53 protein-coding genes and 10 tRNA genes (1 of these 63 cut by a window edge) are annotated in these 55936 nt (G+C 63.2%); 42 read left to right on the top strand and 21 right to left on the bottom strand.

Features of this window, described 5'->3' with window-relative positions; translation table 11 throughout:
- The 13 genes from flhC to cheY all read left to right on the top strand — a co-directional run.
- On the top strand, positions 1-29 hold the final stretch of the coding sequence (gene flhC, locus GCN74_RS13635; RefSeq protein WP_152257170.1) for a flagellar transcriptional regulator FlhC. 535 nt of this gene lie to the left of the window's left edge; the window shows 29 of its 564 coding nt (coding positions 536-564); its start codon lies beyond the left edge, outside the window; the stop codon is at positions 27-29.
- A gap of 108 nt (positions 30-137) precedes the next feature.
- Positions 138-899 (top strand): class I SAM-dependent methyltransferase, encoded by a 762-nt coding sequence (locus GCN74_RS13630; protein WP_152257169.1) that lies wholly within the window; start codon positions 138-140, stop codon positions 897-899.
- A 218-nt stretch (positions 900-1117) separates the two neighbouring features.
- Positions 1118-1978, top strand: a complete 861-nt coding sequence (gene motA, locus GCN74_RS13625) for a flagellar motor stator protein MotA (protein WP_152257168.1) — start codon at positions 1118-1120, stop codon at positions 1976-1978.
- A gap of 58 nt (positions 1979-2036) precedes the next feature.
- A complete protein-coding gene (gene motB, locus GCN74_RS13620; protein ID WP_152257166.1) occupies positions 2037-3011 on the top strand; it encodes a flagellar motor protein MotB in 975 nt (324 codons plus the stop codon).
- Positions 3012-3057: 46 nt separating this feature from the next.
- A complete protein-coding gene (locus GCN74_RS13615; protein ID WP_152257165.1) occupies positions 3058-3606 on the top strand; it encodes a chemotaxis protein in 549 nt (182 codons plus the stop codon).
- 83 nt (positions 3607-3689) lie between these two features.
- Positions 3690-4055 (top strand): response regulator, encoded by a 366-nt coding sequence (locus GCN74_RS13610; protein WP_034758362.1) that lies wholly within the window; start codon positions 3690-3692, stop codon positions 4053-4055.
- 43 nt (positions 4056-4098) lie between these two features.
- On the top strand, positions 4099-6300 hold the full coding sequence (gene cheA, locus GCN74_RS13605) for a chemotaxis protein CheA (RefSeq protein WP_152257164.1): 2202 nt from the start codon (positions 4099-4101) through the stop codon (positions 6298-6300).
- Positions 6301-6330: 30 nt separating this feature from the next.
- Entirely contained in the window at positions 6331-6837 is a 507-nt protein-coding gene (locus GCN74_RS13600) for a chemotaxis protein CheW (RefSeq protein WP_152257163.1), read from the top strand.
- 195 nt (positions 6838-7032) lie between these two features.
- Positions 7033-8745: a methyl-accepting chemotaxis protein gene (locus GCN74_RS13595; RefSeq protein WP_152257162.1), complete on the top strand. Its 1713-nt coding sequence runs from the start codon at positions 7033-7035 to the stop codon at positions 8743-8745.
- A gap of 70 nt (positions 8746-8815) precedes the next feature.
- A complete protein-coding gene (locus tag GCN74_RS13590) occupies positions 8816-9688 on the top strand; it encodes a CheR family methyltransferase (RefSeq protein ID WP_152257161.1) in 873 nt (290 codons plus the stop codon).
- A gap of 9 nt (positions 9689-9697) precedes the next feature.
- The gene (cheD, locus tag GCN74_RS13585; protein ID WP_131378402.1) at positions 9698-10306 is read left to right on the top strand and encodes a chemoreceptor glutamine deamidase CheD; all 609 of its coding nucleotides are present in this window, start codon (positions 9698-9700) and stop codon (positions 10304-10306) included.
- A gap of 109 nt (positions 10307-10415) precedes the next feature.
- Complete coding sequence (locus tag GCN74_RS13580) at positions 10416-11486, top strand: protein-glutamate methylesterase/protein-glutamine glutaminase (protein WP_152257160.1); 1071 nt, start codon at positions 10416-10418, stop codon at positions 11484-11486.
- A 147-nt stretch (positions 11487-11633) separates the two neighbouring features.
- Positions 11634-12032, top strand: a complete 399-nt coding sequence (gene cheY, locus GCN74_RS13575) for a chemotaxis response regulator CheY (protein ID WP_026132837.1) — start codon at positions 11634-11636, stop codon at positions 12030-12032.
- A gap of 71 nt (positions 12033-12103) precedes the next feature.
- Here cheY and GCN74_RS13570 read toward each other — a convergent pair whose 3' ends face one another.
- Positions 12104-12856: an SDR family oxidoreductase gene (locus tag GCN74_RS13570; RefSeq protein ID WP_152257159.1), complete on the bottom strand. Its 753-nt coding sequence runs from the start codon at positions 12854-12856 to the stop codon at positions 12104-12106.
- Positions 12857-13150: 294 nt separating this feature from the next.
- On the opposite strand from GCN74_RS13570, the gene GCN74_RS13565 reads away from it, so the two are divergent.
- The gene (locus GCN74_RS13565; RefSeq protein ID WP_152257158.1) at positions 13151-13615 is read left to right on the top strand and encodes a hypothetical protein; all 465 of its coding nucleotides are present in this window, start codon (positions 13151-13153) and stop codon (positions 13613-13615) included.
- A gap of 40 nt (positions 13616-13655) precedes the next feature.
- On the opposite strand, the gene panC is transcribed toward GCN74_RS13565, so the two are convergent.
- The 5 genes from panC to metG form a co-directional block, all read right to left on the bottom strand.
- Complete coding sequence (gene panC / locus GCN74_RS13560) at positions 13656-14495, bottom strand: pantoate--beta-alanine ligase (RefSeq protein ID WP_152257157.1); 840 nt, start codon at positions 14493-14495, stop codon at positions 13656-13658.
- A 54-nt stretch (positions 14496-14549) separates the two neighbouring features.
- Positions 14550-15482, bottom strand: coding sequence for a segregation and condensation protein A (locus GCN74_RS13555; RefSeq protein ID WP_152257156.1), 933 nt, complete (start codon positions 15480-15482; stop codon positions 14550-14552).
- Between the two features lie 17 nt (positions 15483-15499).
- Positions 15500-15709, bottom strand: a complete 210-nt coding sequence (locus GCN74_RS13550) for a DUF3460 family protein (RefSeq protein WP_152257155.1) — start codon at positions 15707-15709, stop codon at positions 15500-15502.
- Between the two features lie 108 nt (positions 15710-15817).
- Complete coding sequence (locus GCN74_RS13545; RefSeq protein ID WP_152257213.1) at positions 15818-16297, bottom strand: GNAT family N-acetyltransferase; 480 nt, start codon at positions 16295-16297, stop codon at positions 15818-15820.
- Between the two features lie 19 nt (positions 16298-16316).
- Entirely contained in the window at positions 16317-18479 is a 2163-nt protein-coding gene (gene metG, locus GCN74_RS13540) for a methionine--tRNA ligase (protein WP_152257154.1), read from the bottom strand.
- A gap of 160 nt (positions 18480-18639) precedes the next feature.
- Here metG and apbC point away from each other — a divergent pair, with 160 nt between their 5' ends.
- The 4 genes from apbC to GCN74_RS13520 all read left to right on the top strand — a co-directional run bounded on the left by apbC (position 18640) and on the right by GCN74_RS13520 (position 23344).
- The gene (gene apbC, locus GCN74_RS13535; RefSeq protein ID WP_152257153.1) at positions 18640-19728 is read left to right on the top strand and encodes an iron-sulfur cluster carrier protein ApbC; all 1089 of its coding nucleotides are present in this window, start codon (positions 18640-18642) and stop codon (positions 19726-19728) included.
- A 221-nt stretch (positions 19729-19949) separates the two neighbouring features.
- On the top strand, positions 19950-20357 hold the full coding sequence (locus tag GCN74_RS13530; RefSeq protein WP_152257152.1) for a DUF4399 domain-containing protein: 408 nt from the start codon (positions 19950-19952) through the stop codon (positions 20355-20357).
- 175 nt (positions 20358-20532) lie between these two features.
- Positions 20533-22221, top strand: a complete 1689-nt coding sequence (locus GCN74_RS13525) for an alkaline phosphatase family protein (RefSeq protein ID WP_226939028.1) — start codon at positions 20533-20535, stop codon at positions 22219-22221.
- A 160-nt stretch (positions 22222-22381) separates the two neighbouring features.
- Positions 22382-23344 carry a hypothetical protein gene (locus tag GCN74_RS13520; RefSeq protein ID WP_152257151.1) on the top strand — a complete coding sequence of 321 codons (963 nt, stop codon included), beginning with the start codon at positions 22382-22384 and terminating at the stop codon, positions 23342-23344.
- Positions 23345-23359: 15 nt separating this feature from the next.
- Here GCN74_RS13520 and GCN74_RS13515 read toward each other — a convergent pair whose 3' ends face one another.
- Positions 23360-24922: a phospholipase D family protein gene (locus GCN74_RS13515; RefSeq protein WP_152257150.1), complete on the bottom strand. Its 1563-nt coding sequence runs from the start codon at positions 24920-24922 to the stop codon at positions 23360-23362.
- A 62-nt stretch (positions 24923-24984) separates the two neighbouring features.
- A complete protein-coding gene (gene lysA, locus GCN74_RS13510) occupies positions 24985-26223 on the bottom strand; it encodes a diaminopimelate decarboxylase (RefSeq protein WP_152257149.1) in 1239 nt (412 codons plus the stop codon).
- Between the two features lie 102 nt (positions 26224-26325).
- Between lysA and GCN74_RS13505 the strand changes: the two genes are divergently transcribed.
- From GCN74_RS13505 to aqpZ, 18 genes are all read left to right on the top strand, one after another.
- Positions 26326-27237, top strand: coding sequence for a LysR family transcriptional regulator (locus GCN74_RS13505; protein WP_152257148.1), 912 nt, complete (start codon positions 26326-26328; stop codon positions 27235-27237).
- A gap of 70 nt (positions 27238-27307) precedes the next feature.
- Complete coding sequence (gene gltX / locus GCN74_RS13500) at positions 27308-28714, top strand: glutamate--tRNA ligase (protein ID WP_152257147.1); 1407 nt, start codon at positions 27308-27310, stop codon at positions 28712-28714.
- 124 nt (positions 28715-28838) lie between these two features.
- A tRNA-Ala gene (locus tag GCN74_RS13495) sits at positions 28839-28914 on the top strand.
- A gap of 67 nt (positions 28915-28981) precedes the next feature.
- Positions 28982-29057, top strand: a tRNA-Glu gene (locus GCN74_RS13490).
- A 134-nt stretch (positions 29058-29191) separates the two neighbouring features.
- Positions 29192-29267: transfer RNA gene (locus GCN74_RS13485), tRNA-Ala, on the top strand.
- Between the two features lie 38 nt (positions 29268-29305).
- Positions 29306-29381: transfer RNA gene (locus tag GCN74_RS13480), tRNA-Glu, on the top strand.
- Between the two features lie 50 nt (positions 29382-29431).
- Positions 29432-29507 (top strand) — tRNA-Ala (locus GCN74_RS13475).
- A 446-nt stretch (positions 29508-29953) separates the two neighbouring features.
- On the top strand, positions 29954-31030 hold the full coding sequence (locus tag GCN74_RS13470) for a DUF5694 domain-containing protein (protein ID WP_152257146.1): 1077 nt from the start codon (positions 29954-29956) through the stop codon (positions 31028-31030).
- A gap of 242 nt (positions 31031-31272) precedes the next feature.
- Positions 31273-31348 (top strand) — tRNA-Glu (locus GCN74_RS13465).
- 121 nt (positions 31349-31469) lie between these two features.
- Positions 31470-31545: transfer RNA gene (locus GCN74_RS13460), tRNA-Glu, on the top strand.
- Between the two features lie 57 nt (positions 31546-31602).
- Positions 31603-31678 (top strand) — tRNA-Glu (locus GCN74_RS13455).
- A 91-nt stretch (positions 31679-31769) separates the two neighbouring features.
- A complete protein-coding gene (gene earP, locus GCN74_RS13450; RefSeq protein WP_152257145.1) occupies positions 31770-32939 on the top strand; it encodes an elongation factor P maturation arginine rhamnosyltransferase EarP in 1170 nt (389 codons plus the stop codon).
- 136 nt (positions 32940-33075) lie between these two features.
- The gene (locus GCN74_RS13445; RefSeq protein WP_034778059.1) at positions 33076-33651 is read left to right on the top strand and encodes an elongation factor P; all 576 of its coding nucleotides are present in this window, start codon (positions 33076-33078) and stop codon (positions 33649-33651) included.
- Between the two features lie 206 nt (positions 33652-33857).
- A complete protein-coding gene (locus GCN74_RS13440; RefSeq protein WP_226939027.1) occupies positions 33858-35036 on the top strand; it encodes an amidase family protein in 1179 nt (392 codons plus the stop codon).
- 28 nt (positions 35037-35064) lie between these two features.
- Positions 35065-35475, top strand: a complete 411-nt coding sequence (locus GCN74_RS13435; RefSeq protein WP_152257144.1) for a hypothetical protein — start codon at positions 35065-35067, stop codon at positions 35473-35475.
- A 65-nt stretch (positions 35476-35540) separates the two neighbouring features.
- Complete coding sequence (locus GCN74_RS13430) at positions 35541-35999, top strand: Ivy family c-type lysozyme inhibitor (RefSeq protein WP_193317069.1); 459 nt, start codon at positions 35541-35543, stop codon at positions 35997-35999.
- Positions 35999-36409 carry a GNAT family N-acetyltransferase gene (locus tag GCN74_RS13425; RefSeq protein ID WP_152257142.1) on the top strand — a complete coding sequence of 137 codons (411 nt, stop codon included), beginning with the start codon at positions 35999-36001 and terminating at the stop codon, positions 36407-36409. The genes GCN74_RS13430 and GCN74_RS13425 overlap by 1 nt, the downstream gene beginning before the upstream one ends.
- A 220-nt stretch (positions 36410-36629) precedes the next feature.
- Positions 36630-37325 (top strand): aquaporin Z, encoded by a 696-nt coding sequence (aqpZ, locus tag GCN74_RS13420; protein WP_077402054.1) that lies wholly within the window; start codon positions 36630-36632, stop codon positions 37323-37325.
- Positions 37326-37362: 37 nt separating this feature from the next.
- Here aqpZ and GCN74_RS13415 read toward each other — a convergent pair whose 3' ends face one another.
- Positions 37363-38193: an AraC family transcriptional regulator gene (locus GCN74_RS13415; protein WP_152257141.1), complete on the bottom strand. Its 831-nt coding sequence runs from the start codon at positions 38191-38193 to the stop codon at positions 37363-37365.
- 127 nt (positions 38194-38320) lie between these two features.
- Between GCN74_RS13415 and GCN74_RS13410 the strand changes: the two genes are divergently transcribed.
- The 4 genes from GCN74_RS13410 (at position 38321) to GCN74_RS13395 (ending at position 42353) form a co-directional block, all read left to right on the top strand.
- The gene (locus GCN74_RS13410) at positions 38321-39562 is read left to right on the top strand and encodes an MFS transporter (RefSeq protein ID WP_152257140.1); all 1242 of its coding nucleotides are present in this window, start codon (positions 38321-38323) and stop codon (positions 39560-39562) included.
- Between the two features lie 236 nt (positions 39563-39798).
- Positions 39799-41175, top strand: coding sequence for a cysteine--tRNA ligase (gene cysS / locus GCN74_RS13405; RefSeq protein WP_152257139.1), 1377 nt, complete (start codon positions 39799-39801; stop codon positions 41173-41175).
- A gap of 55 nt (positions 41176-41230) precedes the next feature.
- The gene (locus tag GCN74_RS13400; protein WP_152257138.1) at positions 41231-41809 is read left to right on the top strand and encodes a hypothetical protein; all 579 of its coding nucleotides are present in this window, start codon (positions 41231-41233) and stop codon (positions 41807-41809) included.
- Complete coding sequence (locus tag GCN74_RS13395; RefSeq protein WP_152257137.1) at positions 41802-42353, top strand: hypothetical protein; 552 nt, start codon at positions 41802-41804, stop codon at positions 42351-42353. The genes GCN74_RS13400 and GCN74_RS13395 overlap by 8 nt, the downstream gene beginning before the upstream one ends.
- Here the strand turns inward: GCN74_RS13395 and dbpA are convergent.
- The 6 genes from dbpA to GCN74_RS13365 form a co-directional block, all read right to left on the bottom strand.
- A complete protein-coding gene (dbpA, locus tag GCN74_RS13390) occupies positions 42340-43767 on the bottom strand; it encodes an ATP-dependent RNA helicase DbpA (protein ID WP_152257136.1) in 1428 nt (475 codons plus the stop codon). The genes GCN74_RS13395 and dbpA overlap by 14 nt on opposite strands.
- 109 nt (positions 43768-43876) lie before the next feature.
- Positions 43877-44113, bottom strand: coding sequence for a hypothetical protein (locus tag GCN74_RS13385; protein ID WP_152257135.1), 237 nt, complete (start codon positions 44111-44113; stop codon positions 43877-43879).
- A 212-nt stretch (positions 44114-44325) separates the two neighbouring features.
- The gene (locus tag GCN74_RS13380; protein ID WP_226939026.1) at positions 44326-46017 is read right to left on the bottom strand and encodes an acid phosphatase; all 1692 of its coding nucleotides are present in this window, start codon (positions 46015-46017) and stop codon (positions 44326-44328) included.
- 75 nt (positions 46018-46092) lie between these two features.
- Positions 46093-48537, bottom strand: a complete 2445-nt coding sequence (locus GCN74_RS13375) for a TonB-dependent siderophore receptor (RefSeq protein ID WP_226939025.1) — start codon at positions 48535-48537, stop codon at positions 46093-46095.
- Positions 48538-48697: 160 nt separating this feature from the next.
- On the bottom strand, positions 48698-49753 hold the full coding sequence (locus GCN74_RS13370) for a FecR domain-containing protein (protein WP_152257133.1): 1056 nt from the start codon (positions 49751-49753) through the stop codon (positions 48698-48700).
- Positions 49740-50258, bottom strand: a complete 519-nt coding sequence (locus GCN74_RS13365; RefSeq protein ID WP_152257132.1) for a sigma-70 family RNA polymerase sigma factor — start codon at positions 50256-50258, stop codon at positions 49740-49742. Before GCN74_RS13365 ends, GCN74_RS13370 begins: the two co-directional genes overlap by 14 nt.
- A 271-nt stretch (positions 50259-50529) precedes the next feature.
- On the opposite strand from GCN74_RS13365, the gene GCN74_RS13360 reads away from it, so the two are divergent.
- The gene (locus tag GCN74_RS13360) at positions 50530-51147 is read left to right on the top strand and encodes a hypothetical protein (RefSeq protein ID WP_152257131.1); all 618 of its coding nucleotides are present in this window, start codon (positions 50530-50532) and stop codon (positions 51145-51147) included.
- A gap of 59 nt (positions 51148-51206) precedes the next feature.
- Here GCN74_RS13360 and GCN74_RS13355 read toward each other — a convergent pair.
- The 5 genes from GCN74_RS13355 to GCN74_RS13335 form a co-directional block, all read right to left on the bottom strand.
- A tRNA-Met gene (locus tag GCN74_RS13355) sits at positions 51207-51283 on the bottom strand.
- A gap of 153 nt (positions 51284-51436) precedes the next feature.
- A tRNA-Met gene (locus GCN74_RS13350) sits at positions 51437-51513 on the bottom strand.
- Positions 51514-51617: 104 nt separating this feature from the next.
- Positions 51618-52796, bottom strand: coding sequence for a methyltransferase (locus GCN74_RS13345; protein WP_152257130.1), 1179 nt, complete (start codon positions 52794-52796; stop codon positions 51618-51620).
- 59 nt (positions 52797-52855) lie between these two features.
- Positions 52856-53734, bottom strand: coding sequence for a hypothetical protein (locus tag GCN74_RS13340; protein ID WP_152257129.1), 879 nt, complete (start codon positions 53732-53734; stop codon positions 52856-52858).
- A gap of 71 nt (positions 53735-53805) precedes the next feature.
- Positions 53806-54015, bottom strand: a complete 210-nt coding sequence (locus GCN74_RS13335) for a hypothetical protein (protein WP_034755039.1) — start codon at positions 54013-54015, stop codon at positions 53806-53808.
- A gap of 178 nt (positions 54016-54193) precedes the next feature.
- On the opposite strand from GCN74_RS13335, the gene GCN74_RS28735 reads away from it, so the two are divergent.
- Positions 54194-54361: a hypothetical protein gene (locus GCN74_RS28735; protein ID WP_193317067.1), complete on the top strand. Its 168-nt coding sequence runs from the start codon at positions 54194-54196 to the stop codon at positions 54359-54361.
- A 15-nt stretch (positions 54362-54376) separates the two neighbouring features.
- On the opposite strand, the gene GCN74_RS13330 is transcribed toward GCN74_RS28735, so the two are convergent.
- Positions 54377-55936 (bottom strand): SbcC/MukB-like Walker B domain-containing protein (locus GCN74_RS13330; RefSeq protein ID WP_319633461.1); only part of this gene is annotated, 1560 nt, incomplete at its 5' end.

The raw sequence follows: 55936 nt of genomic DNA, 5'->3' as shown, positions 1-55936 counted from the left end.
CCGTCGCGCCGCCTGGCGTCGCTGCCTGATCCTGTTCCCAACAGAGCCCCATGAAAGCCGGAGCGGTCGCCAGACCGGACTCCGGCTTTTTCATGGTGCTTTCGCTTACACTGGCGTTTTCCTCCGGCGACTGTCCCATGCTGCAACAAATCCTGCGCGCGCCCGCGCTCAAGGCCATCCTGATCCAGGCGCTGGCCTTTCCCTTGATGTTGCTGTTGGTATATGGCCTGGCGCGCGCCGGCCTGGCCATGTCGCTGCCGGTGGTGGCGTTGCTGCAGGGCGTGCTGGCGGCGCTCCTGACGTGGCGCGCGGGCCTGGCGCGCTGGTGGTGCGCGATCGGCCTGCTGTTTGCGCCCGCCTTGCTGGCCGCCAGCCGGCTCGATTGGCCTCCCGCCGTGTTCCTGGCGGCCTTTGTTTTCCTGTTGAGCCTGTACTGGTCCACGTTTCGCACGCAAGTGCCGTTTTACCCGTCCGGCCCGAAGGTCTGGCAGGCGGTGGCCGAGCTGATCGCGGACCGTCCCGGCGTGCGGCTGGTCGATATCGGCAGCGGCCTGGGCGGGCTGGTGCTGGACCTGGCGCGGCGCCGGCCCGACGGGCAGTTTTGCGGCATCGAACTGGCGCCGCTGCCGTGGCTGGCCAGCCGTTTGCGTGCGCGGCTGACGGGCAGCAGCGCGCGTTTCCTGCGCGGCGATTACGCGGCGCTCGATTTCGGCCGCTACGATGTGGTCTTTGCCTACCTGTCGCCCGCGGCGATGGCGGCCCTGTGGATCAAGGCGGAAACGGAAATGTTGCCTGGTAGCATGCTTCTTAGTTACGAATTCCAGATTGCCGCGCGCGCGCCCGATAAGACCATCGCCGCCACAGAGGATGGTCCTTTGCTTTACATATGGTGCTTTTAAGCAATTGTCTGCGTTATTTGCTTGCCCGTAGGGCAATCTCACGTTATTGTAGTTCCACACGGCATTTTCTCGGAATTACCTTGAAAAGCGGGGCATTTCAAGTAACTTCCAGTTACTTTTTTTGCCGCTGTCTGCACCGGCGCAGCCGCCGCCAGAAGACAGTACAGGTTTGAACATGCCGGGCATGCAGCGCCGGCCATTATTGGGAGTCAGGGCACTTGTTAGTCATAATCGGATACATCATCGTCTGCGCCTCGGTTTTTGGCGGCTTCGCGTTGGCCGGCGGCCATCTGGCGGCGCTGTTCCAGCCGCTGGAGTTGCTGATGATCGGCGGCGCCGCCCTGGGCGCCTTCCTTGTTGGTAACAATAACAAGGCCATCAAGGCCACCCTGGCCGCCTTGCCCAGCCTGTTCAAGGGCTCGCGTTATACCAAAGAGCTGTACATGGAACTGATGTCGCTGCTGTTTGAAGTGCTCAGCAAGGTGCGCAAGGAAGGCTTGATGTCGATCGAAGGCGATATCGACAGCCCGCAGGAAAGTCCTTTGTTTTCCAAGTATCCGGCCGTGCTGGCCGACCACCACATCGTCGAATTCATGACCGATTACCTGCGCCTGATGGTATCGGGCAATATGGATGCCTTCCAGATCGAAAACCTGATGGATAACGAAATCGAGACGCACCATCACGAAGGCGCCGTGCCGGCCCACGTGATCGCCAAGGTGGGCGATGGCTTGCCCGCTTTCGGTATCGTTGCCGCCGTCATGGGCGTGGTGCACACGATGGAATCGGTGGGCATACCGCCGGCCGAGCTGGGCATGCTGATCGCGCACGCGCTGGTCGGCACCTTCCTCGGCATCTTGCTGGCCTACGGTTTCGTGGGACCCCTGGCCAGCCTGCTGGAGCAAAAGCTGGAAGAGTCGAGCAAGATGTTCCAGTGCGTGAAAGTGACCCTGCTGGCCAGCCTGAACGGCTATGCGCCGGCGCTGGCCGTGGAGTTCGGCCGCAAGGTGCTGTTCTCGACCGAGCGTCCGACGTTCAACGAGCTGGAAGACCACATCAAGAAATCGAAAACGAAGTAAGCAGTGAAAATACGCCTGGACACCATGAGTCATTTGCAGCACACGGAAGGGGGACGCCATGGCCGATGAAGGCATGCGCCCGATTATCGTCAAGCGTATCAAGAAGACGGCTGGCGGACACCATGGCGGGGCGTGGAAAATCGCCTACGCCGACTTTGTCACGGCCATGATGGCCTTTTTCCTGCTGATGTGGCTGCTGGGCTCCACCTCGAAGGGCGACTTGAACGGCATCTCCGAATTCTTCAAGACGCCGTTGAAGGTGGCGATGGCGGGCGGCTCCGGCAGCGGCGAGAGCAATTCCGTGATCCAGGGCGGCGGGCAGGACCTGTCGCGCCAGGATGGCCAGGTACGCAAGGCGCAGGAAGAGCAGCAGCGCAAGTCCTTCGACCTCAATTCCGCCAAGGCCGCGCTGGAACGCGAGGAAGGCCGGCGCCTGCAGGCATTGAAGGCGCGCATCGAAGCGACCATCGACGCCAATCCCCTGCTGAAAAAATACAAGAACCAATTGCTGCTCGATATCACCAGCGAAGGCTTGCGCATCCAGATCGTCGACGAGCAGAACCGTCCGATGTTTGCGCTCGCCAATGCGAATCTGCAGCCCTACACCAAGGAAATCCTGCATGCCATCGGCTCCGTGCTCAATGAAGTGCCGAACCGCATCGGCCTGTCCGGGCATACGGATTCGACGCCCTACATGAGCGACGCCGGCTACAGCAACTGGGAATTGTCGGCGGACCGCGCGAATGCGTCGCGTCGAGAACTGGTGATTGGCGGCATGAAGGAAGAAAAAGTATTGCGCGTGGTGGGACTGGGTTCGGCCGCCCACCTGGACAAGCTCGACCCCTTCAATCCGATCAACCGGCGCATCAGCATCATCGTCATGAACAAACGCACGGAAGAAAATGTCCTGCGCGATGGTGCGGCGATCGAGCTGCCCGTGACGGATGCCGCCGCCGCCGTGGCTTCCGGGCTGGCGGCCGGTGCGCCACCCGCGGCGGCACCAGCCCCCAGCCCGGCAGCGGCGAAAAAATAACACGCAAGGCTATCGACGCGTGGTGTATTGAAACAATGAGACCTTTATGACAAGAAAGAAAATACTTGGCTCGCATGTAAAGCGCCTGCTGTCTGGCGTGTCGGACCATGGCCGCAAGCACTTGACGGAGGTGGAAACCGACCTGGTGCAGACCGGCATCTTGCTGGAAGAGGCGATCGAGAAGCTGTCCTTCAATTTCATGGCGATACACGCAGCCGTCGCTGCGCAGCAAGACACCATCGCCCTGCTGCTCGAAGGCGGTATTCCGGCCGAGCAGCAGCGGGAAAAACTGCTGGCGCTGCAGGATGAGGTGGGGGGCTACGTGAATGCCGCCATCACCAGCCTGCAGTTCCAGGACATGACCAGCCAGCTGATCGAGCGCACCCTGAAGCGCGTGACGGGCTTGCGCGAGTTCCTGGGAACCCTGGGCTCGCATGGCGCGGAGATGTTGCCGGAAAGCGACAATGAAGAAATCGTCGCCTTGCTGGGGCGGGTCAGCATGGCGCTGGCGATTCAAAGCCTGGAGTTGCGCAGCGTGCTGCGCAAGGCTGTCAGTCAACAGCATTTGGAAAGTGGCGACATCGAGCTGTTCTAGCATGAGGATGCGGAACGCTTGCGGTTGCATGGATTGATTAATCAAATACTCGGGCAGGATGCCCGGAATAAGTGGGAGCAAAGATGGCCAAAACGATACTTGCAGTGGACGATTCCAGCTCATTGCGCCAGATGGTGGCGTTCAGTCTGAAAGCCGCCGGTTACCAGGTGGTGGAGGCCGTCGACGGCCAGGACGGACTGGAAAAAGCCAAGCTGCAAACCGTGGACCTGGTATTGACGGACCAGAACATGCCGCGCATGGATGGCCTGGAGCTGATCAAGCTGCTGCGCGAACTGCCGACCTACCAGAAGGTACCCATCCTGATGCTGACGACGGAGTCGTCGGACGAAATGAAATCGAAGGGACGTGCCGCGGGCGCCAATGGCTGGCTGGTCAAGCCGTTCGATCCGCAACGCCTGATCGAAGTGGTCAAGAAGGTGATCGGCTGATGCCAGCCGCGCAGCACAACGATGCAATTGACGGAGTCACCCTATGACCATCGATATTAGCCAGTTTTTTCAGGTCTTTTTCGATGAGGCCGAAGAACTGCTGGCTGAAAAAGAACGGCTGCTGCTGGCCGTCGATATTGCGGCGCCCGACGCCGAAGACCTGAATGCCATTTTCCGTACCGCCCATTCGATCAAGGGCGGCGCATCGACGTTCGGCCTCTCCGACATGAGCGAGGTGACGCACATCCTCGAGTCGCTGCTCGACCGCATCCGCCAGGGCCAGATGGCCCTGACGGCGGAACACGTCGACGCCTTCCTGGCCGCCAAGGACATCCTCAAGATGCAGCTCGACGGCCATCGCCTGGGCAGCGCCGTGGACCAGGATGCCGTGGCGAACGTGCGCATGATGCTGCAGTCGTTCTCGCAGGACGTGCCCGTGGCCGCCCTGACGCCCGTCGCGCCGGCCTTCCATACGGCGGAAAAGGAAACCGTCAGCCACGCCGGCGGCCAGCGCTACCGCCTGGAGCTGCCGAAGATGGAAGAGCGCGAAGTCGATGCGCTGGCGGCCGAACTGGGCTTGCTGGGCGACGTCGCCGTGTCCGCCTTGCCCGACGCGCGCAAGGTGCTGGAAGTGACGACGCATGAAAGCCTGGACGATATCCTGGCCATCTGCTCGTTCGTGCTCAATCCCGACGACATGGTGATCACGCAGGCGCCGCCGCTGGCGCCAGGCGAAGCGGAAGCGGCCCGCGCGGCGCAGGAAAAAGCCCAGGGCTACGGTTTCTTCGACCCGCTGCCGACGGCGCCTGCGGCGCAGGGCGCAACGGACCCCGGCTATGGCTTCTTCCAGCCGCTCGAGGACATCCGCGCCGCCGCCGGCGTGCAGAGCGACGCCGAACGGGGCTACGGTTTCTTCCAGCCGCTGGAGCAGATTCGCGCCGATGCGGCCAAGGCGGGCAACGCCGGCGCCGCCGCCACGCCGGCCGCGGCGAGCGCCGTGGCCGAGGCGGAACAGGAAAAGAAGCCGGCCAAGAAAGAGGGCGACAAGGCCGGTGCCGAGTCGTCGTCGATCCGCGTCTCGATCGAAAAGGTCGACCAGCTGATCAACCTGGTGGGCGAGCTGGTGATCACGCAGGCGATGATCGAGCAGCGCGCCAGCGCGCTCGACCCGATGCTGCATGAAAAACTGCTCGACAGCGTCAGCCACCTGACGCGCAATACGCGCGACCTGCAGGAAGCGGTGATGTCGATCCGCATGATGCCGATGGATTTCGTGTTCTCGCGCTTCCCCCGCATGGTGCGCGACCTGGCCACGAAACTGGGCAAGAAGGTCGATTTCATCACGAATGGCGCGGCCACGGAGCTGGACAAGGGCCTGATCGAGCGCATCGTCGATCCGCTCACGCACCTGGTGCGCAACAGCATCGACCATGGCGTGGAAATGCCCGCCGCCCGCGTGGCCGCCGGCAAGACGGAAGCGGGCCGCTTGTTCCTCTCGGCCAGCCATCAGGGCGGCAACATCATCATCGAAGTCTCCGATGACGGCGCTGGACTGAACCGCGAGCGCATCCTGGCCAAGGCCGCGCAGCAGGGCCTGGACGTGTCCGAGTCGATGAGCGACGCCGACGTGTGGCAGCTGATCTTCGCGCCCGGTTTTTCCACCGCCGAAGCGGTCACCGACGTGTCGGGCCGCGGCGTGGGCATGGATGTCGTCAAGCGCAATATCAGCGCCATGGGCGGCGTGGTCGACATCCGTTCGGCGAAGGGGTTCGGCACGACGATTTCCATCTCGCTGCCGCTGACCCTGGCCATCCTGGACGGCATGTCGATCCGCGTGGGCGACGAAGTGTATATTTTGCCGCTGGGCTTTGTCATCGAATCCTTGCAGCCGGCCGTTGAGGATATCAAGGACATCGCTGGCCGCGGCCAGGTGGTGAAGGTGCGCGGCGAATACCTGCCGCTGATCCCGCTGTACCAGATGTTCGACATCGCGCCGCGCTTTACCAGTCCCTCGGAAGGCATCTGCGTGATCCTCGAGACGGAAGGGCGCAAGGCGGCCCTGTTTGTCGACGACCTGGTGGGCCAGCAGCAGGTCGTGGTGAAAAACCTCGAATCGAATTACCGCAAGGTGGTGGGCATTTCCGGCGCCACCATCCTGGGCGATGGCGGCGTGTCGCTGATTCTCGATGTCGCCGCACTGATCCGCTCCTCTCGCCAGCTGGCTGACGAGTCCATTTTTTCGTAGTACCGATAGATAAAGATAGGAAAACGCACCATGTCAGATACTCAACAAACATCCGGAAGCAATGCGGGCGACGGCAAGGACATCGCCGGCCGTGAATTCCTGGCCTTCACCTTGGGCTCCGAAGAGTACGGCATCGATATCCTGAAGGTCCAGGAAATCCGTGGTTACGAAGCGGTCACCCGCATCGCCAATGCGCCTGAATTCATCAAGGGCGTGATCAACCTGCGCGGCATCATCATTCCCGTGGTCGACATGCGCATCAAGTTCAACCTGGGCACGCCCGTGTATGACCAGTTCACGGTGGTGATCATCCTGAACATCGGCGGGCGCATCGTCGGCATGGTCGTCGACAGCGTTTCCGACGTGACCACCCTGAGCCCGGAGCAGGTCAAGCCGGCACCGGAAATGGGCACCGCCTTCTCGACCGATTACATGATCGGCCTGGGCACCATCGACGAACGCATGCTGATCCTGGTCGATATCGACAAGCTGATGTCGAGCAGCGAGATGGGCCTGATCGACAAGCTGGCGGCGTAAGCGGCCGGACGGCAGCAGGGCGGCGCCCGGTGCGCCGCCGTTTGAGCACGCAAAGAATCACTACAGATATGCATGTACCGGCGCGGGCAGTAGCCTGAGGCGCGCCGGCAGGCTGCAAGGTCCGATAGAGACCCGGCCATAACACGGCGCCGTCCGGTTGAACGGGCGCCGTTCACATAAATATTGGAGACTGTAATGAGTTTGCGCGATTTTAAGATAGGCACCCGGCTGGGCATAGGTTTCGGCAGCATCCTGGCCATCCTGGTGGTAGTGATCGTTTCGGCGAATGCACTGAATTACCGTAACAAGGCCCAGTTGCTCTCGGGCCTGGCACTGGCAAGCGAAAAGAATACGCAGGCGTCGCTGATGAAAAGCGCGATGCTGGAAACGGGTATCGCCATGCGCAACATCGGCTTGCAGGGCGACGTGGGCCTGATGCAGGTGGAAGAGGGCAAGGTGCGCGAGCAGCGCAAGCTGTACGACGGCGCGCGCGGCAAGCTGGCTAGCCTGGGGCTGTCCGATGGCGAGAAAACGCTGCTGGCCAATATCGCCAAGGTCGACGGCGAAGTCGATGCCGCCTTCAAGGAGGCGATGGGGCAGGTGCTGGCGTTTAACAGCGAGGGCGCGGCCAAGGTGATTGCCACCCGCATCGACCCCTTGAACAAGGCGACCCTGGCCGACATCAACAAGCTGCTCGACTTGCAGCATGTGGCCCAGCAAAGCTTCATGGACGACTCGCTGGCGGCCGATGCGCGCCTGATGACCGTACTGTTCATCCTGGGCGGGGCGGCGGTGGCGATCGGCGCCTGGTGCGCCATCTTCATCACGCGTTCGATCACGGTGCCGCTGTCGGGCGCTCTGGCCGTGGCACAGAAGGTGGCGGCCGGCGAGCTGACGTCGCGCGTGGTGGTCGAAGGCAAGGATGAAACGAGCGCGCTGCAGCAGGCGCTCAAGGACATGAACGAAAGCCTGGTGCAGACCGTCAGCGACGTGCGCAAGGGCACGGAAACCATCACCGTGGCGTCCAGCGAGATCGCCAGCGGCAATGCGGACCTGTCGGCGCGCACGGAAACGCAGGCCAGCTCGCTCGAAGAGACGGCATCGTCGATGGAAGAGCTGACGTCGACCGTCAAGCAGAACGCGGACAACGCGCGCCAGGCCAACCAGCTGGCCGTGTCCGCATCGTCGGTGGCGGAGCAGGGCGGCAAGGTGGTGGCGCAGGTGGTCGATACCATGGGTTCCATCAAGGACAGTTCGCGCAAGATCGTCGATATCATCGGCGTCATCGACGGCATCGCGTTCCAGACGAACATCCTGGCCTTGAATGCGGCAGTCGAAGCAGCGCGCGCAGGCGAGCAGGGTCGCGGCTTTGCCGTGGTGGCGTCGGAAGTGCGCAACCTGGCGCAACGTTCGGCCGGCGCGGCGAAAGAGATCAAGGGCCTGATCGGCGATTCGGTCGACAAGGTCGATGCGGGCAGCCGCCTGGTGGACGAGGCGGGACAGACCATGGGCCTGATCGTCACGTCGATCCGGCAAGTGGCCGACATCATGGGCGAGATCACGGCGGCAACGCAGGAACAGAGCCATGGCATCGAGGAAGTCAACCAGGCCATCGCGCAGATGGACCAGATGACGCAGCAGAACGCGGCGCTGGTCGAGGAAGCGGCGGCGGCGGCCGAGAGCATGCAGGACCAGGCGCAGAGACTGGCCGGCGCCGTCAGCATCTTCAAGCTGGGCGGCGAGAGCGTGGCGCCGGTGGCCAGGCCCGTGCCCCTGACGGTGGCGGCACGGCCGGTACTAGGTGTGGCGGCAACCGTGCGGCCGGTGGCAAAGGCGGCGCAGGCCGGCACGCCACCGCCCGCGAAAAAGCTGGCGGCGGCCGGCGGCGACGATTGGGAAGAGTTCTGACGCCAGCCCGATCCCGCTAGTTATACTTGCAAAGGCATTGGTCAGAGTAGTCATAGAGAGGTAAAAACAAATGCCGCAAACTAAAACGGATTCGGTCAAGGAATTTGACTTTACTGGCAAGGACTTCGAGCGGGTCCGCGCCATGATTTACAAGCGGGCCGGCATCGCGCTGGCCGACAGCAAGCAGGAGATGGTCTACAGCCGCCTGGCCAGGCGCCTGCGCGCGACCGGCATCTCCTCGTTCGTCCGCTACCTGGACGACCTGGAAGCGGGCCGCATGGGCGACGAGTGGGAAGCGTTCACGAATGCGCTGACGACCAACCTGACGTCGTTCTTCCGCGAGGCGCATCACTTCCCGCTGCTGGCCGAGCATGTGAAAAAACTGAGCGGGCCGATCACCATCTGGTGTTCGGCCAGTTCCACCGGCGAGGAGCCGTATTCGATCGCCATGACGGTGTGCGAGGCGTTCAATACGCTCACGCCGCCCGTCACCATCATCGCCACGGATATCGACACGAACGTGCTGGCCACGGCCGCCAATGGCGTCTACAACCTGGACCGGCTCGAGAAGATGCCGGCCGACCGTGCGCGGCGCTTTTTCTTGCGCGGCAAGGGCGACCGCGAGGGGCAGGTGCGGGTGCGCCCGGAACTGCGCCAGATGATCACCTTCAAGCCGCTCAACCTGCTGGCCGACAGCTGGCCCCTGACGGGCCAGTTCGACGTCATCTTTTGCCGTAACGTGATGATTTATTTTGACAAGGCGACGCAGCGCAAGATCCTGTCGCGCTTTGTGCCGTTGATGAAGTCCGATGCCCTGCTGTTTGCGGGCCATTCGGAGAATTTTCTGTACGTGTCGGATTCATTGAAGCTGCGCGGTAAAACAGTCTATGAGCTCGATCAGCCACGGGGCGCCGCACCCAAGGCATCGTCGCATCGTACATGAGAGTGAAATATGAGCCTGGAACCCAAAGAGCAATTTGCCACTAACGTCTATTACGACAGGACGTTCAATTGTGACGCCGCCAAGATCTTGCCTGGTGAGTATTACTTTACCAACAAGGACATGCTGATCGTCACCGTGCTCGGCTCCTGCGTCTCGGCCTGCATCCGCGACCGCGTCACTGGCCTGGGCGGCATGAATCACTTCATGCTGCCCGACGGCGGCAGCGATCCGAATAGCCCGATCTCGGCGTCGATGCGCTACGGTACCTACGCCATGGAGATCCTGATCAACGATTTGCTGAAGGCGGGCGCGCGGCGCGAGAACATGGAAGCGAAAGTGTTCGGCGGCGGCGCCGTGCTGCGCGGCTTCACGGCGATCAACGTGGGCGAACGCAATGCGGCCTTCGTCATCAATTACCTGAAGGCGGAAAAGATGCGCGTGGTGGCCGAGGACTTGAACGACATCCATCCGCGCAAGGTGTATTTTTTCCCCCGCAGCGGCAAGGTTCTGGTGAAAAAACTGATGCAGACGCATAACGATACACTGGTGCGCCGCGAACTCGATTACGCCAGCCGTCTCAAGGTTGCGCCGGTGGGTGGCGAGATCGAGCTGTTCTGATAAACGCCAGGCCAAACCTGCTGCGCGGCGCGCTTTGCGGCCTGCGGTGGTTTTGTCCGATGTACTAATTTAATAAAGAAGAAGGGCCGCAAGGCCTGGAAGGATAACTATGAAGATCAAGGTATTGATCGTGGATGATTCGGCGCTGATCCGCAGCGTCATGACGGAAATCGTGAACAGCCAGCCTGACATGGAAGTGGTGGGCGCGGCGCCCGATCCGCTGGTGGCGCGCGAGATGATCAAGCAGACCAACCCCGACGTGCTGACCCTGGACGTCGAGATGCCGAAAATGGATGGCCTGGACTTCCTGGAAAAGCTGATGCGTCTGCGTCCGATGCCGGTGCTGATGGTGTCGTCGCTGACGGAGCGCGGTTCGGAAATCACCATGCGCGCGCTGGAACTGGGTGCCGTCGATTTCGTCACCAAGCCGAAGATCTCGATCCAGAGCGGCATGCGCGAGTACACGGACATGATCGCCGACAAGATCCGCGCCGCCTCGAAGGCACGCATCCGCGCGCGCACCCTGCCGTCGGCCGGCGACAAGGTGGCCGCACCGCTGCCTGCGCTGCGCAGTCCACTGACGTCGAGCGAAAAGCTGATCATCGTGGGTGCCTCCACGGGCGGCACGGAAGCGATCCGCGAATTCCTCATGCAGATGCCGTCCGATTGCCCCGGCATCCTGATCACGCAGCACATGCCGGAAGGGTTTACGCGCTCGTTTGCGCGCCGCCTCGATTCGCTGTGCAAGATCTCGGTGCAGGAAGCGGCTGGCGGCGAACGGGTGCTGCCCGGCCACGCCTACATCGCGCCCGGCCATTCGCACCTGACCTTGACGCGCAGCGGCGCCAACTATATGACCAAGATCGACCAGGGCGAACCCGTCAACCGCCACCGCCCGTCCGTCGACGTGCTGTTCCGTTCAGCCGCGCAATCGGCAGGCAAGAATGCCGTCGGCGTGATCCTGACCGGCATGGGCAAGGATGGCGCGCAAGGCATGTTGGAGATGAAGGCCGCGGGAGCGTATAATTTTGCGCAGGATGAAGCCAGTTGCGTGGTGTTCGGCATGCCGCGCGAGGCGATTGCCATCGGTGCTACGCATGAGGTCGGCGCTCTGACGGCGCTGCCGGGCATGGTGCTGGGACACCTGGCTGCGCACGGCATGCGCGCTTTGCGCGTGTAAGCCACGTTTTATATGATCTGAGGCAAGTTTGTTCGCCTAAAAGCAACGAAAATGCTATCCTACAACTTGCTGCCGTAGTGTCGACCATAATGTCGGCATTCATGTCGATATTATTAACAAACCGCTACAGAAACAACGGAGTTATTCATGGCTGATCCAAAGATGAAATTTTTAGTCGTTGACGATTTTTCGACGATGCGCCGCATTGTCCGGAATCTGTTGAAGGAACTGGGTTATGCCAACGTCGATGAGGCGGAAGACGGCGTGATGGGCCTGGCCAAGCTGCGCGCGGAATCCTTCGATTTCGTCGTTTCGGACTGGAACATGCCTAACATGGATGGCCTGACGATGCTGCAGCATATCCGCGCCGATCCCGCACTGGCCAAGCTGCCCGTGCTGATGGTCACCGCCGAAGCGAAAAAAGAAAACATCATCGCCGCCGCGCAAGCGGGCGCCAGCGGTTATGTTGTCAAGCCGTTCACGGCCGCGACCCTCGATGAAAAACTGAACAAGATTTTCGAGAAGCTGGAAAAAGCCGGCGCCTGATCACGGCTTGCCACGCTTGAAAAAACGCTGCCAGTGCGAACTGGCAGCGTTTTTTTTCGTCTGCAGGAATTTCAGACCAGCCCGCCATTCGCGCGCAGGGGCTGGCCATTCACCCAGCGGCCATCGGGGCCGGCCAAAAAGGCCACGGCGGCCGCGATGTCGTCCGGCGTGCCCAGGCGCTCCAGGGGCGCCATCTTGCTCATGCGCTCTATCGTTTCCTCCGTCTTGCCGTTCAAGAACAGGGCCGTGGCCGTGGGGCCGGGGGCGACGGCGTTGACGGTGATGTCCTTGCCGCGCAATTCCTTGGCAAAGATATTCGTCATCGTCTCGATGGCCGCCTTGGTGGCGCCGTAGACGGAGTAGCCGGGCAGGGCCAGGCCGATCACGCTGGTCGAGAAATTGATGACGCTGCCGCCGCGGCGCAAGCGCGTCGCCGCCTGGCGCATGGTGTTGAAGCTGCCCTTGACGTTGATGGCGAACAGGCGGTCGAAGGTGGCGTCGTCCGTGTCGGCCAGGGTGGGCAGCACGGGCGGCATGATGCCGGCGTTGTTGACCAGCACGTCGACGCCGCCGAAGGCCGCTTCGGCCGCATCGAACAGGGCTTGCACGTCGGCCCCATCGGCCACGTTGGCCCTGACCGCGATGGCACTGCCGCCCTCGGCCGCGATGGCCTTCACCAGCTGGTCCGCTTCAGCCTTGCCGCTGGCGTAATTGACGACGACCTGCATGCCGTCGCGCGCCAGGCGGCGGGCGATGGCCGCGCCTATGCCGCGCGAGGCGCCCGTGACGATGGCAACTTTGGCGGAATGGGATGCTGTGTTCATGGTGCTTCTCCTGTCATGGTGGGAGGCCCGTAAGCCGTCGCTGCGAGCCAGTACCCCCATTGTGATCTTTATCTGTTTGCGGATAAAGATGGGGATATTGCTTTCAGTGTGCAAACTGCATTAACAATTGCGACCGGCCTGCCTGCTGCGGGAGCGCACGCTCACGTTGATCGCAGGTAATTGCGCAACGGAATGAAATATTTCCTAAAGTTAACTTTACACGTCAAATAATTTGGCCCATGATCGCTGCACTATTCCACCTCTGTCCCCGACCCCGACAAGAAGGAGCGCACCATGCGCCGAGCACCCGTATTATTTTTTGCCTTGAGCACTGCCCTGTTGGCGGCCTGCGGCGTGAGTCTGGAACAGGCGAGTGTCCCGCCCGCCATTGCCGAGGCGCCGCCAGCGGAGGCCCGGGACACGGCCGTGCAGCCGTCGCCCGACGGCGAAGGCCGGCATGCCTATCTGCATCGCGTGGGGGGGCATGATTATGTCAGCCTGAGCCAGGATGGCCCGCAGGGCGGCTTGCCGATACTTACGGGGGCGCAGCGCGGTGCGCACGCCATCCGCCTGCTGGCGGCCGATCCGGCCCAGGCGCGGGCCATCCTGCGCAGCCTGAGGCTGCCTGCGAACCAGCGCAAGCTGTGGGCGGGGCAGGAAATCGCGCTCGATGCCGCCAGCTATGACATGTTGCAAGCGGCACGCGGCCATAACAAGCCCCTGTTTGCCGAGCTCAGGCTGGTAGGAATGGAGAAGTAGGGGGAGGAAACGGGGCCGAGCGGCCCCGTCGAGGCGACGCTTAGATTTCCAGGTTGTCGATCAAGCGGGTCTGGCCCAGCTTGGCGGCGGCCAGCACCACCAGCGGTTCGCCGGCAGCCAGTTCGGCCGCGTTTGGTGCCTGCAGGTTGGCGCGCTTGCGCACGGCGATGTAATCCGGTTTCCAGCCGCGGCCGTCGAGCAGCTGCATGACCGCCTGTTCCAGTTCGCCCACGGCCAGGTTGCCCTTGCGTACTTCCTCGGCGACGAAATTGAGACCCTTGTACAGCTCCGGCGCTTCCGCGCGTTCGCTTTCCGACAGATACATATTGCGCGACGATAAGGCCAGGCCATCGTCGGCCCGGTAGGTTTCGGCGGCGATGATTTCCGTCGGCAGCGCGAATTGGCGCGCCATGTTGCGGATGATCATCAGTTGCTGGTAATCCTTCTTGCCGAACACGGCCACTCTGGGACCCACGCACGAAAACAGCTTGGTGACGACCGTGCACACGCCTTCGAAGAAGCCGGGGCGGAATTCGCCTTCCAGGGTATTGCCCAGGTCATCGGGCGGGCGCACGCGGTATTCCTGCGGTTCCGGGTACAGTTCCTTTTCCGTGGGCGCGAACAGCACGTACACGCCTTCCTTTTCCAGCTTGGCGATGTCGGCCGCCATGGTGCGCGGATATTTCTCGAAGTCTTCGTTCGGACCGAATTGCAGGCGGTTCACGAAGATCGAGGCGACGACGGGGTCGCCATGCTTGCGCGCCAGGCGCATCAGCGACAGATGGCCTTCATGCAGGTTGCCCATGGTGGGTACAAACGCCGTGCGCAGCTGTCCGCTGAGCTGGTCGCGCAATTCTTCGATGTCGGAAATAATTTTCATGGATTGCTTTCGCTAAAACCCCGTTGTACGGTGGTCAGTGACAAAGGGAGGGGATCAGGCGGGCGAATAGGCCAGCCGGACGTAGATGGGGGCAAACGGTTCGGCTTGCGTAATTTCGATCAGGGTTTCCTTGGCCAGTTCCAGCAGGGCCACGAAGTTGACCACCACCACGGGCACGCCGCCGGCAATGTCGAACAGCTCGCTGAACTCGACGAAGCGCGACGATTGCAAGTGGCGCAGGATGCTCGACATGTGCTCGCGCACGGACAGTTCCTGGCGGCTGATGCGGTGATGCTGGGTCAGCTTGGCGCGTTTCAGCACGTCGAGCCATGCCTGCTGCAAGTCCACCGGCTCCACGTCGGGCCAGGTGGGCGTCAGGCTTTGCTCGATGAAAATCTGCGTGCGCACGAAATCGCGCTCGAACTGGGGAATGGCGTTCAGGTCGTAGGCGGCCAGCTTGATCTGCTCGTACTCGAGCAGGCGGCGCACCAGTTCGGCACGGGGGTCGCCGCCATCTTCCTCGACGTCGCTCTTGCGCGATGGCAAGAGCATGCGCGACTTGATCTCGATCAACATGGCGGCCATCAGCAGGTACTCGGCGGCCAGTTCCAGGTTGCGCACGCGGATCTGGTCCACATATTTCAGATATTGCAGGGTCACCTGCGCCATCGGGATATCGAGAATGTTGAAGTTTTGCTTGCGGATCAGATAGAGCAGCAAGTCGAGCGGGCCTTCGAAGGCTTCGAGGAAGATTTCCAGCGCGTCCGGCGGAATGTACAGATCCGTCGGCATGCGCAGCATCGGCTCGCCATACAGGCGGGCGATGCCCAGCGGGTCGGCGGCGGGCGCCCCGTCCGTTATTGCCGTGGCCGATGCTGCAGGGTCGCCGCTGCCGTCGCCGTCAGCGACAGGTGCGGGCGACTCGATGACTGCGCCGGCGCCGGAAGCGTCCACTTCCGGCGTGACTGCAGACTCTTCAGGCAACATCGTGCCGGTTCCAGGTCTTAGTTCTTGTTCTGGTAAACGTAAGCCTGTTGCTTGATGGCCGATGCCAGCTGGCGCTCCTGCTCATCGATGCTGACGGCCGGCTTGTCCCACAGCAGGGCGCGGCCCGCTTGCTGGCCCGCTTCCATGCCAGGATTCTTGGCCTTCAGTTCGGCGATGAACAAGGTGTGGTCGGATACGTAGTTGGTGTGTTTTGCAGGCAGTTTCATATTCTCTTCTGAGTGTCTTATAAGTAAGGTCAGCCGGCCGTATTTTACCGCGCCGTGTCGCTTGGCGGGTTGTTGTATCGGCAAGTCCAGGGGCGAAATTGCTAAAAATCAATAACGCAGCAGGCGCCGCATCACCATCGGCGCCGGTTCGGCGGGGTTGGCGTGCGAATATTCCAGTTCCTCGGCCAGCTCGAATTCGAAGGCCGCATAAAAATCGAGCAGCTTGCGCTGGTCGCGCCGCACGGCCAGGCGCAATTCCTCGGCCTGGCACGACAGGCCGTGATGAATGATGGCCTCCAGCAAGTGCTGCGAAACGTGGCTGCCCCGGTAGGCGGGCAGCACGCCCATGCGTGAAATCTTCCAGATGGCGGGATCGCTGTCGAGCGGCATCCAGCGCAGCGAGCCGGCTGGAATGTCGTCGATCAGCAACAGAAAACCGCCGCCGTGGCGCAATTGCTCTTCCACCTGCTGCGCCGTCTCGTGGTGTCCACTGGACGAGGCGGCCACCTTGCCGGCCCACGCGGCGCGGGTCAGGTCGGCTATCAGCTGTGCATCGGCATTTGTTGCTTCGCGCACCACGATATTCATCATCGGTTCCTGTCTGTCCTTAACGGATGCGCATGCCAGGTTCGGCGCCTGGCCACGGGTTCAGGATGTAGATACCCGGATTCGCCTTCTCGTCGGCGGCGGACGCAGCCATGACCATGCCTTCGGAAATGCCGAACTTCATCTTGCGCGGCGCCAGGTTGGCCACCAGCACCGTCAGCTTGCCGATCAGCTCTTCCGGCTGGTAGGCCGAGCGGATACCCGAGAAGACGTTGCGCAAACGGCCTTCGCCCGCATCCAGGGTCAGGCGCAGCAATTTGTCGGAGCCGTCCACCAGTTCGCAGTTGACGATCTTGGCGATGCGCAGGTCGACCTTGAGGAAGTCGTCGATCTTGATCTCGGGCGCCAGTTCCTCGATGGCGGAAGCCGGTGTTTCCGCAACCGGCGCTGGTGCAGCGTCGTTGGCGGCGTCGGCCGCCGGTGCCGCCACGGCGGCCGCTTGCGGCGCGTCAAACAGCGCTTCGATCATCTTTGCATCCATGCGCGTCATCAAATGGCTGTAGGCGCCGATGGTGCGGCCCAGCATGCTGTTCGAGACGGCGTCGCCGAACACTTGCGTGTCGGCCCAGGTGAATTCGGCGTCGTTGAGGAACGAGGCCACGTTCTTCGCCACGCCCGGCAGCACCGGCGACAGCAGGATCGTCAGCTGGCGGAACAGGATCAGGGCCGTGGTGCACACGTCGTGCAGCTCGGCCGTCTTGTCCGCATCCTTGGCCAGGATCCACGGTTTGTTTTCATCGACATACTGGTTGGTGATGTCGGCGATTTCCATGATTTCGCGCAAGGCCTTGCCGAATTCGCGGTTCTCGAAGTGCGCGGCGATGCTGGCCTGGCGCTCGACGATGACGCCGTTGACGTCCACCGTCAGCGCGCGGTTGATCCAGCTTTGCGCGCCTTCCGACAGCGTCGACGCCAGCTTGCCGTCGAAACGCTTGGCGATGAAGCCGGCGCAGCGGCTGGCGATGTTCACGTATTTGCCGATCAGGTCGCTGTTTACGCGGGCCACGAAATCGTCGCCGTTGAAGTCCAGGTCTTCCACTTTCGAGTTCAGCTTGAAGGCGATGTAGTAGCGCAGCCATTCCGGGTTCATGCCCAGGTCCAGGTAGCGCAGCGGCGAAATGCCCGTGCCGCGCGATTTCGACATCTTTTCGTTGTTGACCGTCAGGAAGCCGTGAACATTGACTTTCAGTTTGTCGATCACCGGATGGCCGGCAAATTTCAGCATGGCGGGCCAGAACAGCAAATGGAAGGACACGATGTCCTTGCCGATGAAGTGGATTTGTTCCGTGGCAGGATCGTTCAGCAGGGCGTCGAAATCGAGGCCTTTCTTGTCGCAATAGTTTTTCAGGCTGGCCAGGTAGCCGACGGGCGCGTCCATCCACACATAGAAGAACTTGCCCGGCGCATCGGGAATCGGGATGCCGAAATAGGGCGCATCGCGCGAGATATCCCAGTCGGCCAGCTTTTCGCCCGCTTCGCCCAGCCATTCGCTGACCTTGTTGACCATTTCAGGCTGCAGGCGGCCTGGCGTGTTGAGCCAATCCTTGAGGAATTCGAAGCAGCGCGGGTCGGACAGCTTGAAGAAATACTGTTCCGACGGCTTCATCACGGGCGTCGCATTGGTGAAGACGGAGAACGGATTGACCAGGTCGGTCGGCTGGTAGGCGGCGCCGCACACTTCGCAATTGTCGCCGTACTGGTTCTTGGCGCCGCATTTCGGGCATTCGCCCTTGATGTTGCGGTCGGCCAGGAACATGCCTTTCACGGGGTCGAAGAAGCGGTCGACGGTTTTCGTGACGATCAGGCCCGTATCGCGCAGCTTGCGGTAGATCGATTGCGACAGGTCGACGTTTTCCGGCGAGTCGGTCGAATACCAGTTGTCGAAGGCGATATGGAAGCCGTCCAGGTACTGGGCGCGGCCGGCGGCGATGTTGGCGACGAATTGCTGCGGCGTGATGCCTTCCTTTTCGGCGGCGATCATGATGGGCGTGCCATGCGTATCATCGGCGCCCACAAAGTGCACTTCACGGCCGGCTGCGCCATCGCGTTGCATTCGCTGGAACCGGACCCAGATATCGGCCTGGATGTATTCCATGATGTGGCCAATGTGAAAAGCGGCGTTTGCGTAAGGCAGGGCAGTGGTGACGAACAGCTTGCGAGTCATGATTGATGCACTTTTGGGATGGATAATAGGTCATTTTAACAGCGGAAAGGCAATATGAGCAGATGCAGCGCTGGCAAGTGATGCTTTTGCCGCCATCGCGCCATGCAAATTTGCGCTAGACTGCGCGTATTGCATATATGTAGTACACACGGAGATTTACATGAGCATCACAGTAGAAGACGTCAAGGCCGCGCTGGCCCAGGTTATTGATCCAAATACACATAAAGATTTCGTTTCCAGTAAAACCGTCAAGAATCTGAAGGTCGACGGCAATGATATTTCCCTCGACATCGAACTGGGCTACCCCGCCAGGAGCCAGATCGACCTGATCCGCAAATCCGTGCTGGCCGCGCTGCGCGTGCTGCCGGGCGTGGGCAACGTCAGCGTGGGCGTGTCGTCGAAGATCATTTCGCACACGGTGCAGCGCGGCTTGAAGCCGATGAGCAACGTGAAAAACATCATCGCCGTCGCGTCCGGCAAGGGCGGTGTTGGCAAATCGACCACGGCCGTCAACCTGGCCCTGGCCCTGGCCGCCGAAGGCGCCACCGTCGGCATGCTGGACGCCGATATCTATGGCCCGTCGCAGCCGATGATGCTGGGCATTGGCGGCCAGCCGAAGACGCTCGATGGCAAGAGCATGGAACCGATGGAAAACCACGGCCTGCAAGTGTCGTCGATCGGCTTCATGATCGATCCGGACGAGCCGATGGTATGGCGCGGCCCCATGGTCACCCAAGCCTTGCAGCAGTTGCTGGACCAGACCAACTGGCGTGATCTCGATTACCTGATCGTCGACATGCCGCCAGGCACGGGCGACATTCAATTGACCCTGTCGCAGAAAGTGCCCGTCACGGGCGCCGTGATTGTGACCACGCCGCAGGACATCGCGCTGCTGGACGCGCGCAAGGGCTTGAAAATGTTCGAGAAAGTCGGCATTCCCATCCTCGGCGTGGTGGAAAACATGAGCACGCACATCTGCTCGAACTGCGGCCATGCGGAAGAAATCTTCGGCGCCGGCGGCGGCGCGAAGATGTGCGCGGACTTCGGCGTGGAATTCCTCGGCGCCTTGCCGCTGACCATGGCCATCCGCCAGCAGACGGATTCCGGTACGCCGACCGTCGTGGCCGAGCCGGAAGGCCCCGTCGCCGTCATCTACAAGCAGATCGCCCGCACCATTGCGATCAAGGTGGCGGAAAAGGCCAAGGATATGACGAGCAAGTTCCCGAGCATCGTCATCAAGAACGATTAGCGGCTGGGTGGCCTTGCAAACCTACTGCGCAGCTCACTTTCGGGTCGGCGTTACTCACCGTACTAAAGTACGGTTGCGTTACTCAACCCGATATTGAGCTTGCTCGCTACGGTTTTCAAGACCACCGTGGTGCCATTGGATGCACTCTTCCCCGGCGCCACGACCGGCAGGAATATGGTTTCATGCAGTCCGTGTTGTTATATTAAACAAGAGGAGACATCATGCAATTGACCACCGTATTCCTGCGCCAAGCCGCAGCCGTGATCGCGGGCAGCCTGCTGGCCGCCAGCGCCTTCGCCCAATCCGTCTCGTTTGTCGAGCCCGTCGATGGCGCGACCGTGAGCAGCCCGTTCAAAGTGAAATTTGCCGTCAGCGGCATGGACGTCAAGCCGGCCGGCGACATGACGGCCAAGACGGGCCACCATCATCTGCTTATCAATATGGGACCGATGAAGGCGGGCGAGATGATCCCCATGGACGACAAACATTTGCATTTCGGCAAAGGGCAGACGGAAACGGACGTGACCTTGCCGCCGGGCCAGTACACCTTGACCATGCAGTTCGCCAACGGCGCGCACCAGTCGTATGGGCCGGAGTTGAGCAAAAGTATCAAGGTGACGGTCAAGTAGCCGCCCAGCCATTCCGCGCAACACCGCGACAGGCCGGATTCCCGCAGGAGTCCGGCCTTTTTCATAATATTGCTTATTGTCATCGTTACGTCATATAGTCGGCGTATGCTGCCCGGTGGCCAAGGTATGGCATCCCGATGGCATTCCAATAACGAGTTCTGATAAACGAGCGGATATGACGAAACATTTCTCCCTTTCCCGGCAACTGGCGCAGGCGCTGCTGCTGGTGGCTGGCATGGCGGCGAGCCAGGCACATGCGGCCAAGGCCGTTCCTGCTGCTTCTGCCGGTGTGGCGCAGCCGAAGCTGGTGGTGGTGCTGGTGGTGGACGGTTTGCCGCAGGAACAGGTGACGCGCTACCGCGACCAGTTCGGCCAGGGCGGCTTCCGCCGCCTGCTGGAGCAGGGCGCGTGGTTCAGCGATGCGCACCAGGCGCATGGCATCACGGTGACGGCCATCGGCCATTCGGCCGTGCTGTCGGGCGCCTATCCTTACCAGCACGGCGTGATCGGCAATAACTGGATCGATCCCGTCACGAAGAAATCCGTGTACTGCACCGAGGACGGCAATTTCCATTACATCGGCGAAGAAACGCAGCCCGACGACGGCACGTCGCCGGTCAAGCTGCGCGTGAGCACCCTGGGCGACGAGCTGCGCTATTCCACGGGCGACAAGGCCAAGGTCGTCACCGTGTCGGGCAAGGACCGCGGCGCCATCCTGCTGGCCGGGAAAACGGGTACGGCGTACATGTACATGGAAAAGACGGGCAATTTCGCCAGCAGCACCTACTATATGCAGCAGCACCCGCAGTGGGTGCGGCGCTACCAGGCCGCTAGGCCGCAGGACCGCTATTACGGCAAGAGCTGGACGCCGCTGCTGGCCGACGGGGCCTACGTCAACGATGCGCGCGACGACCTCGTGGCGGCCAAGCCGGGCACGCGCAACACCTTCCCGTTTGCCTATTACAGCGACAGCGGCAAGCTCGATGGCGAATACTACAGCCGCCTGAAGGCCGGCCCCTTCCTCGACGAGCTGACCCTGGAATTTGCCCGCGCCGCCATCGATGGCGAGAACCTGGGCCGCAACCCGGCTGGCGTGCCCGATATCCTGGGCGTGAGCCTGTCCGCGCACGATTACGTGAACCATGCCTACGGCCCGGAAAGCAAGATGTCGCACGACCACCTGCAGCGCCTGGACCGCATGCTGGCCGGCTTCTTTGCCGACCTCGATAAAAAAGTCGGCATGGACAACGTGCTGGTGGTGCTGACGGCCGACCATGGCTTTGCCAACGTGCCGGAATTTACGGAAGCGCGCGGCGGTTTTTCCGCCAAGCGCATCGACGGCGCGAAACTGGTCGATGCCTTGAACCAGCACCTGGCCACGACCCTGGGCGTGGATAAGCTGGTCACCGTATCGTCGCTGCCGAATATCTATCTCGATTACGCGCTGGCGGAAAAGAGCGGCATCCAGCGCGCCGCCCTGGAAGACGCGGCGGCCCGCTTCCTGCTGCAGCAGGACGGCCTGGCGCAAGTCTACACGCGCACGCAGATGGAAACGGGGGCCGTGGCCACGCGCATGGATACCCTGATGCGCCGCGCCTGGAACCGCCAGCTGTCGGGCGACCTGATGGTCGTCACGAAACCGGCCTGGTACTTCGGTAAGGGCGTAGGCGGCACCTCGCACGGCACGCCGTACACGTATGACACGAACGTGCCGCTGATGGTGTTCGGCCCGCGCTGGATCAAGCCGGGTGCCTATGGCCAGTACGCGGAAGTGGTCGACATCGCCCCGACCCTGGCGCACCTGCTGCGCGTGCGCCAGCCGTCGGCGTCGGAAGGGCGGGTGTTGATGGAGGTGGTGCGGTAGTTCAGGCATAGAGGTGTATCGTTGATGTAAAGGCCAGGCTTGCGTTTTCACGGAAGCCTGTTTTTTTATTGATTTAAGAGTTGTAAGTCGACAAATATCAATAGGCACGCAAAGTTCTTGACGGATAGTGAAATTTCTTTATTTCACGATGAGGACGTCAATGAACAGTTCACTATTCAAATGTTGTTGTATGGCATTGATGTGGATTTTGCTGCCGGGGTGCGTCGTGCCACACTTCGATCATGCCTCATATGACTATTATTATGCCGTTCCCTTGAAGGCCGACAAGCCGTGGCTAAGTCTGAGCAACGGGCTTGATCTGCATGCCTATAACAAATGTGAGCATAGTGAAGTGCCGCCAAAATGTGACCCGCCGGGTTTTTGGGTGATGGAGCGACCGCAGAAGCCGGATTGGCATGAGATAGGTCGCTACAGAGTGAGCGTGTGGCATCCCGGCAAGTTGCAGTTTCAACCAATGCTTTCGGCCTATGCCAACACGACGTATCGTGCAGTTAGTCTTGTTAAAGAAGAATCACGCAAAATATATTTGCTTCGGCCTGGGTTTGGTGGTGACGAGCGCCGATCACTGGAAGGAAACGACGCTGGTGTTGTTGCAATCGATTTGCGGCCAAACGCATTATGTAGCACGGATGAGCCTGTACCACGCCTTATTGTCTTTGATGCCGATAATATATGGGTATTTGCGGAGTATGAATCAGACTGCCGAAAGGATCTGCAGGCCGATTTCGCCCCGCTTGATATATTGAACTTTGAGGACAGCGATCAGTTTAATGCTATTTTGCGTAAACCGATGAAACTGTTTTACCTCAGCTCCAGCGTGGTAGGTCAGTCAGATTTTGGTCAACCGCGCACGGTTTTACGGGATGCTGATCTCCCGAATGAAAGTACGCGCAAGACCGTGCGCTTGTCCGAGGTCGTCCGATTACAGAGCACGATGTTCCGGCTTGAGACCACACCGGCGCCACCTCTGTTGCCAGTACCGGATTATCCCAATTTTTATTGTCACTACTCAGATACGGTTATTGGTTTGAGAATGATATTTTTTGATGGTGAGAAACCATACCCCGACCTTAAATATTGTCGGCCATTTCGCGGGAAATGACATAGGCTGCGTGCTTTACAGTAGCCAATCAATCGGCAGCACCGACAGTATCGCCACCCCCATGCGCTTCCACACGCTGGCGCCCGGTTCCGTGTCGTAGCGCGTGGTGCCGCCGCCGGCGTCGCGGGCGATCCAGTACAGCGTGCCGTCGTCGCCAAGCAGCACCTGGTAGGCGCGCTGCGGGATTGTGGTGCGCATGGCTAGGCCCAGCTGGCTGGCCAGCACGGGGCTGTCGATGACGAGGCCCATTTCCGTGTTCAGCTCGATCGAGCGCGGATCGAAATTGAACGAGCCGACAAAGATGCGCCGGTCGTCGACGGCAAAGGTCTTCGCATGCAGGCTCGATGCGGAGCTGCCGAAGCGGCCCGGTTGTTCGCGCGCGTCGCCCTGTTCCCACGAGCGGCGCGATTCATACAGCAGCACGCCCGCTTCCAGCAGCGGCTTTCTCCACTTCGCATAGCCCGCATGCACGGCCGCCACGTCGGTCGCTTCCAGCGCATTCGTCAGGATGCGCACGCCCACGCCTTTTCTCGCCAGGTCGGCAAAGGCCTGGGTGCCGGCTTTGCCGGGCACGAAATACGGCGATACCAGGTCGACTTCCTTTTCCGGCACGCCCAGCAGATTCTGCAGGTTTTCCGCCACCCCCGTGCCTGGCCGTGCCTTGTCCAGCACCTTGGCCGGATCGTCGCTGACCATGCGCGTCTTTGCCCATTCGAAGGGCAGGGTGCGTTCCATCATCTGCCTGACGAAGGGCGAGGTGCGCAGCGCCTGCACGTAGGCCTCGGCCGCCTGCGTATCGTCGATGCGGTCCGCCTCGGCGGCGATGGTGGCCGCGTCGCCATCGACGGGGCTGGTCAGCAGCAGGCTGGCCGGGTAGGCCGAGGCGCTGTTCCAGTAGCGGTCGAATTCATGCGAGACCTCGTCGACGACGGGGCCCACGGCCAGCACGTCCAGGTCGGCGAACAGCACGTCGCCGGCCGCGCCAAAATATTCATCGCCCACATTGCGTCCGCCCACGATGGTGGCCTGGTTGTCGGCCGTGAACGATTTGTTGTGCATGCGCCGGTTGAGGCGGGAAAAATCCGTGGCAAAGGCCAGCGCGCGCGGCGCGCGGGGCACGAAGGGATTGAACAGGCGGATTTCCAGGTTGCGCTGCTTGCCCAGCATGGCCAGGGTCTGGTCCAGTCCCGCCGTGTTGTTATCGTCGAGCAGCAGGCGCACGCGCACGCCCCGCTCGGCGGCCTGGCGCAGGGCGTCGAACAGCAGGGTGCCCGTGATGTCCTTGTGCCAGATGTAGTACTGCACGTCCAGGCTGCGCTGGGCCGCAGCGGCCAGCAGGGCGCGCGCGGCAAAGGCGTCGCGCCCGTCGACCAGCGGGTAGATGCCGGAGACGCCCGGGTGCTGCGCCACCAGGGGTGCAATGGCCGTGGCCAGCTGGGTGTGCCCTGTATCGGTGATGACGCTGGAGGGGATGCGGCCGTCCAGCGAAGGCAGCGCAGCGCAGCCGGCGAGAAGGGCGGACAGCAGCAGCGGCAGCAGCAGGGCGGCGCTGCGCGAGGGAAATACTTGGACGGGCATGGCGGGCTTTCATCGGGTTGCCCCGATGTTAGCAGATGCGCATGCCCGCACGGGGCAAGGTGTTACAACTGTTCCAGCGCGATCAGCTCGGCCACCGTCTGGCGGCGGCGGATCAGGCGGGATTGCTCGCCGTCGACCAGGTATTCGGCCGCATGGGGACGGCTGTTGTAGTTCGACGACATCGATGCGCCATACGCACCCGCACCTTCGAAGACGACATGGTCGCCCACCTGCGCTGCCGGCAGCAGCCGGGTTTCCACCACGCCGCCGTCGCGCTGGGTAAATACGTCGCCCGATTCGCACAGGGGGCCGCCGACCACGGTGGCGCGCTGCGCGTCCAGCGCGCGGCCGTCATGCGCAATCACCGACATTTCATGGTAGCTGCCGTACATGGCGGGGCGCATCAGTTCATTGAAGCCCGTATCGAGCAAGGTGAAGTGGTTGCCGCCCATTTGCTTGGTGGCGCGCACTTCGGCCACCAGCAGGCCCGCGTCGGCCACCAGGAAGCGGCCCGGTTCGATTTCCAGGTGCACGGGGTGGCCCAGGTGCGCCTCGATCTGCTTGCGCGCCGCGTCCCACAACTGGAAGTAGTGGTCCGTGTCGACGGGCTGCTCGCCTTCGCGGTAGGGCACGGACAAGCCGCCGCCCGTGGAAATGGCTTCCAGGTCGTGGCCCATGTTTTTTACCAGCTCGACCATGGTGCCGCAGACGGTTTCCAGGTGGCTGTAGTCGACGCCCGAGCCGATGTGCATGTGCAGGCCCACCAGGTGCAGGCCATGCGCGCGGATGACGGCCAGCGCCTCCGGCAGCTCTTCATGCCAGATGCCGTGCTTGCTGTTTTCGCCGCCCGTATTCGTCTTGTTGCTATGGCCATGGCCATAGCCGGGATTGATGCGCAGCCAGACGCGGTGGCCGGGCGACACGGGCCCCAGCTGGCGCAGCATGTCGACGGAGCCGCAATTGACTTCGATCTTCGCCGCCGCCACGCGCGCCAGGGTGGCGCGGTCGAACAGGTCGCAGGTGAATACCAGGCCGGCGGCGCCATTCGTTTGCGCCGGCGTAAAGCCCGCCTGCAGCGCGCGCTCGATCTCGCCCAGCGAGACGGCGTCCACGTGCACGCCCGCTTCGCGCATCAGCGCGAGCAGATGGATGTTCGAATTGGCCTTTTGCGCAAAGCGCACGGTGTCGAACTGGGCCAGCTGGGCGATGCGCGCGCGGATGGTGGCCGCGTCATATACCCACAGCGGCGTGCCGTGTTCCTGGGCGAGTTTGGCGAGGGTCTGGTCGGTGACGGGCTTCATCGTGTGCTTTCGGGGGAATGGGGGAGTGACTGCATGATGGCCGATTGCGCTTCGAATATAAAATATCCATTTAAACCTACCTTATTCATTTATGATATGGGTATGACTATCTCCCTGCGCCATATCGAAGTCTTCCGGGCCATCATGACGACGGGCAGCGTGACGGCCGCCGCCGCCATGCTGCACACGTCGCAGCCCACCGTCAGCCGCGAGCTGGCGCGCCTCGAGCATCTGACGGGCCTGACCCTGTTCGAGCGCGAGCGGGGGCGGTTGCGCCCCACGGCCCAGGCGCTGCAGCTGTTCGCGGAAGTGCAGCGCGCGTATTTCGGCCTGGAGCGCATCGTCAGCACGGCGGCGGCCCTGCGCCAGTTCGACCAGGGGCAGCTGTCGATCGCCTGCCTGCCCGTGTTTTCCCAGTCGCTGCTGCCGCAGGCGTGCAAGCGCTTCGTCGCCGACTTTCCCAAGGTGAGCATCAGCATCACGCCGCAGGAGTCGCCGCTGCTGGAAGAGTGGCTGTCGGCGCAGCGCCACGATATCGGCCTGACGGAAGTGGGCAGCGCGCCGCCGGGCACCACATTGAGTACCCTGATGTCCGTCGATGAAGTGTGCGTGCTGCCCGACGGCCACGATCTGGCGGCGAAAGCCGTGCTGCAGCCGGCGGACTTCGCGGGCCAGCCTTTCATCAGCCTAGCCGCCGTCGACCCTTACCGCCAGCAGATCGACGCCATCTTCGCGCAGGCTGGCGTGGAGCGGCGCATGGCGCTCGATACGCACAGCGCCGCCTCCGTCTGCGCCATGGTGCGCGAAGGCGTGGGACTGGCCATCGTCAATCCGCTCACGGCGCTCGACTATGCGGGACAGGGCTTGCAGATCCGCCGCTTTGCCGTGTCCTTGCCGTTCACGGTGAATCTGGTCAAGCCCCTGCACCGGCCCCTGTCGCAACTGGTCGCCCTGTTCGAGCAGGCGCTGCAGGCGCAGGCGGACGCCGTCAAGCGGCGCTTGCAGCTGCTCTAGGCGCAGCGGTGGAGCGGCGGCGGTCAACAGAGTAAAATGGTGTTTTCTTAATTTAAGCCTGATTACTTCGATGACCACCACTGCTACTCCTGTCCGTACCCGTTTCGCTCCCAGCCCGACCGGCTATCTGCACCTGGGCGGCGCCCGCACCGCTTTGTACAGCTGGGCGTATGCCCGCCACTTCGGCGGCACCTTCGTGCTGCGCATCGAAGACACGGACGTGGAACGTTCGACGCCGGAAGCCGTGCAAGCCATCATCGAGGGCATGAAGTGGCTGGGCCTGGATCACGACGAAGGCCCGTTCTACCAGATGCAGCGCATGGACCGCTACCGCGAAGTGGTGGCGCAGATGCTGGCGGAGGGCACGGCCTACCATTGCTACTCGTCGCAGGAAGAAGTCGAAGCGATGCGCGAGCGCATGCGCGCCGCCGGCGAAAAACCGCGCTACGACGGCACCTGGCGTCCGGAACCGGGCAAGACCCTGCCTGCCGTGCCGGCTGACCGCAAACCCGTCGTGCGCTTCAAGAACCCGCTCGACGGCGACGTCAGCTGGGACGACGTGGTCAAGGGCACGATCACGATTTCCAACCGCGAGCTGGACGACCTGGTGATCGCCCGCCCGGACGGCACGCCAACGTACAACTTCTGCGTGGCCGTCGATGACTGGGACATGCAGATTACCCACGTGATCCGCGGCGACGACCATGTCAACAACACCCCGCGCCAGATCAACATCCTGCGCGCCATCGGCGCACCGCTGCCCCTGTATGGCCACCTGCCGATGATCCTGGGCGCGGATGGCGAGAAGCTGTCGAAGCGCCATGGCGCCGTCAGCGTGATGGACTACCCGGCGCAGGGCTTCCTGCCGGAAGCGATGCTGAACTACCTGGCGCGCCTGGGCTGGAGCCATGGCGACGATGAAGTGTTCTCGACCGAGCAGTTCTGCGAGTGGTTCAACCTGAACCACCTGTCGAAATCGGCGGCCCAGTTCAACAATGAAAAACTGGCCTGGCTGAACAACCACTATATCAAGCAGGCCGACAATGCCCGCCTGGCCGACCTGGCGCGCCCGCAAATGCTGGCCGCCGGCGCCGTCTTCGAAGGCGCGCCGGACCTGGCGCAAGTGCTGGGCATGATGAAAGAGCGCGCCAACACCGTCAATGAACTGGCGGCCGCCTCGATGCTGTTCTTCCGCGAGCCGCAGCCGGAAGCGGAACTGGCCGCGCAGCACATCACGGACGCCATCAAACCCGTGCTGGCGCAGTTTGCCGAACGCATCGCCACGGTGGAGTGGAGCAAGGAAGCCGTGGCCGCCATGATCAAGGAAGTGCTGGCCGCGAACACCATCAAGATGCCGCTGCTGGCCATGCCTTTGCGCCTGATCCTGACGGGCCAGCTGCAGACGCCGGCCATCGACCAGGTGGTGGTGATCTTCGGCCGCGAGACCGTGCTGGCGCGCCTGGCAAAGTGGCTGTAATCGCCGCGCCGAATTGAGCGTGTAAATGCGGTGCAGAAACCGCCCCTATGAAAAGTTGCTCATAGACGAAAAAGGGTATTTGCAGAGTGAAACTTCTTTGCTATACTCTTGTTTCTGCACCAACGGGGGTATAGCTCAGCTGGGAGAGCGCTTGCATGGCATGCAAGAGGTCAGCGGTTCGATCCCGCTTACCTCCACCAGCAGCAAAATCGCAGTCAGGTTTTGTTAGTCGTTGAAGTGGTGCAGTTGTTGTCTGGAAGTTCCGCGGTCCCCATCGTCTAGAGGCCTAGGACATCACCCTTTCACGGTGAGTACAGGGGTTCGAATCCCCTTGGGGACGCCAGGTAGTTGTGGTATAGTAGTGGCAGTTGTTTGTACTGATTGTTGTAAGTTCAGGCCCGTAAAAAGCGGAATCTGGATGGAAAGCAAGTAGTGGAACAAAGTCGCCAAGTGCGGCTTTTATTATTTCTGCGCCCGGGGGGTATAGCTCAGCTGGGAGAGCGCTTGCATGGCATGCAAGAGGTCAGCGGTTCGATCCCGCTTACCTCCACCAACAGCGCAGAAGTAAGGTGGTAAAACTGTAGTACCGAGGTCCCCATCGTCTAGAGGCCTAGGACATCACCCTTTCACGGTGAGTACAGGGGTTCGAATCCCCTTGGGGACGCCAGTTCAGTCTGGTGTTGTGGTTGTGAAGAAGTAGCAGTGTTTCTGCGCCCGGGGGGTATAGCTCAGCTGGGAGAGCGCTTGCATGGCATGCAAGAGGTCAGCGGTTCGATCCCGCTTACCTCCACCAACAGCGCAGAAATCACATGGTAATCAAAGTCGCCTCGAGCGGCTTTTTTTATTTGCGTCAACGATTTTTGCGCAAGATGTCAGAGTTAGTCCCGCAAACCTCCACCAGCAGCGCAGAAACGGGTGGTAAATAGAAGTGAATAAGTCAAAGTCGCCTTGGGTGGCTTTTTTTATTTCCGAGGCATTTGTTGTTATGGCTTTCAGGGGAATATGGTTTAACTGTGGCGGTGTTGGTATGGCAAGCAAGAGGTGAATGTTCGATCCCGCTTGCGTTTGGCAATGGAGTGGGAATGGAAATACATCAAAGTCGCCCCAGGCGGCTTTTTTTGTTTCTATTGGTTGCTTGGCTATAACTGACAGTGATTTTCGGAGCGGTTACAGTTGGCGGGCAGGTTCAATTTTGCATGGCCTGCCATTAAAAATGGACCATTACATTCAGGAGACAGGATGCACCGCTTATTTGCCAGTTTTTTTCTTGCCACCATCATGCATATTCCCGCGCATGCGGAGGCGCCGCCTGCGGCGAAATTCGACCCCGGTGCGCTGAAGTTGCAAAAGGGGCCGTTCAATGACGTGCTGGTGCTCGGTTCCCCCCATTTGGCGCAATTGCCAAAATCGTTTGATCCGTCTCAATTGAGCTTGCTCAACGAGCGCCTGGCGGGCTGGCGGCCGGACGCGATCGCCATCGAGGCGCTTTCGGGCTTGCAATGCGCTTACTTGCGCGCCTATCCGCAGCGCTATGGCGATACGGTGAAAGTCTATTGCTATGATACTGCCGTCGCGCGGGCCGCTACGGGGCTCGATGCGGTGGCGGCCACGGCGCAGGCGGAGCGTTTGCTGGCCGCCTGGCCCGCGGCGCCGTCCGCCGCCCAGCGGCGCACGTTGGCCTCCCTGTTCCTGGCCGGTGGCGAGCGTGCATCGGCGCTGGTGCAATGGCTGCGCCTGCCTGTTGATGAGCGGCGCGCCGGTGACGGCGTGAGCGAACCCCTGGCCGCGGACCTCAATTCCCTGCTGGGGCAGCGCAACGAGAGCTATCAGATTGCTGCCGTGCTGGCGGCGAAGAGCGGGCACGAGCGGGTGCACGGCATGGATGACCATACGTCCGATATGCCTGTTGACGATGAAAAGGCGTATGCCAAGGCGATCAGGGCGGCCTGGGATAATTCCTTTTCTGCCGAGCGCAGGCGCATTCATGCCGGGTTTGAAGGGCAATTGAATACGCCCGCCGGTGTGCTGGCGGTTTACCGCGCCTATAACGGACGCGCAGAGGCGGATCTGGCCTTCCGCGGCGATTTTGGCGCGGCGCTGGAAGAGCCGTCGCCGCAGCGTTACGGCCGCAACTACGTGGCCTCCTGGGAAGTGCGCAACTTGCGCATGGCATCGAACATCCGCGAAATCATGGCGGCGCGCCCGGGCATGCGCACCCTGGTCATCGTCGGCGCCTCCCACAAGGGCTATCTGGAGGCGTATCTGGGCCAGATGCATGACGTGCGCATCGCCAGTACGGACGATATCTTGCGTTAATGAATGCTTTTGCCGCGCCAGACGTCTGGCGCGGTTTTTTTCTGCGTGCCTGGCGTGCCGCCGCTTCCATATCTTCCTGCCATCATCCTGTCCCCATAGGGGGCGATGATTCAAATAAGGCGGAAAAAAGAAGGCCAGCAGTTGATTTCGTGAATCGCTTCGTGTTAAACTTCGCGCACGCTTTTTTGAGGGGCTAAGCAAAGCCTTCAACGAAGAGTCCGCTGAGAGTAAAACCAGCACAGGTCCCCATCGTCTAGAGGCCTAGGACATCACCCTTTCACGGTGAGTACAGGGGTTCGAATCCCCTTGGGGACGCCAGGATTTAGTTGTAAAGTGAGTGCAGTGCTGAACGGGCCTGACAAGTCAGGCTTTTTTTGTTTCTGCAATATTGCTGCGGTACCGGGTCAGGATGCAAATAGTGCATTCAGGACAGATTTCTGTCCCCATCGTCTAGAGGCCTAGGACATCACCCTTTCACGGTGAGTACAGGGGTTCGAATCCCCTTGGGGACGCCAGATTCGCAAGTAGTAACAGGTCGGGATGCAAGGCAGCGCATCCAGGACAGATTTTCTGTCCCCATCGTCTAGAGGCCTAGGACATCACCCTTTCACGGTGAGTACAGGGGTTCGAATCCCCTTGGGGACGCCAGACCGGCTGAATCAGCCAACAACAAAGCCGCCTGGTAACAGCGCGGCTTTTTTGTTGTTTGCCAGCTTCCCCCTTCTTTTCTTGCCTGCCCATGCCATTACCTAGCGATCGCGCGCCATCTCTGGCCATCTTCTGCAAAGTCGTCGACAACTACGGCGATATCGGCATTTGCTGGCGTCTGGCGCGGCAGTTGAGCGGCGAGCACGGCGTGGCCGTGACCCTGTGGGTCGACGATTTGCCGAGTTTCCGGCGCATTTGCCCCGCGATCGACGTGGCGGCGGCGCAGCAGCAGGTGTCCGGCGTCATGGTGCGCCACTGGCGCGGCCAGGATGGCGTGTTTGCGCCCGCCGATGTCGCCGATATCGTCATCGAGTTCTTTGCCTGCGACATTCCGCCCGGCTATATCGCCGCCATGGCGCAGTGCGCGCCGCAGCCGGTGTGGCTGAACCTGGAAGGCTTGACGGCGGAAGAGTGGGTCGAGGGCTGCCACGCGCTGACCTCGCCGCGCCACGGCATGACCAAGCATTTCTTCTTTCCCGGCTTCACGGACAAGACGGGCGGCTTGCTGCGCGAAGCGGCGCTGGACGAGAACAGGCTGGCATTCCAGGCCGATACGGGGGCCATGGCGGCATTCCTGGGGCAATTCGGCGTGACGGCGGCGCAGATGTCGGCCTTGAAGGTATCGCTGTTCTGCTACCCGTCCGCCCCCGCCGCCGAGCTGTTTTCCGTGTGGCAGGCGGGCAGCGAGCCCGTGACGTGCCTGGTGCCGGAAGGCGTCGCGTTCGATGCCGTTCAGGCATTTATCGGCGACGATGCGGCTGTCGCCGGGGCGGCGCGCACGCGCGGCGCGCTCACCGTACGCGTGCTGCCGTTCGTGCCGCAGGACGATTACGACCGCCTGCTGTGGGCTTGCGACGTCAACTTCGTGCGCGGCGAAGATTCCTTCGTGCGCGCGCAATGGGCGGGCCTGCCTTTTCTCTGGCATATCTACCTGCAGGATGAAAACCTGCACCACGTGAAATTGCGCGCCTTCCTGCGGCGCTATGCGGTGGACGGGGAAGGGCCGATAACCAGTCTCGTGCAGGCGGCCCTGGCCTGGAATGGCGCCAGCGCGGACGCCGTGCCGTGGACGCAGCTGTGGCCTGCATTGCGGGCCGATCTGCCGCGCATCCGCGCGCGCGCGCAGGCTTGGCGGCAGCAGATGCAGGCTAATGGCGATCTGGCAAGTAACTTGCTGGCGTTCGCTGGCGCGACGAGATAGGCGCTTGCCCAAAATTAAGGTAAAATGCCCGGTTATTTCTAACGTATTTTTAACCGATCAAACGCAAGCTTGCGGCGCCGATGGCGCACAGGCGGCAGATGGTCTTCATGCAACCCCACTTTTTACGTACATTCCTATGAAACCCGCAAAAGAAATTCGTGTTGGCAATATCATCATGGTCGACAGCAAGCCAATGATCGTGTTGCGTTCTGATGTCAACGGTTCGAGCCGCACGGGCTTCACCTACAAATGGAAGATGAAAAATCTTCTGACGAACACCCCGATGGAAAACGTGTTCCGCGGCGACGACAAGTTTGACGTTGTTGTTCTGGATAAAAAGCCAGTGACGTATTCGTACTTCGCCGACCCGCTGTTCGTCTTCATGGACGCCGAGTACAACCAGTACGAAATCGAAGAAGAAAATCTGGGCGAAGCGCTGAACTACCTGAAAGATGGCATGGAATGCGAAGCCATTTTCTACGACGGCAAGGCCATCTCCGTAGAACTGCCTACGACCATCGCCCGTCAAGTGGTGTACTCGGAGCCAGCGGTCAAGGGCAACACGTCGGGCAACGTCCTGAAAGAAGCCAAGATCGAAAACGCCATCGACGCGCACCGCCACACCGTGCAAGTGCCGCTGTTCGTGGCACAGGACGACGTCATCGAAATCGATACCCGTACCAACGAATACAAGCGTGTCGTACGCAACTGATAGATCGCCACGCTGCGCGGCTCGCAGGGTCCGGCACACGCCGGCCTGGCTTGCTCCAGTGCTTGACCATCAAGAAACGCTGCCTTCGGGCAGCGTTTTTTTTGCTTAAAAAATAATTCCATTCAGCAACAATTGAGTTGCAAGGACTGCTATGCTATGCCTAGCACATTGTTGCGCTAGATATATTGAAGTTCCCTGGAGATACTATGCAGCGTAGTCATATGTTGCGCAATGGCGCGTACCGGGGCGTGACGCCTGCCGCGGCCACGCCGGCACGCGTGTCGCGTCCCGTGCTGGCCCGCGCCACGGCGCCAGCCAGCCCCATGGCCCATCTGCTCGATGCCGGCGTGTTGCCGCAACAGCAGATGATGCAGGCAGGCAAGCTCAGTTCCCATGCGCTGACGTCGCAGTATTTGGCACGCATCCGCTCACTGTCGAGCACGGGCGCGCGTGCCTATCCCGGTATTGAAATCAATCCCGATGCACTGAAAATTGCCCTGGAAATGGACCGCGAGCGCCAGGTGCACAAGGTGCGCGGCCCCTTGCATGGCATCCCCATCGTCTTGCGCGACAATATTGCCACGGGCGACCGCATGAAGACGCGCACGCAGGCGCCCCTGGCCACGCAGGCCAGCTGCGATTCCTTTGTGGCCGCACGCTTGCGCGCGGCCGGCGCCGTCATCATCGGCAAAAGCAATCTGCGCCAGTGGGCCGCCGTCAGCGTGCCGCATGCCAGTGCCAGCTGGGCCGGGCTGACCATCCTGGCCGTGGACAGCGCGGCGGACGGCTCCATCGTCGCGCCGGCTTCACACTGCGGCCTGGTGGCCATCAAGCCCACGGGCAGGGCCGCCGCGGGGCAGGGCGCAGAGCCGGCCACGGCCGGGCCGATGGCGCCCAGCGTGCGCGAGGCGGCCTGGCTGCTCGCTGCCCTGACGGGCGAACGCCTGGCCGATGGCACGGTGCTCGATGCCGCCGGCTTGCATGGGCGCCGCATCGGCGTGGCGCGCAGCCTGTTCGGCGTGTGCGCGGAGACCGATGCCGTGATCGAGCAAGCCCTGCTGGTGCTGCGCGAACGGGGCGCCGAACTGATCGAGCCGCCGCCCGCCTCCGGGCCCGGTGGCATTGAGGCCTTGCTGCGCGCGCATGCGCTCGATGCGCTGGTGGGGCCCACCTGTCATGGCGTAGCGCAGGCGCAGTCCGTCTTGCCGCATATCACGGTGCCGGCCGGCGTGGTCCACGGCTTGCCCGTCGGTTTGTCCTTCATCGGTCCGGCCCATGGCGAAATGCCCCTCATTGCGATGGCATATGCCTATGAGCAGGCGACTTTGCACCGGCGCACGCCGGCGCTGCCGTCGAGCATCACCCTGGCGCTGCGTCTGCCATGATCATTTTTTTCGTTCTCCTTTGATAACTATGTTTGCAACCTTGCTGCTGAGCGCGGCCGTCGCCGCCACCCCGACTCCTTTCGATGCCGCGCAACTGTCCGGCAGCTGGTCCGACAGCGTCAATACAAGCAGTGTTTGCGAAGAAGCGCGGCACTTTACGCGCATGCAGCTGTCTGACGATCATCAGCGGCTGGCGATCTTCAGCGACCGCACTTGGAAAAGCAAGCTGGGTGAAACCAACCGCTTTGCCGCCACGGTGGTGGCGGAAACGGCGCGCAGCCTGACATTACGCTATGACAATGAAACCCGCCGCAATGCCGCTGGCAAGCTGGTGGAATGGCAGTTGATCATCGTCGCGCCCGGCGTGTACCGCTGGCGCGAGACGGGCTGGGCGGAAGGCAAGGTCAACGGGGTCGTCGGCATCCGCTGTTCTCCGTGATGCCGTTGCGCAAGCATGCCATTCTGCTATGCTGCCCCCATTATTCGATGTTTTTAGGAGCTTTCATGTCCGTACCTTTGCTGCTGCCCCTGTTCCTGGGCGCTGCCGTGGCGCTGGCCGCCGTGCCGGCGCACGCCCGCACGCCCAAATTGTCGCTGATCGAACAAGCGCAAAGCTGCGATGGGGGCCACACCTGCCCGTATTTCCCCGACGCCTACAAGGCCGATTACGCATTTCGCAATGCCTTCAACGTGGGCTTGAAAAAGGCTGGCCTGAAGCGCCAGCGCTGGGTGCCGAATGGCGTGGCCACCCCGCTCAAGCCCGTCGAGATCGACGGCAAGGCGCGCCTGCTGAGCAGTGTCTGCGAGCCGCACAATTGCGGCCACCGCTACAGCATCCTGTACGACCCGGCCGAGCGCAGCATGACGGGCGTGTATGTGGGCAGCGATGGCAAGGGGGGCTCGCGCACCGTGTACTTCGGCGAGCCCAGCATCGCCGAGGCCGATTTGCTGCTCAAGAACTGATGCACGCGCCGCTGCGCATTTCCAGCGAGCGCGACGAGCTGGATCTCCCCATGATCCACCGCTACCTGAGCGAGCAGTCGTACTGGAAGCGGGGCGTGACGCTGGAGACGGTGCGCAAGGGCATCGCCAACGCGCTCAGTTTCGGCGGCTATGTGGATGGCCAGCAAGTGGCGTTCGCCAGGGTCATCACCGATTACACGGATTTTGCCTATCTGCGCGACGTGTTTGTGCTGCCGCAATACCAGGGGCGCGGCTATGGCAAGCAGATGGTGGCTGGCGTGCTGGGCGACGCGCGTTTGCGCGATGTCGCCTGGATGCTGGGCACCGATGACGCGCATGGCCTGTATGCAAGCTTTGGTTTTGCGCCGCTGGAAGCGCCACACAAGTACATGCGCCGTCCCGCGCCGTAGGAATTATCAAAACAACCTTTTGGTGTCAAGAGAACTATTAACATTATTGTACGCAATAGTGTTGCATTGATAATGACAACATGTCATTATGCGCGCTCTGCAGCGTGCGGTGCGTTGTTGGTGCTGTACTTTGCCATCGCCCTCGGGCGCGGGCAAAGGTGGTGAGCGGTCCGATTGGTCGTCCCTGGCACGTTTTCTCGTCACTTTAAAGGAATACATCATGAAACAATATGGAGCCGAGTTCCTCGGCACGTTCTGGCTGGTGCTGGGCGGTTGCGGCAGCGCCGTGCTGGCCGCTGCCTTTCCCGGTCTGGGCATCGGTTTTGCCGGCGTGGCGCTGGCGTTTGGCCTGACGGTGCTGACCATGGCCTACGCCATCGGTCACATCTCGGGCTGCCACCTGAATCCGGCCGTGTCGATCGGCCTGTGGGCCGGCGGCCGTTTTCCCGCCAATCAGCTGCTGCCTTACATCATCGCGCAAGTGCTGGGCGCCATCGTGGCCGGCGGCGTGCTGTACGTGATCGCCAGCGGCCAGGCCGGCTTCGATGTCAGCAAGGGCTTTGCCTCGAACGGCTTCGGCGCCCATTCGCCGGGCGGCTATTCGATGCTGTCGGCGCTGGTCATTGAAATCGTGCTGACGATGTTCTTCCTGATCGTCATCCTGGGTGCTACCGACAGGCGCGCCCCGGCCGGCTTCGCCCCGCTGCCGATCGGCCTGGCGCTGACCCTGATCCACCTGATCAGCATTCCCGTCACCAACACCTCCGTCAACCCGGCCCGCAGCACGGGCGTGGCCCTGTACGTGGGCGACTGGGCGACCAGCCAGCTGTGGCTGTTCTGGCTGGCCCCCATCATCGGTGCCTTGCTGGGCGCGCTGGCCTACCGCCTGATTGCCGGCGAAAAAGAATCAGCTTGAGCATGTAAAAAAAGCAGCCTGCGGGCTGCTTTTTCGTTTACTCGGCGGCGCGCCACTCGCTCAGGTAGTGCTGCGGCGTGCGCCCCAGGATGCGGCGGAACATGGCGCTGAAGGCGCTGGGACTGGCGTAGCCCAGCGCATAGGCGATGGCCGCCACGCCTTCGCCCCGGTCCAGGCGGCAGAATGCCTCGGCCAGGTGGACTTGCTGCAGCCATTGGCGGTAGTGCAAGCCCGTTTCCTTGGGAAACAAACGGATCAGGGTGCGCGCGCTGGCGCCCGCATCCTGCGCCCAGTCCTCGATGCTGCGCCGACTGCCGGGCGCGTTCATGATGGCCGAGCAGACGGCCACCAGGCGGCGGTCGCGGGGCCAGGGTATGGCGATGGGCACGGTATCGGCCGCCGTCAGTTCCGACAGGATCAGGTGCGCCAGCCAGTCGCCGCGCCCCGCCAGCGCATACTCGATCGGTTCGGCCAGCAAGGCCAGGATCAGCTCGCGCAGCAGCCGGCTCACTTCCAGCACCTTGCAATCGGAACCGTACGGGGCCGCCACCTGCGCATCGATATACACGGTGCGCATGCTCAGTTCGCTCAAGATGTGGACTTCATGCACGACCCCCACGGGGATCAGCAGGGCGCGCCGGGGCGGCAATATCCACACGCCGTGCTCGGTGGAAACGCGCATCACGCCTTCCGTCGCATACAGCAGTTGCGCCCGCACATGGCTGTGCGGCGCCGTATAGTCGCCCGGCGCATATTGCTTCGACATGGCCGTCACGGGACGCGGCACGTGCTGGTAATCGTGCGAGCTGGTGCTGCGGCTGAACGGCACGCCATCGGGGTGGGTCTGGGCGGGGTGGTGGGTGTACATGTGGGCCGTTGATTTGTCGCGCAGTTGTCACTTAAGCGACGATTATTGGAAGTTATCAGTTCAGTGACCATACTATACTGGGTTCTTTGCCGGGCCGCCCGCCGAGCCCGATCATTGCGGATGACACATGCACACAACCACACCTGCTCCAGCACTGGCCAAGTCCGTGCCGGCGGCCTCCTCGCTTCATAGTTCCCAACAACAATCTGGTCTGGCCATGCACATCCTGGGCGCCGTCGCCTTCGTGCATTTGCTCAATGACTTGATCCAGGCCTTGTTGCCGTCGATTTATCCGATGCTGAAAGCCGAGTTTTCACTCAGTTTTACCCAGGTCGGCCTTATAACCCTGACGTTCCAGTGCACGGCATCGCTGCTGCAACCGTGGATCGGCTTGTACACGGACCGCCGTCCGCTGCCATTCCTGCTGCCGGTAGGCATGTGCTTTACCCTGGCCGGCGTGCTGATGCTGTCCATGGTCTCGACCTTCCCGACCCTGCTGCTTGCCTCGGGCCTGATCGGCGTCGGTTCCTCGACCTTCCACCCGGAAGCGTCGCGCGTGGCGCGCATGGCTTCGGGCGGGCGCTACGGCTTTGCCCAGTCGCTGTTCCAGGTAGGCGGCAATGTGGGCTCCGCGCTGGGGCCGCTGCTGGCGGCCGCCGTCATCGTGGGCCGCGGCCAGGGCAATATCGCCTGGTTCAGCCTGCTGGCCGTGCTGGCCATCGGCGTGCTGTACAAGGTCAGCCACTGGTATAGCGGCCACCTGGCCAGCTTCAAGCCGAAGGCGGGCGGCCAGGGGCCGAAGTTGTCGCGCAACAAGGTGATGGGCGCGCTGGGCGTGCTGGCCCTGCTCGTGTTCTCGAAGTACATCTACATGGCCAGCCTGTCGAGCTACTACACGTTTTACCTGATCGACAAATTCCATCTGTCCATCGGCGCGGCGCAACTATATCTGTTCCTGTTCCTTGCCGCCGTGGCGGCCGGCACCTTCATGGGCGGCCCCATTGGCGACCGCATCGGCCGCAAGCGCGTGATCTGGATTTCCATCCTGGGCGCCGCCCCATTCACCCTGCTGCTGCCGTATGTGGACCTGTTCTGGACGGCCGTGCTGACGGTGATCATCGGTTTCGTGATTTCCTCCGCGTTTTCCGCCATCGTCGTGTTTGCGCAGGAACTGGTGCCGGGCAAGGTGGGCATGATCGCGGGGATCTTCTTTGGCCTGATGTTCGGCGTCTCCGGTATCGCCGCGGCCGCCATGGGCCACCTGGCCGACGTCTCGGGCATCGCCTATGTGTATAAAATCTGCTCCTACCTGCCGCTGCTGGGCATCCTGACGGTGCTGCTGCCGCATATCGAGCAGGCGAAAAAATAGGCGCGCATCGCGGGAGGGCTTGACGGCCCGCCCGCGTGCATGCGATATTTGTCCCATGTTCACTTCCATCCTCCATCCAGTTCCTGCATACGGCGCCGCTGCTGCGCTGTGTCCGTGCGCTTGGCCCCGTGAGGATGCGGCCCTGCGCCGTTAAACTTTTACTCCTCATTCGATGGCCACAGTGTTGAAAAACCTGTGGCCATTTTCTTTTTCCGCCGCGTTCAAGAGAGTCCCGCATGACACTACACCTGTACGATACCTATAGCCGCAGCCTGCGTCCGTTCGACCCCATCGCCCCGGGGCAGGCGGGCCTGTACGCCTGCGGCCCCACCGTCTACGACTACGCGCACATCGGCAACCTGCGCACCTATCTGTTCGTCGACGGCTTGCGCCGCGCGCTCGAGTTCAACGGCTTGCAGGTGCGCCACGTGATGAACATCACGGACGTGGGCCATCTGACGTCGGATGCGGACAGCGGCGACGACAAGGTCGAAGCGCGCAGCCGGCGCAGCGGCAAGTCGGCGTGGGAGATCGCGGCCGAGTTTACGCGCGCGTTTGAAAGCGATCTGCGCGCGTTGAATATCCTGCCGCCCACCGTCTGGTGCCGCGCCACCGAGCATATCGCGGAACAGATCGCATTCATCCTCGACCTGGAGGCGAAGGGCTATACCTACCGCACGGCCGACGGCATTTATTTCGACACCACGCGCCAGGACGGTTACGGCAAGCTGGCGAATCTGAAGCGCGACGGCCTGCAGGCGGGCAAGCGGGTGGACCTGGGCGGCAAGCGCGATATCTGCGACTTCGCCCTGTGGAAGTTCAGCGGCGTGCCGGGCCAGCGCCAGATGGAATGGGACAGCCCGTGGGGCCTGGGTTTCCCCGGCTGGCATATCGAGTGCTCGGCCATGGCGGAAAAGCACCTGGGCACGTATTTCGACATCCATTGCGGCGGAGAAGACCACGTGGCCGTCCACCACAGCAACGAGATCGCGCAAACGCAAGCGCGCCACGGCACGCGCCTGGCCAACTTCTGGCTGCATGGCGCTTTCCTGAAAACCCAGGACGCGAAGATGTCGAAGTCCGCGGGCGACTTTTTGCGCCTGCAAAGCCTGGTGGAGCAGGGCGTCGATCCGCTGGCCTACCGCTACCTGTGCCTGGGCGCCCACTACCGCAGCAGCCTCAATTTCACGGACGACGCCCTGCGCGCCGCCGCCAGCGGCCTGGCGCGCCTGCGCGCCGCCGTGCACGGCCTGGGCCAGGCGCATGGCGAGGCCGACCCCGCGTGGCTGGGGCGGTTTGCGGCCTGCGTCAACGACGACTTGAACTATCCGCGCGCGCTGGCCGTGGCCTGGGAACTGCTGAAAAGCGAGCTGCCCGATGGCGTGAAAAAGGCGACCATGGCCCGCTTCGATGCGGCCCTGGGGCTGGACTTGCTGGCCTGGCAGCCGGCGCAGGTGGAAGTGCCGCCGCCCGTGCAGGCGTGGATGGCGCAGCGGGCCAGCGCCCGCGCGCAGCGCCTGTGGGCCGAGGCGGACCGTTTGCGCGCACTGGCGCGCGCGGCCGGCTATGACATCGAGGATACGCCTCAGGGCCAGCGGGCGCGCCTTCTGTGACGAGGCTATGCGTGCGCGTGCGGCATAATGGCCGCCTGATGAATGGGGAGATGCCGTGAAGCGTGGTGTGCTGTTGCTCAGTTGTGGTCTTGTTTTCCCGTCCGTGCAGGCGGCCAGCGCGTGTCCCGGCTTTCCCGCGCTGGCCGCGTCCGGCGAGGCGCTGCTGGCGCAAGTGCGCGCGCTGCCGCCCGCCGGCGTCGACCGGGAAGTGCAGGCGTGCGCGCCGAAGACGGTCATCGACTTCGCCTACAGCGGCGGGGTGCTGTGCCGCTTCGGCGCCGACACGGACGCCGTGGAGGCGGCGACGGCCGCCGTCACGCGCCTGGCCGATGGCGGTGAACTGGTCGAATACCTGTATCTGTTCCCGTATGCGCCAGCCTCGCACGCGCGCTTGCTGGCGCTGCTGGCCGCGCGTTTTAATCAAGTCGACCAGGCGGCCTGGCCCGCCTTCCTGCAAGGTGCCACGCCGGGCAAGGAAACCACGGCCCTGTTCACCTACGGCAGTTACTATATTTCGCTGGGCAAGCCCGCCGAAGGCGATCCTGCCGCATGGTATTCGAACGTGATCTTTGAAAAAGTGGATAAGCCCGCGCTGGGCGTGCGCAAGGTGTGCCAGGAGGGGCGCGATGGCTGAAGCGGACGCCTTTCCGGCGGCACTGGCCGGCACCGTGGCGCAGCTGCTGCCCGCGCTGGCCGAGGGCCAGCTGCATGCGCCATCGGCGCCGTTTGAGGTGCTGCAGGAGGGCCGGCTGCTGCGCATCCCCGTGCGCACCTACTATCGCCGCGAGCAGCTGCTGGCCTGCGCCGGGCTGACCGGCGACGCGGGCGCGATCGCCCTGTGCCTGGGCACGCGCCACCATGACGGCCGCCTGCGCGAACACTGCGTGGCGCAGCTGTTGCTGCAGCAGCGGGCCTGGACGGCGCCGTTCGTCGTGCACCTGTGCGGCGAATACGTGCTGGAGATCGTGGAGAGAATCGGAGCGGCGCTGCCGGCCTGGAATGCGCAGGCGCTGGCGCGCTACCTGCGGGAGAATCCCGCGTATGTCGATACGCTGGAGCGGCGTACCGTCAGCTACTGGAACTGCTACTACCGCCATCGCTATCCCGTGTGGGATGATTATCCGGGGCGCAGGGCCATGGCGGCCCTGCGTGGCTTGCAGGATCTTACGCTTCGATAAAGCGCATCTTGAAGCTGCGGCCCTTGATGTTGCCGAAGTCGCGGCCCAGGGGATTGCCCGCGTTCAGGCGCTTGAAGGCCGCTTCGGCCACCGTGCGGTCGAGCGCCACGTAGGTCATGAATTCGAACACGTTGATCTTGCCCACCTGTTCCTTGTTCAGGCCCGCATCGCCCGTCAGCGCGCCCAGCAAATCGCCCGGGCGCAGCTTGTCCTTCTTGCCGCCCATGATGCACAGGGTGACCATGGGCGCCGGCAGCGCTTCGGCGCCATCGTCCTCGTCCAGTTCCTTCAGCTCGTGCCATTCGACGGCGCTGTTCTGGTACTGCTCGATCAGCTTCACCCATTTTTTCTCGTTCGGCGCACACAGCGACAGGGCCAGGCCCTTCTTGCTGCCGCGGCCCGTGCGGCCGATGCGGTGGATGTGCACTTCCGTGTCCTTCGAGACGTCGACGTTGATCACGGCGCCCAGGTCGGAAATATCGAGGCCGCGCGCGGCTACGTCGGTGGCCACCAGCACGGAGCAGCTGCGGTTGGCGAACAGCACCAGGATTTCATCGCGTTCGCGCTGTTCCAGCTCGCCGTACAGGGCCAGCGCGGAAAAGCCCTGCTGGCGCAGTTCTTCAGCCAGTTCGCGGCAATGCACCTTGGTGTTGCAGAAGGCCAGGGTCGATTCCGGCTTGAAGTGTTTCAACAGCTTGCCGACGGCGCTGTTGCGCTCGTCGAAGCCGATTTCATAGAAGCGCTGTTCGATCTTGTCGTTGTCGTGCTGCGCCTCGACCGTCACTTCCAGCGGATTGACGAGGAACGACGCCGTGGCGCGGCGGATGTCTTCCGGATACGTAGCCGAGAACAGCAAGGTCTGGCGGCGCACAGGGCAGGCGCTGACGATGCCGGCGATCTCCTCGTAAAAGCCCATGTCCGTCATGCGGTCCGCTTCATCGAGTACCAGGGTCTGCACGTGATTCAGGTTGATGGTGCCGCGGCCCAGGTGGTCGCGCAGGCGGCCCGGCGTGCCCACGACGATATGGGCGCCGTGTTCCAGCGAGGCGATTTGCGGGCGCATGGGCGCGCCGCCCGTCAGGGTCAGGATCTTGATGTTGCCGGCCGCGCGGGCCAGGCGGCGCAATTCATTGGCCACCTGGTCGGCCAGTTCGCGGGTCGGGCACAGCACCAGGCCTTGCACGGCAAACCAGGCGGGATTGAGCTTGTGCAGGATGCCGATGCCGAAGGCGGCAGTCTTGCCGCTGCCCGTTTTCGCCTGGGCGATCAGGTCGCGGCCATCGAGCACCGCCGGCAGGCTTTGCGCCTGGATGGTGGTCATCTCGTGGTAGCCGAGCGAGTCCAGATTGGCCAGGAAGGCGGGCGTCAGCGGCAGGCTGGCAAAGGAATTGGTGGTGTCAGTGGTGGTGTTCATAGGGGGCGGAGCCGGTAAAAAGCGGTGGATGGGCACAGTCTACAGGCATTACGCCCTTGTGCGGATGGTGGTGTGGAAGCTGGCGGCAAACGGCCGCCGGCATGGGGTGCTAATTGTCAGGCGCCCAGATGGGCAGGCCGGTCAGGTCGAGGCCGGCGTCGCGCGTCCACACGGGCAAGCCCGTGGCATCGGTCGGCTCCAGCAATTCGAGCTGCACCTGTTTCAAGGCCACCTTGCGCGCGCGTACGCGGCGCTGCGGTTCCGGCGCCGGCTCGGGCGCCTCGGGCGCTGGCGGCGGGCCGAAGCCGGGCAAGTCGATGGTGGCGTTGTCTTTTTTATCTCTCATTTCTGAACCTCTGGTCCCCGGCCGCGAAAACCCGGCGCCGGGGAGCGGGCAAAAAGCTGTCCGCTGTGTGAATACTCTGCACGCTTCGTCCACAAAACAAAAGCCCGGCTACTGGAGTCGGGCTCATTGTTGGGATAACCTGCAGGAAAACTTGTCCTGCGGATTTAAGTGCGGCACGCAGTGTATCACAGGCGTGCCGCACTGTGTGGGGCTTAGCGGAAGCTCAGCGCACCCGTCAGGTCGCCCGGCGGCAGCGCGCCGCGCGCCGCGAACGCGTCATTGCGCACCTTCAGGCCTTCGAGCAGCGGCAGGTCGTGCAGGCGCGTGATCAGGCGCAGGATCGACGTCGTGTCGTAGAAGCTGTGGTCGACGGCGCCTTTTTTCGCGTACGGCGAGACGACGATGGCGGGAATGCGCGTGCCCGGGCCCCAGCGGTCGCCCTTGGGCGGCGCCACGTGGTCCCACCAGCCGCCGTTTTCGTCGAACGTGATCACCACGATCATGTCCTTCCACTGCGGCGATTCCTTCAGATGCTGGATGATGTTGGCCACGTGCTGGTCGCCCGACTCGATATCCGAGTAGCCCGCGTGCAGGTTCAGGTTGCCCTGCGGCTTGTAGAAGGTCACGGCCGGCAGCTTGCCCGCCACGGCGGCGGCGAGGAATTTGTTCGAGATCGGGCTGTCGCCCGTGCCGCCGTCGCGCAGGTGCTCGGCGCGCGCTGCCGTGCCGGGGGCGAACTGCTTGAAGTAGTTGAGCGGCTGGTGGTGGAACTGGAAGTTCGGCTTGCTGCCGCCGCCCTTGTGGTCGAGCGCCGCTTGCCAGCCGCCGCCATACCACGCCCAGCTGACGCCCTTGCGCGACAGCAGGTCGCCGATGGTGTCATAGGTTTGCGGCGGCAGCGTATTCGCGTCGGCCGGGTCGGCGTGCAGCGGGTCGCCGTCGAAGGCGGGACGGATGTAGCTCGGCTGATATGGCGGCGCCATGGTGTTGACGGCATAGCCGTCTGGCGTGAGGGCGCCGTCGTTCACGTATTTCGGCTTGCCGTCCAGCGCCGAGGCGGGGCAGTCGGACGCGATGGCCAGGCGCACGCCTTGCGGGCCGTCGGACAGCACGGCGATCTTTTTCTTCGCCGCCGTTTCGGACGCGTTGAAGTATTCGTTGGCGCGGCCGGTCACCAGGAACTGGTGGTTCATGTAGGAGCCGCCGAAGGCTGCCATGAAGAAGTTATCGCACAGGGTGTACTGCTCGGCGATCTGCCACAGGTTCAGGTTTTTCGACGTTTCGCCGTAGTGGCCCATCACCAGGCCGCCGCTGTCGGCCCACGCGGCAAAGCCGTCGTTCTTGCCGCCGTTGATCTGCATCTGGTTGTTATAGAAGCGGTGCACGAGGTCGCGCGTGATGATGCTCTCGGGCAGGGGCTTGCCGGCCGCGTCGCTCAATTTGTAGGGTGCGTTGGGCAGCCCGGAAATCTGGTCTTCCTTGATCAGGTAATCGATGCCGCCGATATTCTGCTGGTTCGGCACGAGGCCGCCCCAGATCTTCGGCAGGGTGGCCAGCGGCTTGCCGTCGCGGTCCAGCTGCTGCGCCTGTTCTGCCGTGACGGCGGACAGGGGCGCGCTGGTGCCGGGGAAATTGGCGAACAGGTTGTTGAAGCTGCGGTTTTCCAGGTAGATCACGACCACGTTCTTGACGTGCGCCTTGAGTTTCGCGTCGAGCGAACCCTTGGCGATGGTCTTTCTGGCTGGCGCGGCGTCGGCCAGCGCGGGCAGGCTGGCGGCCAGGCCGACTGCGGAAGCGGCCTGGAAAATGCGCCGGCGCGAGGGATTGGCGGGTTGGTCGGCCGGATCGGCTGGCAGGGCGGGGGCGAGGTCCTTCACACATTCTCCTTGGGTGGCACGGGCCATGGTCTGTGCCCGTGAAGCGGAAAATTGTATCACCGGCCCCTCGATAGTGTGAAATATTCGCCCCCCTTCAGCGCATCAGAACTGGTAGCGCGCGGTCAAGGCCACCTTGCGGGCGGGGCCATGCATGCCCGAGTACCACCAGTCCGATACCGAGGCCGTGTACTTCTTGTCGAACAGGTTGGCCACGTTGACGGTCGCCGACAGCCTGTCGCTGACGTCGTAGCGCGCCATCAGGCTGGCCACCGCGTACGCCTTCTGTTCCCAGCGCAGGGTGCTGTTGATCTGCCAGGCGTCGATGTCGGAATACACGCGGCTTTGCCAGTTCATGCCGCCGCCCACCGTCAGGCGATGCAGCTCGCCGGGCAGGCGGTAAGTGGTCCACAGTTTCACCAGGTGGCGCGGGAAGGTGGTCAGGATCGCCTTGCCCGTATTGTCTTCCGTCTGGCTGTAAGACCACGATGCCGATATGTTCCAGTCCGGCGTCAGGGCGCCCGTCGCTTCCAGGTCCACGCCCTGCGTCCTGGCGCCCTTGATGGTGCGGTTGGCGGGATTGTTCGTGCCCGGCACGGTGTAGCCGGGGTCCGACTCGGCCAGGTTGCTCTGGCGGATCTGGTACAGCGCGGCCGAGGTGTTCAGGCGGCCGTCGAACCAGCCGCTCTTGACGCCCGCTTCGTAGGTCTTGCCTGCGCGCGGCGCCAGCAGCTTGCCGTAGCGGTCTTGCTGGGCTTGCGGCTGGTAGATGGTGGAATAGCTGGCGTAGGCGCTGTGCATGGCGTCGATGTCGAACACCAGGCCGCCGTACGGCGTGAAGACGCGGCTTTCCGAGGCGGGGGACGCGCTGTAAAAATTCACGGAAGGCGCGTCCGAGATGTAGTTCTCGCTGTAGCGCAGCACCTTGGCGCCGGCGATCAGTTTCAGGCGCTCGGACAGCGTCAGGCGGCTGGCCGCGTAGGCGCTGGTTTGGCGGCGTGTGCTGTCGTAGGTGACATAGGTGTCGCCAAACACGGGCGTTGCCGTGCGATTCCAGCGGTACAGGTTGGCGGCCTTGCCCTGGATATTCCAGTCGAACCTGCCGTCGGTCGTGCTTTGGAAGTCGTTGTAGTCCATGCCCAGCACCAGTTCGTGCTGGCGGCCGAAGGCGCTGAACGGCCCGCGCACATTGACGTCCACGCTGTTCACCTTGAGCCGGTAATCGCGGTAGTCGGCGCTCAAACGCAGGCCATCGCCCGTGGCCTGGTCGGGAAAGCCTTCGCTCACGTTCAGGTAGACGGCGCGCTCTTCCTGCGACGATTGCACGCGGTTGGCCGAGATTTTCAGCTTCCAGTCGTTCGCCAGTGCGTGTTCCAGGGTGGCGAAGACGTCGGTCGAATTGCTGCCGAAGCGGTTCGATCTGGCGGCCGGGCTGAAGGAGCGGGGCAGGTCCGTCATTGCCCCATCGCTGTAGAACAGGGGGAAGCCCAGGTAGGACAGGGAGCCGTTCGAGCGCTTGCGCTGGTGCGTCACGCCGGCCGTCAGTTTCGTGTCGGCAGACAGATCCGCCTCGACCACGCCATACACCACTTTCTTGTCGCGGCTGTAGCCGTCGATGATGCTGTCGCCCTCCTCGTACACCGTCACCAGGCGGCCGCGCAGCGTGCGCGCTTCGTTGAGCGGACCGGCAATGTCGGCCATGGCGCGCCGTTCATCGTACGAGCCCAGTTCGCCCGCGACGGAGGCCTGGAACTGCGCCGTCGGCTTCTTGCGTACCATGTTGATGGCGCCCGAGGCGTCGCCCGCGCCCGTCATCAGGCCCGAGGCGCCGCGCAGCACTTCGATGCGGTCGTACAGCGCCATGTCGGCCAGGCTTTGCGACGGTATCGCATTGAGGCCCAGGTTTTCCGAGTGCGTGTTGACGCCATCGAGCTGGTAGTTGGTGATCGCATAGCCGCGCGAGGTAAAGCCGGAGCGTTCGCTGCCCAGCGAGAACAGGGTGATGCCCGGTGTTTGCGCCATCACTTGCGCGATGGTGCTCAAGCCCTGGTCCTGCATGCGCTGCTGCGTGATGACGCTGACCGATTGCGGCGTTTCCCGGATGGACAGGCCCAGCGGCGTGGCCGTGGCGATCGGCAGGGGCGAGACATACGCGCCCGAGCCTTCGGTCGCGTCCTGCAGCGCCTTGACCGACACTTCCGGCATCATCGACAGCGCCTCGCCGCCCGCCGCCGCGTCGGCCGGGCGCAGCACGTAGCTGCCATTGGCGCTGCGCTCGGCCTTCAGGCCCGTGCCGCGCAGCACGCCATTCAGGGCGGCCAGCACGTCGTGGCGGCCCGTCAGGCCCGCGGATGTCTTACCCTGCGTTTGCTCCGGCGTGAAGCTGAGGATGACCCTGGACTGGCTGGCGACCTGGCGCAGTACCGCTGCCAGGTCGCCGGCCGGCACCTGGAAGTCCTGGCTGGCCGCTGGCGCTGCCGCCCTTTCCTGCGCCAGGGCTGGCGCCTGGACGTTCAGCAGCAGGGCCGAACCGATGAAGACGAGTTGCATGGCATGCGCCATGCGCTTGATGCGCGGCCGGGACCGGGAAGACAGAACTGGAGACATGGTTACCTTGTGGTGTAGTCGTCAAAAAAGTACGTTGCCTACACAGGTCACGCGAGAAACGGAAACGGGTAAGTTTTTTTTGCGGCGGAGTCAAAATGAATGCTCAGCGCTTCTGGCGCGCTTCCACCTGCACCCAGTAGCGCGTGCGCAGGCGCACGTCGACGGGCAGGGAATTGGGCAGCGACAGCAGCACGGCGTCCAGGTCGGCCAGCGGGAAGACGCCGGAAATGCGCAGCGCGGCGACGGCGTCGTCGCAGCCCAGCAAGCCGTGGCGGTGGCGGCTCAGTTCATGCAGGAAGTCGCGCAGCGGCATGGCGTCGGCCAGCAGCAGACCCTGGCGCCAGGCCCAGATGTCGGGCGAGACGGCATGCGCGGGCAGCAGCTGCTGCGCCGTCATGCCGCCAGCCTGGCCCGCCTGGAGGACCAGGCTGGCGTCGCCGTGGCGCGGCATCAGCCGGACGGCGCCTTCTTCGACGGCGACCTGGGTGCTGCCGTCCGCCTGGCGTACCGAGTAGCGCGTGCCCAGCGCCTGCGCCTGGCCCTGCGCCGTTTCGACGAGGAAGGGGCGGTAGGGCAGGCCCGCTTCGCGGGCGGTGGCGATGAATACTTCGCCCTGCACCAGCTGCAGCAAGCGCTGCGTGCCGCTGAAGCGGACGTTCACGGCGCTGCCGCTGTTCAGGTGCAGCTGGCTGCCATCGGGCAGGGTCAGCTCGCGGCGCTCGCCCACGCCGGTGGACAGGTCGGCCAGCGCGGCGCGGGCAATGTCGGGCGCGTAGGGCGAGCGCGCGCCAAACCAGCCCGTGATGCCGATGGTGGAAATCCACGCCAGCAGCTGCAGGCTGTTGCGGCGCGAGAGGGACGAGAGGGACGAGAGGGGCGGGGCAGGACGGGAACGCGCATGGGGGGCCGGCAGCAGCGCCTTGCGGCTGGCCCGGGCATCGAGTTCGCGCAAGCCTCCGCTGACGCTTTCGATGTGCTGCCACGCCCGTTCATGGTCGGGATGCGCCCGGCGCCACTCTTGCCAGGCCGTTTTTTCCGCCGGCGTGGCGACGCCGCTCATCAGGGTGGTCAGCCATTCGGCGGCCTGCATGGCGATGGCCAGGTCGATGGGCCGGCCCTGGGCGTAGACGGCGGCGCCCCGCATCTCAGGGGGCGGCAAAGTCGGGCACGGCAAAAAAGCACAGCAGATTGGCCTTGCTCAGGTATTTTTTGACGGAGTGCGTGGTGGTGCCCAGTTCGGCGGCGATGTCGGCGTAGCTCATGCCGTCCAGGTGGGCCAGCAGGAAGGCGGCCTTGGCCTTGGCGGAAAGCTTGTCCAGCGCGCGGTCGATCAGCTGCAGCGATTCGAGCACGATGGACATCGCTTCCGGCGAGGGCGTACAGCCTTGCGGCTGATGCAGCAGGGCGTCGAGGTAGGCCCGTTCGAGCTCTTCGCGCCGGCAGTGATTGGCCAGCAGGCGCTTGGCGATGGTGGCCAGGAACGGACGCGGCTGCGCGATCCCGGCGCTGCTGCGCGCAACGAAGATCTTGATGAAGGTATCCTGCGCCAGGTCGCCGGCCAGCCCCGCATCGTGCAGGCGGCGCTTCAGCCAGTGCAGCAGCCACGCGTGGTGCTCGGCATACAGGGCCTGGAAATCGGACGGCGGGGAAGGGGCGGACAGCATGCGTACGGGACGCCTTAATCTAAATGAGAATTGTTCTCATAATAGCGCAGCGCTGCACGCCAGGCAACCGGGAAAATGGGGCGTTGCTGAAATGCGACTGCGCACGGGGGTGCGCGCGGCGGCGGATTTGCGCTGCCGCACGGCAGATGTAAAAGTTTCCTTGGCGCAAGCTTTCATGTGAGAAAATGCGGGCTGTCGATGTGGCGCGGAGCGAAAAATGATGTGGATGGTTGGCGGTGTCCTGGTTCTCCTGGTCGCCAGATTCTTATGGTTGGCCTACTTTCACCGGGTGAACGCGATGTCGCGCCAGGCGGAAGTGATGAACTGGCTCGACATCGGCCGGGTGTCGAATGCCGATGGCGGCAAGGATATTTTGTTGGCGAGAAATGAGCGCGGCGCCCGGATCGACTGGCGCACGGGCGAGGTCTGGCTGATGAATCCCAAGGTGGCGGAGCCGTTTGCCGATTTCCTCGCCGTCGAGCGCTGGCTGACGATGCGCGACATGGGCAACAAGGCGCCGGTCGCAACGGCTGCTGCGTCCGCGCCAGAAGCAGCGGAGCCTGAAACGGCGCCGGATGCCGGGCCCGTGCGCGATACCTTGCCCGCTTTCCAGCAAAAGGTCGATGACTGCCTGGCCAAGGCGGAGGGCGGCCAGGAATTACTGGAAACCAAGCAGGCCTTCGAGGCGGGCAGCGAGCCATATCTTGAAGCGTCGACGGCATTGAGCACGACGGCGCTGGAGCTCGATGTCTCGCCGGCCATGGTGGCCACGTTTCATATCAGCGCGTTTGCCGCCCTGGCGGAAACGGCGGGAGCGGACAAGCTGGAGCGGGTGGCCGCCAGCCTGCATGCGGCGGCCAGGCAGATCAGGGCAAGCGCCGCTGCGTAAAGGCGGCCAGGAATGAAAAAGCCGCTGAACTTTTACAAGTATCAGCGGCTTTCCGGTATTGGTTGCGGGGACAGGATTTGAACCTGTGACCTTCGGGTTATGAGCCCGACGAGCTGCCAGACTGCTCCACCCCGCAGGCGAATTATATATGAGTTTGCTGCATTGCGAAAGAGCTGACCGGCAGCTGACCGGCGCCGAGGGTATTTGGTCTGCAAGATGGCCGCGGACATACTGCGACGCAATGGAAAAAGCCGCTGATCTTTTGCAAGTATCAGCGGCTTTCAAGTATTGGTTGCGGGGACAGGATTTGAACCTGTGACCTTCGGGTTATGAGCCCGACGAGCTGCCAGACTGCTCCACCCCGCAGGCGAATTATAGCGGGGTTTGCTGCAATGCGCAATGGCCGTGTTTTGCGCCCGGCTTCCAGTCCCGTTTTTAAGTCCCGTTTTCAGTCCCGTTTGAGTTCAATTTCAGGCCGCGGCCAGGCGCCACAGCGACGTGACTTCCTTCGAGCGGGCCGCGTGCAGGCTGTCCGTGGCGTCCTGCGCGCGCGGGTGCGTGGGTTTCACGTCCAGGCGGTCGACGACCTTCAAGCCGGCCTGCGCTATCCACTCGAGCAATTGGGCGCGCGGGCGCAGGCCCAGGTGCTCGGCCAGGTCCGATAAAATCAGCCAGCCTTCGCCGTTTGGCTCCAGGTGGCCGGCCAGGCCGGAGAGGAAGCCGCGCAGCATGCGGCTGTCCGGATCGTAGACGGCGTATTCGATGGGCGAGCTGGGGCGCGCGGGCAGCCATGGCGGATTGCACACGACCAGCGGCGCGCGGCCGGCGGGGAACAGGTCGGCCTGCACCACGTCGACCTTGTCCTGCAAGTCGAGGCGGGCCAGGTTTTCGCGCGCGCAGGACAGGGCGCGCGGGTCCTGGTCGGTGGCGACGATGCGGGCCACGCCGCGCTGCGCCAGCACGGCGGCCAGCACGCCCGTGCCCGTGCCGATGTCGAAGGCCAGGCTGGCGCGCGCAGGCAGGGGCGCGTCGGCCACCAGGCCCACGTATTCGCCGCGGATGGGCGCGAACACGCCGTAATGGGGATGGATGCGCTGGCCCAGGGCCGGCAGTTCCACGCCCGTGCGGCGCCATTCGTGCGCGCCGATCAGGCCCAGCAGCTCGCGCAGCGAAGCGACGAAGGCGTCTTCGCCACGGCCATACGCTTCATTGCACGCCAGTTTCACGTCCGGCGCGCGGCGCAGCGGGATCGTGTAATCGGCGTCAAAAGGCAGCAGCAGCATGGCCAGGGTGCGCGCGCGCTGCGACTGGGCCTGGCGGTGCAGGTGGAACGCTTCCGTGGCGGTGGGTTCCGGTTTTGCCAGCTTGGCGGCCTTGGCCTTCTTGCCGGGCTTGTCATTCTTGTGGTCGGCGCGCCGCGCCAGCGCCTGCAGCAGCTGGCGCGCGTTCTGGAAGTCGCCGCGCCACAGCATGGCGGTGCCTTCGCAGGCCAGGCGGTAAGCCTGGTCGGCCGTCGTGCGGTCGTCGGCGATGACGACGCGCCTGGGCGGCGGCATGCCGCTTTCCGAACGCCAGCGGGCCGAATGTTCGGCGCCGTTTTCGCTCCAGTGGATCTGCGGATGGACGGTAGGTGAAGAAGTGTCGGACATGGGACTCAATCGATAGAAGGTGGGCGCGCGGCATGGTCGCCTGCGCAGGCCGTCTTCCATTATACGTCGCTGGCCGTGCTCTTTGCGGTGTCCGTGCCATAGGCCAGTGCCAGCGCGCGGGCGCGCGCCTGCTCTTCCGGCGTGGATACCGTCGCTTTCTTGCCCGCCTCGGCGGCCTCGAAGCTCCTGTCCGGCTGCACCAGTTTGAGCAGACGCAAGCTCAGGCTGCCCGCCAGGTCGCCTTCTTTGCCGCTGGCGCTGACGCCATCGGATGGGCTGGCGCTGGAATTGCCATTGAAGATGCTGCTTTGTAATTGCTGGCCCAGCAGCTGGAACAGGTCGTGCAGATTGCCTGCGAAGTGCGTGGCGGGCAGCTCTTTGGCGGGCAGGGCGCCGTCATCGGCGGAGCTGGCTTCTTCGTCGGCTTCTTGCGTTTGCTCAAGGGCGCCCGCGCTGATGTTCGACTGGTATTGCACTTCCAGTTCGAAGTCGAAGGTCTGGCCATCGGCCGTGGTGATCTTGCCCTTGCCGATGAAATGCGCGTTTTCATCGAGGCTGAAGGCGGCGGCGCGGCTGCTGCCGTTGGCGCCCGAGACGCTGGCGCTTCCGCTGCTGACGCTGGAACCGGCCTGCAGGTCGACCGAGTCGAAGGCGATGCTGGCGCCGTCGCCGAACAGCTGGTGCGTCATGGTGGAGAGGAAATCCTGCGCCACGTCGACGGTGGCATTGCCCAGCGCATCCGTGCGCTGTTCCAGCCCCTTGGCCGACAGGTCCAGGCCATTTTTCGACAGGGCCACCACGTCCCGCCCCGTGCGCTGCATCAGGGGCGAAGCGGCGAGCCCGGCTGTGCCTGCGCCCGTTTTTTGCGGCGTTTGCCCTGGCACGGTAGTGGCGGCAGGCTGGCGCGAGCCGGAAAGGAGGGCGGGAAGCTGGGACATGGTCGGTTCGAGTCGGTTCTATATGGGCTGTGTACCGTCGTTAACGACCGCCGCCGCCCATACTTTAACCATCAGTGGTGGTGCGACCAGCTACCATCTGCCGATTCCAGGTAGGACTTGACGGCATCGGCCTGGCCCGTGGCGTGGCGCTTGAGTTCGCCGCATGCGCAAATGCCCTGGTAAGGCTGGATATGCGAGCAGGCGGAGACTTTCTGCAGGTAGACCTGCATGGATTTGTGACATTTTACGCATTTGAAGGTGAGGCTGCGGGCGGCTTTCATGGGTTTCCTTGAACTGTTGCGGGGCGTAGGCGGTGCCTACGCGAAGGCGGCGATTTTAACGCACTCCGGACATCGTTACACGTTGTTGCATCTGCGCCACGCGGACGTCAACTGAATCCGCGCCATGACGTTGAGCGTATATAGGAGGTCGTCTGACCGCCATTGAAGAGGTAGCACCATGGACAAGCGTGACAAGGAAAAGCCAGCACAGCCCGCCAAGGAGCTGGTGAGGAAATGGTTGAAAGCGGAACTGGAACAGCGCCGGCCGCCGCCCGACCCCGAGCAGATCCGCCGCGAACTGGGCTGGGATCTGCTCAGGCTGGGCCGCGAACCGCTACCCCGATGACGCCTTGCCACGCCGTTAGCGCACCGTCACCACGCTCTTGCCGCCGGACCCCGGCTGCACTAGGATGCGGGTGGCGATGCGTTCCGTCATTTCCTGCACGTGCGAGATGACGCCCACCTTGCGTCCCATCGCTTGCAAGCCGTCGAGCGCATCCATGGCCACGCGCAAGGTTTCCGTGTCCAGGCTGCCGAAGCCCTCGTCGATGAACAGCGATTCCACGCGCACCCGGTTCGAGGACAGCGAGGCCAGGCCCAGCGCCAGGGCCAGCGAGACGAGGAACGATTCGCCGCCCGACAGCGAGTGCACGGAGCGCAGCTCGCCGCCCATGTCCTGGTCGCGCACCATCAGGCCCAGCGATGGATTGTTCGGGTTGTCGATGCGTTCCAGCTGGTAGCGGCGCGCCAGGTGGGCCAGGTGGGCGTTGGCGTAGCCGAGCAGCACTTCCAGCGTGAATTGCTGCGCATAGTTGCGAAATTTCTTGCCGTCGGCCGAGCCGATCAGTTCATTCAGGCTGGCCCAGCGCCGCTCGACGAGGGCTTGCGCCTCGATTTGCGCCAGCATCGCTTGCGCGCCGTGGCGCCTTGCATCGTCCTGCGCGATGGCCAGGCGCAGGCGCGTCGCTTCCTGGTTCGCTGCCTGGCGTTCGGCGCCAAGCGCGTCGAGCGCGGCCTGCAGCGCGGCCTCGTCCGCTTCCAGCGCTTCCGGCGGCCGCTCCAGGTGGTCCGCATGCCGCTGCCGGCGTTCGGCCAGCACGGAGAGCGCCGTCGTGTGGCGGTCGGCGATGACTTGCAGGGCGGCCCGTTCCGCGCGCATGGCTTCCGGCGCAACGTCCAGGTGCGCGCGCAGGCCGGCCAGGTCGGCTGGCGCATGGGCCGGATGGGCAAGCTGGAACTGGCGCAGCCAGTGCTCCAGCGCTGCCGCCGCGTCGTGGCCTTGCCGGCGCAAGGCGTCCAGGCGCAGTGCCGTTTGCGCGCATGCCTCGTCGAGGCGCGCGCGCGCCTGGCCGGCCGCTTGCGCCGCCGCCTGCTGCTGCGCCAGCTGATCTTTTGCCTGCGCGATGGCGCCGGCCAGCGCGCGTTCCACGTCGGCCACGGGCTGGCCATCCCATAGCGCCGCGCGCTGCGCGTGCAGCGCCTTCAGCTGCGCGTCCAGGGCGGCAAATGCCGTGTGCGCCTCCAGTGCCAGCTGCGCCGTCGTGTGCGCGGCCGCGCCGGCCGCCTCCAGCTGCGCGGCCAGGGTCGCCAGCGCGTGGCTGCGGCTGTCCTGCTCCGCGTGCTGCTTCAGCCATTGCCGGCTTTCCGTTTCCCGTGCCGCGCGGAAGGCGGCGGGGCCGGCGCGCCAGCCATCTTTCCAGTCTTCGGCGCCGTCCGTGTCGGCAAAGGCCCCATCGAGCTGCGCCAGCAAGCCATCGAGTGCGCTGCGCGACGTCTCCGCCTTGTCCTGGCTGGCCGCCTGCTGCGCCTGCAACTGCGCCAGCCGCGTTTGCGTTTCGGCGGCGGCAGCCGTCAGGCGCGCGTGTTCGGCGCCGGCCAGTTCGTGCGCCGCCTGCGCCTGCTCGCGCCGCGCGCCGGCCTG

The sequence above is a fragment of the Janthinobacterium sp. FT14W genome, assembly GCF_009208755.1.
Taxonomy (GTDB): Bacteria; Pseudomonadota; Gammaproteobacteria; order Burkholderiales; family Burkholderiaceae_D; genus Janthinobacterium; species Janthinobacterium violaceinigrum.
The sequence above is the reverse complement of the archived record's forward strand: the minus strand, read 5'-3'. Positions and strand labels throughout refer to the sequence as shown.

Coding starts and splice junctions, on each gene's coding strand:
- GCN74_RS13570 (WP_152257159.1), bottom strand. CDS start 12,856: ATGAACACAGCATCCCATTCCGCCAAAGTTGCCATCGTCACGGGCGCC.
- motB (WP_152257166.1), top strand. CDS start 2,037: ATGGCCGATGAAGGCATGCGCCCGATTATCGTCAAGCGTATCAAGAAG.
- GCN74_RS13445 (WP_034778059.1), top strand. CDS start 33,076: ATGAAACCCGCAAAAGAAATTCGTGTTGGCAATATCATCATGGTCGAC.
- GCN74_RS13345 (WP_152257130.1), bottom strand. CDS start 52,796: ATGTCCGACACTTCTTCACCTACCGTCCATCCGCAGATCCACTGGAGC.
- GCN74_RS13595 (WP_152257162.1), top strand. CDS start 7,033: ATGAGTTTGCGCGATTTTAAGATAGGCACCCGGCTGGGCATAGGTTTC.
- cheD (WP_131378402.1), top strand. CDS start 9,698: ATGAGCCTGGAACCCAAAGAGCAATTTGCCACTAACGTCTATTACGAC.
- GCN74_RS13425 (WP_152257142.1), top strand. CDS start 35,999: ATGCACGCGCCGCTGCGCATTTCCAGCGAGCGCGACGAGCTGGATCTC.
- GCN74_RS13375 (WP_226939025.1), bottom strand. CDS start 48,537: ATGCAACTCGTCTTCATCGGTTCGGCCCTGCTGCTGAACGTCCAGGCG.
- GCN74_RS13565 (WP_152257158.1), top strand. CDS start 13,151: ATGCGCCGAGCACCCGTATTATTTTTTGCCTTGAGCACTGCCCTGTTG.
- GCN74_RS13415 (WP_152257141.1), bottom strand. CDS start 38,193: ATGTACACCCACCACCCCGCCCAGACCCACCCCGATGGCGTGCCGTTC.
- GCN74_RS13525 (WP_226939028.1), top strand. CDS start 20,533: ATGACGAAACATTTCTCCCTTTCCCGGCAACTGGCGCAGGCGCTGCTG.
- lysA (WP_152257149.1), bottom strand. CDS start 26,223: ATGAAGCCCGTCACCGACCAGACCCTCGCCAAACTCGCCCAGGAACAC.
- GCN74_RS13515 (WP_152257150.1), bottom strand. CDS start 24,922: ATGCCCGTCCAAGTATTTCCCTCGCGCAGCGCCGCCCTGCTGCTGCCG.
- GCN74_RS13520 (WP_152257151.1), top strand. CDS start 22,382: ATGAACAGTTCACTATTCAAATGTTGTTGTATGGCATTGATGTGGATT.
- metG (WP_152257154.1), bottom strand. CDS start 18,479: ATGACTCGCAAGCTGTTCGTCACCACTGCCCTGCCTTACGCAAACGCC.
- cysS (WP_152257139.1), top strand. CDS start 39,799: ATGACACTACACCTGTACGATACCTATAGCCGCAGCCTGCGTCCGTTC.
- GCN74_RS13550 (WP_152257155.1), bottom strand. CDS start 15,709: ATGAAACTGCCTGCAAAACACACCAACTACGTATCCGACCACACCTTG.
- earP (WP_152257145.1), top strand. CDS start 31,770: ATGCCATTACCTAGCGATCGCGCGCCATCTCTGGCCATCTTCTGCAAA.
- GCN74_RS13545 (WP_152257213.1), bottom strand. CDS start 16,297: ATGAATATCGTGGTGCGCGAAGCAACAAATGCCGATGCACAGCTGATA.
- GCN74_RS13335 (WP_034755039.1), bottom strand. CDS start 54,015: ATGAAAGCCGCCCGCAGCCTCACCTTCAAATGCGTAAAATGTCACAAA.
- panC (WP_152257157.1), bottom strand. CDS start 14,495: ATGAAAATTATTTCCGACATCGAAGAATTGCGCGACCAGCTCAGCGGA.
- GCN74_RS13470 (WP_152257146.1), top strand. CDS start 29,954: ATGCACCGCTTATTTGCCAGTTTTTTTCTTGCCACCATCATGCATATT.
- gltX (WP_152257147.1), top strand. CDS start 27,308: ATGACCACCACTGCTACTCCTGTCCGTACCCGTTTCGCTCCCAGCCCG.
- GCN74_RS13580 (WP_152257160.1), top strand. CDS start 10,416: ATGAAGATCAAGGTATTGATCGTGGATGATTCGGCGCTGATCCGCAGC.
- GCN74_RS13590 (WP_152257161.1), top strand. CDS start 8,816: ATGCCGCAAACTAAAACGGATTCGGTCAAGGAATTTGACTTTACTGGC.
- GCN74_RS13530 (WP_152257152.1), top strand. CDS start 19,950: ATGCAATTGACCACCGTATTCCTGCGCCAAGCCGCAGCCGTGATCGCG.
- GCN74_RS13395 (WP_152257137.1), top strand. CDS start 41,802: ATGGCTGAAGCGGACGCCTTTCCGGCGGCACTGGCCGGCACCGTGGCG.
- GCN74_RS13505 (WP_152257148.1), top strand. CDS start 26,326: ATGACTATCTCCCTGCGCCATATCGAAGTCTTCCGGGCCATCATGACG.
- GCN74_RS13600 (WP_152257163.1), top strand. CDS start 6,331: ATGTCAGATACTCAACAAACATCCGGAAGCAATGCGGGCGACGGCAAG.
- GCN74_RS13365 (WP_152257132.1), bottom strand. CDS start 50,258: ATGCTGTCCGCCCCTTCCCCGCCGTCCGATTTCCAGGCCCTGTATGCC.
- GCN74_RS13430 (WP_193317069.1), top strand. CDS start 35,541: ATGTCCGTACCTTTGCTGCTGCCCCTGTTCCTGGGCGCTGCCGTGGCG.
- GCN74_RS13610 (WP_034758362.1), top strand. CDS start 3,690: ATGGCCAAAACGATACTTGCAGTGGACGATTCCAGCTCATTGCGCCAG.
- GCN74_RS13385 (WP_152257135.1), bottom strand. CDS start 44,113: ATGAGAGATAAAAAAGACAACGCCACCATCGACTTGCCCGGCTTCGGC.
- dbpA (WP_152257136.1), bottom strand. CDS start 43,767: ATGAACACCACCACTGACACCACCAATTCCTTTGCCAGCCTGCCGCTG.
- cheY (WP_026132837.1), top strand. CDS start 11,634: ATGGCTGATCCAAAGATGAAATTTTTAGTCGTTGACGATTTTTCGACG.
- GCN74_RS13440 (WP_226939027.1), top strand. CDS start 33,858: ATGCAGCGTAGTCATATGTTGCGCAATGGCGCGTACCGGGGCGTGACG.
- apbC (WP_152257153.1), top strand. CDS start 18,640: ATGAGCATCACAGTAGAAGACGTCAAGGCCGCGCTGGCCCAGGTTATT.
- GCN74_RS13435 (WP_152257144.1), top strand. CDS start 35,065: ATGTTTGCAACCTTGCTGCTGAGCGCGGCCGTCGCCGCCACCCCGACT.
- GCN74_RS13340 (WP_152257129.1), bottom strand. CDS start 53,734: ATGTCCCAGCTTCCCGCCCTCCTTTCCGGCTCGCGCCAGCCTGCCGCC.
- GCN74_RS28735 (WP_193317067.1), top strand. CDS start 54,194: ATGGACAAGCGTGACAAGGAAAAGCCAGCACAGCCCGCCAAGGAGCTG.
- GCN74_RS13410 (WP_152257140.1), top strand. CDS start 38,321: ATGCACACAACCACACCTGCTCCAGCACTGGCCAAGTCCGTGCCGGCG.
- cheA (WP_152257164.1), top strand. CDS start 4,099: ATGACCATCGATATTAGCCAGTTTTTTCAGGTCTTTTTCGATGAGGCC.
- GCN74_RS13380 (WP_226939026.1), bottom strand. CDS start 46,017: ATGGCCCGTGCCACCCAAGGAGAATGTGTGAAGGACCTCGCCCCCGCC.
- GCN74_RS13630 (WP_152257169.1), top strand. CDS start 138: ATGCTGCAACAAATCCTGCGCGCGCCCGCGCTCAAGGCCATCCTGATC.
- GCN74_RS13555 (WP_152257156.1), bottom strand. CDS start 15,482: ATGTTGCCTGAAGAGTCTGCAGTCACGCCGGAAGTGGACGCTTCCGGC.
- aqpZ (WP_077402054.1), top strand. CDS start 36,630: ATGAAACAATATGGAGCCGAGTTCCTCGGCACGTTCTGGCTGGTGCTG.
- GCN74_RS13615 (WP_152257165.1), top strand. CDS start 3,058: ATGACAAGAAAGAAAATACTTGGCTCGCATGTAAAGCGCCTGCTGTCT.